General features: G+C 68.4%; 57 protein-coding genes and 1 tRNA gene (1 of these 58 only partly in view). 16 read left to right on the forward strand and 42 right to left on the reverse strand.

Annotation, left to right across the window (positions count from 1 at the left end):
- Window positions 1-75 precede the first annotated feature (75 nt).
- From IBX53_RS00730 to phnD, 6 genes are read right to left on the reverse strand one after another with little or no spacing between them, the layout of a single operon-like run.
- On the reverse strand, window positions 76-1,773 hold the full coding sequence (locus IBX53_RS00730) for an iron ABC transporter permease (RefSeq protein ID WP_290903842.1): 1,698 nt from the start codon (window positions 1,771-1,773) through the stop codon (window positions 76-78).
- Complete coding sequence (locus IBX53_RS00735) at window positions 1,773-2,738, reverse strand: ABC transporter substrate-binding protein (RefSeq protein WP_290903844.1); 966 nt, start codon at window positions 2,736-2,738, stop codon at window positions 1,773-1,775. Before IBX53_RS00735 ends, IBX53_RS00730 begins: the two co-directional genes overlap by 1 nt.
- 41 nt (window positions 2,739-2,779) lie before the next feature.
- Window positions 2,780-3,877 (reverse strand): ABC transporter ATP-binding protein, encoded by a 1,098-nt coding sequence (locus tag IBX53_RS00740; protein ID WP_290903846.1) that lies wholly within the window; start codon window positions 3,875-3,877, stop codon window positions 2,780-2,782.
- Between the two features lie 11 nt (window positions 3,878-3,888).
- On the reverse strand, window positions 3,889-4,689 hold the full coding sequence (gene phnE / locus IBX53_RS00745) for a phosphonate ABC transporter, permease protein PhnE (RefSeq protein WP_290903848.1): 801 nt from the start codon (window positions 4,687-4,689) through the stop codon (window positions 3,889-3,891).
- A complete protein-coding gene (gene phnC / locus IBX53_RS00750) occupies window positions 4,646-5,449 on the reverse strand; it encodes a phosphonate ABC transporter ATP-binding protein (protein ID WP_290903850.1) in 804 nt (267 codons plus the stop codon). The genes phnE and phnC overlap by 44 nt, the downstream gene beginning before the upstream one ends.
- A 10-nt stretch (window positions 5,450-5,459) precedes the next feature.
- Window positions 5,460-6,314 (reverse strand): phosphate/phosphite/phosphonate ABC transporter substrate-binding protein, encoded by an 855-nt coding sequence (gene phnD / locus IBX53_RS00755; RefSeq protein WP_290903853.1) that lies wholly within the window; start codon window positions 6,312-6,314, stop codon window positions 5,460-5,462.
- Window positions 6,315-6,532: 218 nt separating this feature from the next.
- On the opposite strand from phnD, the gene IBX53_RS00760 reads away from it, so the two are divergent.
- Together IBX53_RS00760 and IBX53_RS00765 are read left to right on the forward strand one after the other, a co-directional pair.
- Window positions 6,533-7,270: a Sir2 family NAD-dependent protein deacetylase gene (locus tag IBX53_RS00760; RefSeq protein ID WP_290903855.1), complete on the forward strand. Its 738-nt coding sequence runs from the start codon at window positions 6,533-6,535 to the stop codon at window positions 7,268-7,270.
- A 54-nt stretch (window positions 7,271-7,324) separates the two neighbouring features.
- Window positions 7,325-8,143 carry a tRNA-uridine aminocarboxypropyltransferase gene (locus tag IBX53_RS00765; RefSeq protein ID WP_290903857.1) on the forward strand — a complete coding sequence of 273 codons (819 nt, stop codon included), beginning with the start codon at window positions 7,325-7,327 and terminating at the stop codon, window positions 8,141-8,143.
- On the opposite strand, the gene IBX53_RS00770 is transcribed toward IBX53_RS00765, so the two are convergent.
- The 7 genes from IBX53_RS00770 to def form a co-directional block, all read right to left on the reverse strand.
- Complete coding sequence (locus tag IBX53_RS00770) at window positions 8,144-9,391, reverse strand: TraB/GumN family protein (RefSeq protein ID WP_290903859.1); 1,248 nt, start codon at window positions 9,389-9,391, stop codon at window positions 8,144-8,146. It abuts the gene before it with no gap.
- A gap of 67 nt (window positions 9,392-9,458) precedes the next feature.
- Window positions 9,459-10,907: a TrkH family potassium uptake protein gene (locus IBX53_RS00775; protein WP_290903861.1), complete on the reverse strand. Its 1,449-nt coding sequence runs from the start codon at window positions 10,905-10,907 to the stop codon at window positions 9,459-9,461.
- A 27-nt stretch (window positions 10,908-10,934) separates the two neighbouring features.
- Window positions 10,935-12,308 (reverse strand): Trk system potassium transporter TrkA, encoded by a 1,374-nt coding sequence (trkA, locus tag IBX53_RS00780; RefSeq protein ID WP_290903863.1) that lies wholly within the window; start codon window positions 12,306-12,308, stop codon window positions 10,935-10,937.
- Between the two features lie 100 nt (window positions 12,309-12,408).
- The gene (locus tag IBX53_RS00785) at window positions 12,409-12,615 is read right to left on the reverse strand and encodes a dodecin (RefSeq protein WP_290903865.1); all 207 of its coding nucleotides are present in this window, start codon (window positions 12,613-12,615) and stop codon (window positions 12,409-12,411) included.
- A gap of 46 nt (window positions 12,616-12,661) precedes the next feature.
- Window positions 12,662-14,032 carry a 16S rRNA (cytosine(967)-C(5))-methyltransferase RsmB gene (gene rsmB, locus IBX53_RS00790; protein WP_290903867.1) on the reverse strand — a complete coding sequence of 457 codons (1,371 nt, stop codon included), beginning with the start codon at window positions 14,030-14,032 and terminating at the stop codon, window positions 12,662-12,664.
- A complete protein-coding gene (fmt, locus tag IBX53_RS00795) occupies window positions 14,029-15,033 on the reverse strand; it encodes a methionyl-tRNA formyltransferase (RefSeq protein ID WP_290903869.1) in 1,005 nt (334 codons plus the stop codon). Before fmt ends, rsmB begins: the two co-directional genes overlap by 4 nt.
- Window positions 15,034-15,146: 113 nt before the next feature.
- Window positions 15,147-15,659 (reverse strand): peptide deformylase, encoded by a 513-nt coding sequence (gene def, locus IBX53_RS00800; protein ID WP_290903871.1) that lies wholly within the window; start codon window positions 15,657-15,659, stop codon window positions 15,147-15,149.
- Between the two features lie 172 nt (window positions 15,660-15,831).
- On the opposite strand from def, the gene IBX53_RS00805 reads away from it, so the two are divergent.
- The 5 genes from IBX53_RS00805 to aroE are packed head-to-tail and all read left to right on the forward strand — an operon-like array spanning window position 15,832 to window position 20,460.
- Window positions 15,832-16,941 (forward strand): LysM peptidoglycan-binding domain-containing protein, encoded by a 1,110-nt coding sequence (locus tag IBX53_RS00805; RefSeq protein ID WP_290903873.1) that lies wholly within the window; start codon window positions 15,832-15,834, stop codon window positions 16,939-16,941.
- A 9-nt stretch (window positions 16,942-16,950) separates the two neighbouring features.
- Window positions 16,951-18,063, forward strand: coding sequence for a DNA-processing protein DprA (gene dprA / locus IBX53_RS00810; protein ID WP_290903875.1), 1,113 nt, complete (start codon window positions 16,951-16,953; stop codon window positions 18,061-18,063).
- A gap of 45 nt (window positions 18,064-18,108) precedes the next feature.
- The gene (locus IBX53_RS00815) at window positions 18,109-18,666 is read left to right on the forward strand and encodes a Sua5/YciO/YrdC/YwlC family protein (RefSeq protein ID WP_290903877.1); all 558 of its coding nucleotides are present in this window, start codon (window positions 18,109-18,111) and stop codon (window positions 18,664-18,666) included.
- A gap of 38 nt (window positions 18,667-18,704) precedes the next feature.
- A complete protein-coding gene (hemF, locus tag IBX53_RS00820) occupies window positions 18,705-19,634 on the forward strand; it encodes an oxygen-dependent coproporphyrinogen oxidase (protein ID WP_290903879.1) in 930 nt (309 codons plus the stop codon).
- 13 nt (window positions 19,635-19,647) lie between these two features.
- Window positions 19,648-20,460 carry a shikimate dehydrogenase gene (gene aroE, locus IBX53_RS00825; protein ID WP_290903881.1) on the forward strand — a complete coding sequence of 271 codons (813 nt, stop codon included), beginning with the start codon at window positions 19,648-19,650 and terminating at the stop codon, window positions 20,458-20,460.
- 14 nt (window positions 20,461-20,474) lie between these two features.
- On the opposite strand, the gene IBX53_RS00830 is transcribed toward aroE, so the two are convergent.
- Window positions 20,475-20,732 (reverse strand): hypothetical protein, encoded by a 258-nt coding sequence (locus tag IBX53_RS00830; RefSeq protein ID WP_290903884.1) that lies wholly within the window; start codon window positions 20,730-20,732, stop codon window positions 20,475-20,477.
- A 37-nt stretch (window positions 20,733-20,769) separates the two neighbouring features.
- Window positions 20,770-21,573, reverse strand: a complete 804-nt coding sequence (locus IBX53_RS00835) for a M48 family metallopeptidase (RefSeq protein ID WP_290903889.1) — start codon at window positions 21,571-21,573, stop codon at window positions 20,770-20,772.
- A gap of 127 nt (window positions 21,574-21,700) precedes the next feature.
- Here IBX53_RS00835 and IBX53_RS00840 point away from each other — a divergent pair, with 127 nt between their 5' ends.
- A complete protein-coding gene (locus IBX53_RS00840) occupies window positions 21,701-22,567 on the forward strand; it encodes an ATP-binding protein (RefSeq protein WP_290903891.1) in 867 nt (288 codons plus the stop codon).
- Window positions 22,568-22,570: 3 nt separating this feature from the next.
- Here the strand turns inward: IBX53_RS00840 and IBX53_RS00845 are convergent, their stop codons facing one another.
- From IBX53_RS00845 to trmJ, 15 genes are all read right to left on the reverse strand, one after another.
- Window positions 22,571-22,711, reverse strand: a complete 141-nt coding sequence (locus IBX53_RS00845) for a hypothetical protein (protein ID WP_290903894.1) — start codon at window positions 22,709-22,711, stop codon at window positions 22,571-22,573.
- Window positions 22,712-22,768: 57 nt separating this feature from the next.
- Window positions 22,769-24,175 carry a ribosome biogenesis GTPase Der gene (gene der / locus IBX53_RS00850; protein WP_290903896.1) on the reverse strand — a complete coding sequence of 469 codons (1,407 nt, stop codon included), beginning with the start codon at window positions 24,173-24,175 and terminating at the stop codon, window positions 22,769-22,771.
- Window positions 24,172-25,320 (reverse strand): outer membrane protein assembly factor BamB, encoded by a 1,149-nt coding sequence (gene bamB / locus IBX53_RS00855; RefSeq protein WP_290903898.1) that lies wholly within the window; start codon window positions 25,318-25,320, stop codon window positions 24,172-24,174. Before bamB ends, der begins: the two co-directional genes overlap by 4 nt.
- A complete protein-coding gene (locus IBX53_RS00860; RefSeq protein WP_290903900.1) occupies window positions 25,317-25,982 on the reverse strand; it encodes a tetratricopeptide repeat protein in 666 nt (221 codons plus the stop codon). The genes bamB and IBX53_RS00860 overlap by 4 nt, the downstream gene beginning before the upstream one ends.
- Before the next feature lie 55 nt (window positions 25,983-26,037).
- Window positions 26,038-27,363 (reverse strand): histidine--tRNA ligase, encoded by a 1,326-nt coding sequence (gene hisS, locus IBX53_RS00865; protein WP_290903904.1) that lies wholly within the window; start codon window positions 27,361-27,363, stop codon window positions 26,038-26,040.
- Between the two features lie 36 nt (window positions 27,364-27,399).
- Window positions 27,400-28,512, reverse strand: a complete 1,113-nt coding sequence (ispG, locus tag IBX53_RS00870) for a flavodoxin-dependent (E)-4-hydroxy-3-methylbut-2-enyl-diphosphate synthase (protein WP_290903906.1) — start codon at window positions 28,510-28,512, stop codon at window positions 27,400-27,402.
- A 9-nt stretch (window positions 28,513-28,521) separates the two neighbouring features.
- Entirely contained in the window at window positions 28,522-29,490 is a 969-nt protein-coding gene (locus tag IBX53_RS00875) for a RodZ domain-containing protein (protein ID WP_290903909.1), read from the reverse strand.
- 30 nt (window positions 29,491-29,520) lie between these two features.
- A complete protein-coding gene (gene pilW, locus IBX53_RS00880) occupies window positions 29,521-30,273 on the reverse strand; it encodes a type IV pilus biogenesis/stability protein PilW (RefSeq protein ID WP_290903912.1) in 753 nt (250 codons plus the stop codon).
- Between the two features lie 121 nt (window positions 30,274-30,394).
- Window positions 30,395-31,522, reverse strand: a complete 1,128-nt coding sequence (gene rlmN / locus IBX53_RS00885) for a 23S rRNA (adenine(2503)-C(2))-methyltransferase RlmN (protein WP_290903914.1) — start codon at window positions 31,520-31,522, stop codon at window positions 30,395-30,397.
- Between the two features lie 72 nt (window positions 31,523-31,594).
- A complete protein-coding gene (ndk, locus tag IBX53_RS00890) occupies window positions 31,595-32,020 on the reverse strand; it encodes a nucleoside-diphosphate kinase (RefSeq protein WP_290903916.1) in 426 nt (141 codons plus the stop codon).
- Between the two features lie 206 nt (window positions 32,021-32,226).
- Complete coding sequence (locus tag IBX53_RS00895; RefSeq protein ID WP_290903918.1) at window positions 32,227-32,553, reverse strand: iron-sulfur cluster assembly accessory protein; 327 nt, start codon at window positions 32,551-32,553, stop codon at window positions 32,227-32,229.
- Window positions 32,554-32,609: 56 nt separating this feature from the next.
- Window positions 32,610-33,767, reverse strand: a complete 1,158-nt coding sequence (locus tag IBX53_RS00900) for an IscS subfamily cysteine desulfurase (RefSeq protein WP_290903920.1) — start codon at window positions 33,765-33,767, stop codon at window positions 32,610-32,612.
- Window positions 33,768-33,814: 47 nt separating this feature from the next.
- Window positions 33,815-34,285: a Fe-S cluster assembly transcriptional regulator IscR gene (gene iscR, locus IBX53_RS00905; RefSeq protein ID WP_290903922.1), complete on the reverse strand. Its 471-nt coding sequence runs from the start codon at window positions 34,283-34,285 to the stop codon at window positions 33,815-33,817.
- A gap of 97 nt (window positions 34,286-34,382) precedes the next feature.
- Entirely contained in the window at window positions 34,383-35,297 is a 915-nt protein-coding gene (cysE, locus tag IBX53_RS00910; protein ID WP_290903981.1) for a serine O-acetyltransferase, read from the reverse strand.
- Between the two features lie 51 nt (window positions 35,298-35,348).
- On the reverse strand, window positions 35,349-36,098 hold the full coding sequence (gene trmJ, locus IBX53_RS00915) for a tRNA (cytosine(32)/uridine(32)-2'-O)-methyltransferase TrmJ (protein ID WP_290903924.1): 750 nt from the start codon (window positions 36,096-36,098) through the stop codon (window positions 35,349-35,351).
- 221 nt (window positions 36,099-36,319) lie between these two features.
- Between trmJ and IBX53_RS00920 the strand changes: the two genes are divergently transcribed.
- Complete coding sequence (locus IBX53_RS00920; protein WP_290903927.1) at window positions 36,320-37,114, forward strand: inositol monophosphatase family protein; 795 nt, start codon at window positions 36,320-36,322, stop codon at window positions 37,112-37,114.
- A gap of 112 nt (window positions 37,115-37,226) precedes the next feature.
- Here the strand turns inward: IBX53_RS00920 and secF are convergent, their stop codons facing one another.
- The 5 genes from secF to queA form a co-directional block, all read right to left on the reverse strand.
- Window positions 37,227-38,153, reverse strand: coding sequence for a protein translocase subunit SecF (secF, locus tag IBX53_RS00925; protein WP_290903929.1), 927 nt, complete (start codon window positions 38,151-38,153; stop codon window positions 37,227-37,229).
- 9 nt (window positions 38,154-38,162) lie between these two features.
- Window positions 38,163-40,013 carry a protein translocase subunit SecD gene (gene secD, locus IBX53_RS00930; protein ID WP_290903931.1) on the reverse strand — a complete coding sequence of 617 codons (1,851 nt, stop codon included), beginning with the start codon at window positions 40,011-40,013 and terminating at the stop codon, window positions 38,163-38,165.
- A 150-nt stretch (window positions 40,014-40,163) separates the two neighbouring features.
- Window positions 40,164-40,496 carry a preprotein translocase subunit YajC gene (yajC, locus tag IBX53_RS00935; RefSeq protein WP_290903934.1) on the reverse strand — a complete coding sequence of 111 codons (333 nt, stop codon included), beginning with the start codon at window positions 40,494-40,496 and terminating at the stop codon, window positions 40,164-40,166.
- Between the two features lie 102 nt (window positions 40,497-40,598).
- Window positions 40,599-41,717, reverse strand: coding sequence for a tRNA guanosine(34) transglycosylase Tgt (gene tgt / locus IBX53_RS00940; RefSeq protein ID WP_290903983.1), 1,119 nt, complete (start codon window positions 41,715-41,717; stop codon window positions 40,599-40,601).
- Window positions 41,718-41,727: 10 nt separating this feature from the next.
- Window positions 41,728-42,780, reverse strand: a complete 1,053-nt coding sequence (queA, locus tag IBX53_RS00945; RefSeq protein WP_290903936.1) for a tRNA preQ1(34) S-adenosylmethionine ribosyltransferase-isomerase QueA — start codon at window positions 42,778-42,780, stop codon at window positions 41,728-41,730.
- Between the two features lie 114 nt (window positions 42,781-42,894).
- On the opposite strand from queA, the gene IBX53_RS00950 reads away from it, so the two are divergent.
- The 3 genes from IBX53_RS00950 to IBX53_RS00960 all read left to right on the forward strand — a co-directional run bounded on the left by IBX53_RS00950 (window position 42,895) and on the right by IBX53_RS00960 (window position 44,784).
- Window positions 42,895-42,981: transfer RNA gene (locus IBX53_RS00950), tRNA-Leu, on the forward strand.
- 152 nt (window positions 42,982-43,133) lie between these two features.
- Window positions 43,134-44,009 (forward strand): glutathione-dependent disulfide-bond oxidoreductase, encoded by an 876-nt coding sequence (yghU, locus tag IBX53_RS00955; RefSeq protein WP_290903938.1) that lies wholly within the window; start codon window positions 43,134-43,136, stop codon window positions 44,007-44,009.
- Window positions 44,010-44,139: 130 nt separating this feature from the next.
- A complete protein-coding gene (locus IBX53_RS00960) occupies window positions 44,140-44,784 on the forward strand; it encodes an alternative oxidase (RefSeq protein ID WP_290903940.1) in 645 nt (214 codons plus the stop codon).
- 14 nt (window positions 44,785-44,798) lie between these two features.
- Here IBX53_RS00960 and IBX53_RS00965 read toward each other — a convergent pair whose 3' ends face one another.
- From IBX53_RS00965 to IBX53_RS00975, 3 genes are all read right to left on the reverse strand, one after another.
- Window positions 44,799-45,104 carry a septal ring lytic transglycosylase RlpA family protein gene (locus tag IBX53_RS00965; RefSeq protein ID WP_290903985.1) on the reverse strand — a complete coding sequence of 102 codons (306 nt, stop codon included), beginning with the start codon at window positions 45,102-45,104 and terminating at the stop codon, window positions 44,799-44,801.
- Between the two features lie 265 nt (window positions 45,105-45,369).
- Window positions 45,370-46,260: an LD-carboxypeptidase gene (locus tag IBX53_RS00970; protein WP_290903942.1), complete on the reverse strand. Its 891-nt coding sequence runs from the start codon at window positions 46,258-46,260 to the stop codon at window positions 45,370-45,372.
- 158 nt (window positions 46,261-46,418) lie between these two features.
- Window positions 46,419-46,736 carry a hypothetical protein gene (locus tag IBX53_RS00975; RefSeq protein WP_290903945.1) on the reverse strand — a complete coding sequence of 106 codons (318 nt, stop codon included), beginning with the start codon at window positions 46,734-46,736 and terminating at the stop codon, window positions 46,419-46,421.
- Window positions 46,737-46,882: 146 nt separating this feature from the next.
- Between IBX53_RS00975 and IBX53_RS00980 the strand changes: the two genes are divergently transcribed.
- The 3 genes from IBX53_RS00980 (at window position 46,883) to IBX53_RS00990 (ending at window position 49,154) form a co-directional block, all read left to right on the forward strand.
- Complete coding sequence (locus IBX53_RS00980) at window positions 46,883-47,275, forward strand: HIT family protein (RefSeq protein ID WP_290903948.1); 393 nt, start codon at window positions 46,883-46,885, stop codon at window positions 47,273-47,275.
- A 46-nt stretch (window positions 47,276-47,321) separates the two neighbouring features.
- Window positions 47,322-47,960, forward strand: coding sequence for a lysozyme-like domain containing protein (locus IBX53_RS00985; protein ID WP_290903987.1), 639 nt, complete (start codon window positions 47,322-47,324; stop codon window positions 47,958-47,960).
- A 150-nt stretch (window positions 47,961-48,110) separates the two neighbouring features.
- On the forward strand, window positions 48,111-49,154 hold the full coding sequence (locus tag IBX53_RS00990) for a patatin-like phospholipase family protein (protein WP_290903950.1): 1,044 nt from the start codon (window positions 48,111-48,113) through the stop codon (window positions 49,152-49,154).
- A gap of 14 nt (window positions 49,155-49,168) precedes the next feature.
- Here IBX53_RS00990 and mltF read toward each other — a convergent pair whose 3' ends face one another.
- The 3 genes from mltF to IBX53_RS01005 form a co-directional block, all read right to left on the reverse strand.
- A complete protein-coding gene (gene mltF / locus IBX53_RS00995; protein ID WP_290903953.1) occupies window positions 49,169-50,536 on the reverse strand; it encodes a membrane-bound lytic murein transglycosylase MltF in 1,368 nt (455 codons plus the stop codon).
- Window positions 50,537-50,671: 135 nt separating this feature from the next.
- A complete protein-coding gene (locus IBX53_RS01000; RefSeq protein WP_290903956.1) occupies window positions 50,672-51,016 on the reverse strand; it encodes a hypothetical protein in 345 nt (114 codons plus the stop codon).
- 55 nt (window positions 51,017-51,071) lie between these two features.
- Complete coding sequence (locus IBX53_RS01005) at window positions 51,072-52,019, reverse strand: patatin-like phospholipase family protein (RefSeq protein WP_290903957.1); 948 nt, start codon at window positions 52,017-52,019, stop codon at window positions 51,072-51,074.
- Window positions 52,020-52,162: 143 nt separating this feature from the next.
- Here IBX53_RS01005 and ftsH point away from each other — a divergent pair, with 143 nt between their 5' ends.
- Entirely contained in the window at window positions 52,163-54,103 is a 1,941-nt protein-coding gene (gene ftsH / locus IBX53_RS01010; RefSeq protein ID WP_290903958.1) for an ATP-dependent zinc metalloprotease FtsH, read from the forward strand.
- A gap of 56 nt (window positions 54,104-54,159) precedes the next feature.
- Here ftsH and IBX53_RS01015 read toward each other — a convergent pair whose 3' ends face one another.
- A protein-coding gene (locus IBX53_RS01015) for a dihydrolipoyl dehydrogenase (RefSeq protein WP_290903961.1) crosses the window boundary here: on the reverse strand, window positions 54,160-54,348 show its end. The gene runs 1,278 nt beyond the window's last position; 189 of the gene's 1,467 nt are visible here — the last part of the coding sequence; its start codon lies beyond the right edge, outside the window — the gene reads right to left on this strand; it ends in the stop codon at window positions 54,160-54,162.

Raw genomic sequence — 54,348 nt, forward strand, 5'->3', positions numbered from 1 at the left:
CAATTTCCGGGCTAGAGCTTCTGAGTTATCGATCATATGAGTTCTCCTTTTAAATCCTGACGGAGGAGCTGCTATTCATGCTGAAATGGGCAGCCGCCTGCGGCTGAACACCGTCAGCGCCACCAGCAGCGCCGTGGTGGTGAAGATCGCCACGGCACTCATTGCCATGCCGACGCCGGGTGAGCCCTGCTCGAACTGGCCGAACACGAAGGTGGAGACCGTGCGCATGCCGGCGGGCGCCACCATCAGCGAGGCCACCAGTTCCCGGGAGGCGATGGCGAACACCAGCAGCATGGAGACGATCAGGCTGGGCGCCAGGGCCGGCAGCAGGATGCGCCGGAAGGCGGTGAAGAAGCCGGCCCCGCAGACCCGCGCCGCCGCCTCCAGGCTCTCGCCCATCTGGCGGAAGGCCGCCGAGGCGTAGCGCACCGGATAGGGCAGCAGCAGGCAGGCGTATGCAAGCAGCAGCATGGCACCGGTGTTGTAGATCTGGATCGGCCACCAGGCCTGGTTCCAGGCCAGGATCAGCCCCACGGCCACCACGATGCCGGGCATGGTGTTGGGCAGCAGCGAGAGCAGGTCGAGCAGCCCCTTCCCCCGCAGCCGGGCGCGTACCACCAGATAACCCACCAGGGCCCCCAGCACGCCGGTGAGCAGCGCCGCGCCGATGGCCAGTCCCAGGCTGGTAGAGAGCGCCTGCAGGGCGCCGCCGCGGTTGGCCAGCAGCGCCTCGAAGTGGCGCAGCGACAGGTTCTCCAGGGTCAGGCCGCCGGAGAGGGTGCCGGTGAAGGCGGTGGCCAGCACGGCGAGTATCGGCACCGCCACGGCGGCCAGCGCCACCAGGCTGAAGAAACCCAGCACCGCCCAGCGCCAGGGACCCAGTTCGACGCGCTCCACCGCCGCCGGCTTGCCGGTCTGGCTGACGAAGGAGCGCCGCGTCACCAGCCAGTGCTGCAGGTAAAAGGCCGCCATGGCCAGCATCACCAGCAGCAGCGACAGCACCGCCGCACCCGGAATATCGATGGGCCAGTCGGCGAAGCGCTCGTGGATGCCGGTGACCAGCACCTTGTAGCCCGCCTGGGCGCCCAGGGTCGCCGGCGTGCCGAACTCCTCGATGGTCAGCGCGAAGACCAGCAGCAGACTGGCGGCGATGCCCGGGGTGGAGAGCGGCAGGGTGATGCGCCAGAAGGCGCGCCAGCCACCGGCGCCGCTGACGCGCGCGGCGGCGGCATAGCGGCCGCCAACGCTCATCATGGTGCGCGATACGGCGAAGTAGACCACCGGGAAGACATTGAGCACCATCACGAAGACGATGCCCGAGAAGGAAAACAGGAACTGGCTGGCGGCGACACCGCTGAGCTGTTCGGCATAGCCGCTCGGCTGCAGGGTCAGCATCCAGGAGAGCGCGGCGATGTAGGGCGGGATCATGAAGGGGATCAGGAAGATCAGATCCCAGGCGGCGCCACCGGGCACCCGGGTCAGGGCGCGCAATGCGCCCAGCGGGATGGCCAGCAGGGCACAGGTCGCCACCACGGCGATACCCAGGCGCAGGGTGTTGCCGAGCAGCCCCAGCAGCGCCGGGTCGGAGAGCAGCGGCACGAACAGGCCGAAGGCGCCGGTGAGATCGCCCCGAGACCAGCCGGGAAAGATCGCCTGAAGCAACACGTAGAGCAGTGGCAGCCCGACCAGCAGCAGCAGGGCCGCCGCGGTCAGCAGCATGACGAAGCCCGCCCCGGTGATGCGGGGCAGGCGAGAGACAGGTGGTGCCGACATCAGCTGTCCGTGGCCTCGCGGAAGCGGGAAATGATGGCCTCGCGCTGGGCGTTCATGGCCTCGCTGTCCACCTCGATCAGGGTCAGCTCCTCGATGGTGGGGCGCAGCGCCTCGATATCGGTGCGTGACGGCATCAGGTAGCGCTCGGCGACGCGTGCCTGGCCCTGTTCGGAGAGCACGAAGTCGATGAACCGCTCGGCCTCGTCGGGCATCGAGGTGGAGGCCAGAATCATCATCGGCCTCGGGGCGATCACGGTGCCGCTCTCGGGGAAGATCACCTCGATGGCCTCGCCCTCGGCCTGCTGGCCCAGGGAGATGTAGTCCACCGCGCCGAACACCACCGACTTGGCCCCCTGCAGCACCGGGTTTAGGGCGCGAGCGTTGGGTCCGGGCACGATCATGCCGTTGTCGGCGAGTGCTTCCATCAGCGACCAGGTAGCGTCTTCGCCCATGGCCGTGAGCAGGCCGCTGACCAGCTCGAAGGCGGCGCCGGACTGGGCCGGGTCGGGCATGGTCACCTGGTCGCGGTAGGCGGCATCGGTCAGGTCGCTCCAGTCGGCGGGGGCGGGTACGTCGCTATCGCGATTCCACACCAGTGCCAGGGCCGAAACCCCCTGGGCCACATAATGGTTGGTCTTGAGGAAGTCGGGCACCGTCGCGGCGTTGGGAGAAAGGTACTCATGCAGGAGGCCTTCCCCATGCAGCGACTTGGCGCTGTCCCAGGAGGCGGACACCACCACGTCGGCCAGCGGATTGGCCTGTTCGGACTCCAGGCGCGCCATCACCTGGCCGGTGGTGCTCTGGAAGACGTTGACCTCGATACCGGTTTCCTCGGTGAAGTCGGCAGCGAGATTGTCGATCAGCGCGCCAGGGCCGGCGGAGTAGACGGTCAAGGCATTGGCGGCCGCCAGGCTCGGCAGGGCGAACAGGCAGGCGCCGAGGGCAAGGGGCTTCAGTGGGAACATGTCGGTCTCCTTGATGATGTATACAGCGAGGTGGGCCGCGGTCAGCCGCCGGCGATGGCCGCCACGTCGGCATGGGGCACCAGGTCGAGCAGCCGTGCCCGGTCATCCCAGGCGCGCAGGGCGGCGACATCGAGGTCGATCCCCACCTGGCAGCCCCGCTCCGGCGCATGAGGCGCATGCAGCTTGAGTGAGCGACCATCGGCCAGGGTGAGCTGAAGCGCCAGGTGCTCGCCCTGGAACAGGCGACCGGTGATTCGCCCGCGCACCAGGCCGGCGTCGGGGGCGCACAGACGCAGAGCGCGGCGTGGCAGCAGCAGCCGCACCTCGCCTCGGTAGCCGCAGGCCGAGGCCATCGGCAGCTGAGCGTCGGCGATGGCCAGGCCAGCGGCGTCGAGCCGGGCATCGAGCAGGGTGCCGGCGTCCACGAAGTCGGCGATCTCCGGCGTTGCCGGGGTATGGAAGAGCGCCTCCGGCGAATCGACCTGCTGCAGCCGGCCCTGCTGCAGGACGGCGACCCGGTCGGCCAGGGCGAAGGCCTCATGCTGGTCATGGGTGACGAACACCGCAGTCAGGTTGAGCTCCTCGATCAGGCTGCGGATCTCGAGAGCCAGGCTCTCGCGCAGCCCCTTGTCGAGGTTGGAGAGGGGCTCGTCCATCAGCAGCAGCCGCGGCCTGGCGACGATGGCCCGCGCCAGTGCCACCCGCTGCTGCTGGCCTCCGGAGAGTGCGCCGGGGGCGCGGTCGGCGTAGTCGGCGAGCCCCACCAGCGAGAGCGCCCACTCCACCTGGGGACGGCGCGCGTTGGCCTTCACCCCCTGCATCTCCAGCGGAAAGGCCACGTTCTGATAGACGCTCATGTGGGGCCAGAGGGCGTAGTCCTGGAAGACCATGCCCAGCCGGCGATCGTCGGGGCTCAGGTGGCGCCCTCGCGAGGCCACGCACTCCCCCCCGAGATGCACCTCGCCCTCATCGAGTTCGATCAGGCCGGCGATGCAGCGCAGCAGGGTGGTCTTGCCGCAGCCGGAGGGGCCCAGCAGGGCCAGCACCTGGCCCCGGGGCAGGGCGAGGTCGATGCCGTCCAGGGCCACGGTATCGCCGAAGCGCTTGTGGAGGCGATCGATCTTCAGCGCATGTGCCATGGAAATCTCCGTTAGATCACCCGCTTGCGAATCCAGGCGCTGACCTGCTCCACGCCGATCACCACCACCAGGATGGCGAGGATCACGGTGAGGGCCTGGTCGTAGCGGAACAGGCTCATGGCGGCGGAGAGTTCCACGCCGATGCCGCCGGCGCCGACGAGGCCCAGCACCACGGCGCTGCGCACCGCCTTCTCCACCGAGAAGAGGCTGGTGGCCACGAAGGAGGGGGTGCACTCGGGCAGGATGGCCCCGCAGACCACGCCGCTGCGCGAGGCGCCGGTGGCGGCCAGGGCCTGGCAGGGGCCGGGGTCCACCTCCTCGATGCGCTCCGAGAAGAAGCGCGCGCAGAAGCCGATGGTGTCCATGACAATGGCCAGGATCCCGGCGAGCGGGCCGAGCCCCACGGCGACCACGAAGATCAGCGCCCAGACCAGGTCCGGCACGGTGCGCAGGGTGGCCACCACGTTGCGGGCGATCACCCGGACGATGGGGTGGGGGCTGGTGTTGCGGGCGCAGAGCAGCGCCATGGGCAGGCTCAGGATCACCCCGAACACCACCCCGACGATGGCCATCTGGAAGGTCTCCAGCATGGCCATGGCGATCACGTCCCAGCGAGCGAAGTCCGGCGGCAGGGCTTCACCGAAGAAGGTGCCGAGGTTCGCCACCCCGCGCAGCAGGCGATCCGAGTGGATGTTGGCGCTGGAGAAGCCGCTGATGAAGAAGGCCGCGAAGGCCAGCAGCAGGATGAAGGCGATGGGAGAGGGGCGCTCAAGCCTGGGCGGGGCGCTGTGTCGAGACGATGACTCGCTCATCGATGGCAGCCTCCTGTGTGATATCGGTCTGGTAGAGGGCCGTGATGTCGGCGTCGCTGATCTGGGCGGCGGGGCTGTCAAAGGCTAGTTGGCCGGAGTGCAGGCCGATCAGCCGCTCGCCGTACTCCCGGGCGAGCTCGACCTGGTGCAGCACGCAGAGCACGGTCATGCCGCGCTCGCGCACCACCGACCAGAGCAGCTCCATCACCTCGCGGCCCGCGCGGGGGTCGAGGCTGGCCACCGGCTCGTCGGCCAGCACGATCTCGGCGTCCTGCATCAGCATGCGGGCGATGGCCACGCGCTGCTGCTGGCCCCCGGAGAGGGTATCGGTGCGGCGCGCCGCCAGGTGGGCGAGGCCGACCCGCTCCAGGGCCTCCATGGCCGCCTGGCGTGACTGCCGGCTGGCGGTCAGGGCGTGGCTGGCCAGGATGCCGCGGCGCCCCATCAGGCCGAACAGCACGTTCTGCAGCACCGAGAGGTTGCCGACCATGTTGAACTTCTGGAAGACGCAGCCGATGCGCTGGCGCAGGGGCCGCAGCTCGTGACGCGATGCCGAGGTGAGGTCGACGCCGGCCAGGCTGAGGCGCCCCGAGGTGGGGCGCTCCAGGCCGGTCAGGCACTTCATCAGCGTCGACTTGCCGCAGCCGTTGTGGCCGAGGATGACCACGCCTTCCCCGGGGCTGACGTCGAACGACAGCCCGTCGAGGGCACGGGTCCCGTCCGGATAGACCTTGGTGATAGTGTCGATGCTCAGCTGCATGGAAGCTCCATCAGTCGGAGAGGCCCAGCAGGGCGTAGGATTCGCGCACCATGTCGTACTCGCTGTCATCCACCAGCACCATCTCGGCGCCCAGGTACTTGTCGCGCTCGCCCGGGGCGAGGATCGCCTGCAGCAGGCCGTCGGGGTCGTTCATGAAGGCCTCCTGCATCTCGCTGATGCACTCGGCGGAGAGGTGCGGGCCGGCCACCATGGGGTCGCCCGGCATGTCCTGGCCGCGGGCGATGATGCGGTAGTTCGCCTCGCCGTGCTGGGCGACGAAGGGGGCGAAGTCGCGCACGCCGGTGCCGACGGCGTCCACCTCGCCGGAGGCCAGGGCCTGCATGCGAGCGCCGTCGAGCAGCGAGATGCGCAGGTCGCGGTCGATGTCCAGGCCGGCCTGGCTCAGCATGTAGCTGGGCATGATGTGGCCGGTGGTGGAGCCGTGGTCCTTCATGGCGACGTGCTTGCCATTGAGGTCATCGAGGCTTTCGATGTCGCTGTCGGTGGGGGCGATGAACACCGAGTAGTAGTCGGGGCGCACGATGGCGGTGATCGGCCTGGTGCCCGGGACTCGCTCGGTCATCAGCACGTACTCGGAGGGCCCGGCCAGCACGATATCGACCTGTTCGAAGCGCAGCGCGTTGATGGCGGTGGTGCGGTTGCCCACCGGGAAGAACTCCACCGTCACGCCCAGGCGCGACTCGACCTCGTCGACGAAGCCCTGGTAGGCGCGCTGCAGCTCCTCGCTGCCCTCGATGCCGGTATCGGCAAAGCGCAGGGTGGTGGGACAGGACTCGGCGGCCTGGGCCTGGGTAGCAGCGGCCAGGCTGAGGGCGGCGGCCAGGGGAAGCAGGGACTTTTTCACGTGTCACCTCGGGATGATCATGGGAAGGCATGGCTTGGGAGCAATCGCTCCCTACCCTGACGGGGATTGATGACGGTGACGTGTCATCCCGATGACGTCCTGCTGAACGGGACGAAGGTGCCCCTTCTGGCCCCACCGGGGTCGCCAGTGGTAATTTCAGGGACCTGGCAGGTGGGCGTCACGTACGGGGCGAGAGAGCAATCGGCGAGAGGTGGTGAATGGCCAAGCAGCGAGCGCCGCACCTGGTGGTGTTCACCGGGGCAGGGATCAGTGCCGAGAGCGGCATCCAGACCTTCCGCGCCGAGGATGGCCTGTGGGCCGACCACCCCGTGGAGGAGGTGGCCACGCCTGGCGCCTGGCGGCGCGACCCTGGCAGGGTGCTGGCGTTCTATAATGCGCGCCGCGACCAGGTGCGCCGGGCTCGGCCCAATGCCGCCCACAAGGCGCTGGCGGCGCTTGAGAAGCGGGGCTTCCGGGTCAGCATCATCACCCAGAACATCGATGATCTGCACGAGCGGGCCGGTTCCCGTCAGGTGCTGCACCTGCACGGCGAGATCCTCAAGGCGCGCTCCACGGTGGACCGCCGCATGCACTACTCCCTGCCGCGCGGCGGCATCGAACTGGGCGACATCTGCGACAAGGGCAGCCAGCTTCGGCCCGACGTGGTCTGGTTCGGCGAGGAGGTGCCCCACTTCGGGGAGGCCTGCGAGCTGGTCGGCGAGGCGGACCTGCTGCTGGTGGTGGGCACGTCACTGGCCGTGATGCCGGCGGCCTCTTTACTGCAATACGCGCCCTTCGACGCCCCCTGCGTGCTGGTGGACCCCGAGGCCCAGACGCTGGCCCCGCCCGGGGTGACCCGGCTCAGTCAGCCGGCCGGCAAGGGGGTGCCGGCGCTGGTGCGCCACTGGCGGCGCGAGGGGCGGCTCTGGGTGCCGGAGACCCTGCTGGCTTCCTGAAGGGCGCCTGCGGAGGTGCTAGAATGCGGCGCCTCTTCCGATGCGGTAGCCGCCATGCAGCACGATAAGCCCGATGCCTGTGCCGATCGTCTTCCCGACGGGGTGCTTTCCCGTGACCCCGGGACCGCTCCCTTCCGTGACCCCGGGACCGCTCCCTTCCGTGACCCCGGGACCGGTCATCCGCGTCCACCGCGGCGTGAGTTCAAGTCCCGCGGCAGCCTCGTTGCGCGCTGTCCGGACTGCAATCTGCCCGAGCTGAACTGCCTCTGCCCCTATGCGGTGAAGGCAGAAAGCGAGGCCCGGGTGTGGCTTCTGACCCACTCCATGGAGCACCACAAGCCCACCAATACCGGGCGGCTGATCCGCGACGTGCTGCCGGACACCGAGGTCTTCACCTGGTATCGCACCGCGCCGGACGAGCGGCTGCTGGCGCTGCTCGAAGACGAGCGCTACGCCCCCTTCGTGATCTTTCCCGATGACCAGCCCGACTACGCCGAGCGGGTGGTGGGCATCGACGCCGTGGCCGAGGCGAAGGCCGCCGGGCGCACGCCGGTCTACGTGCTGTTGGACGGCACCTGGCGCCAGGCGCGGCGCATCTTCCGCAAGAGCCCCTACCTCGACCGGCTGCCGGTACTGCCGCTGCACAGCGAGCGGCTGACCCGCTACCGGCTGCGCAAGCCGGCCTCCGCCGAGCACCTGTGCACTGCCGAGGTGGCCGCCGAGCTGCTGCGCCAGGGGGGTGACGACTCGGCCGCCCAGGCCCTGGACGACTACTTCGACGCCTTCAACGAGAGCTATGCCGCCAGCCGGCGCTTCGAGAAGATCCAGGCGCCGACGGCGGCGATGCGGCGCCTGCTGGCGAGAAAGGGGTGATCAGGCCGAGCCGCTGCCGAACAGGGCCCCGGCGATGCGGAAACCGGCGATCCAGGTGCCGGCGGCGGAACCCAGGGTGGCCAGCATGAAGACCAGCAGGGTGCGCGAGACCCGGTTGCGCCACCAGCCTTTCAGCTCGGTGACGTCATGGCGCAGGGTCGAGAAGTCCCGCACCTTGGGCTTTCGCAGGTAGAGCTCCACCCCGGCGGCCACGAAGCCGGCGCCGATGGTGGGGTTGAGCGAGGTGAGCGGGGCGGCGAAGAAGGTCGCCGCCACTGTCAGCGGATGGGCCAGGGCCACCAGGGTGGCCGCGGCCGAGAGCACGCCGTTGATCAGGAACCACTCGCCGACGAGCTGCCAGCCCAGCTCGGTGTTGCGCGAGAAGCCGATGGCGAAGCCGGTCAGTACCAGCGCGGTGATCAGCCAGGGCAGCGACTTCCAGACCTTCGACGGTGGCGGTGTCACCTCCAGTTCCCGGCGTTCGGCGCTGGGGTCGGCCGGAGAGGCTCCCTCCAGGTCCTCGGCCATGCCCTTCATGTGGCCGGCGCCGATCACCACCAGCACGTGGCGGTAGCGCCCCGGGGGCGCCTCTTCCGCCAGGCGCAGCACCATGTAGCGGTCCCGTTCGGTGATCAGGGGCGTGTAGAGGGTCTCGGACTCGGCGGCGAACTCGCTGAAGGTGGACTCCAGGACATCCCCCTCCTTGAGCCGCTCGATCTCCGCGGCGGAGACGTCCTGGCGCGACAGCACGCTGCCCAGCAGCCCCGAGAACAGCGAGAAGCGCTGCCACCAGGGCACATTGTGGTAGATGCGCTTTAGGGTGACCCCCACGTCGCGATCGATCAGCAGCAGCGGCAGGCCCGCCTCGCGGCTCTCCTCCAGGGCGGCGCGCATCTCGGCGCCGGGCTCGATCCCTGACTGCTCGGCCACGCGCTGCTGGAAGGCGCCCAGCGCCAGGCTCGCCGCCACCATGCCCGCCTTGCCCTGGCGGAAGATCTCGAACAGGTCCTGGTTATGCAGGGCGTCCGGGTTGGCGAGGCTGTGGTGGCGCGAATCACACAGCTCGATGGCCACGGCGTCGAACTCGCCGGAGCGGATCAGCGCGCGCACGTCCAGTGCGCTCTCGGCGGAGACGTGTGCCGTGCCCAGCAGGGTGTAGCGGGTCTCGCCCACCTGGATGACGCGGCGCGGGCCGGTCACTCCGGCCGGGGAGTCGGTGGGCATCGCGGTGTCCTGGGAGTCGGTCATGGACGCTCTGTATGAAGAAGTGAGAGGGAGGGATTATCCACGATGGATCCGGTCGGGCCAAATCCGCTCAGCGCCGCCAGAAGGCCGGAGTAAACAGCACCAGCACGGTGAAGATCTCCAGGCGGCCGAGCAGCATGGCCATCACCAGGATCCACTTGGCCAGGGCCGGCAGGTCGCCGTAGTTTCCGGAGGCCTCCCCCAGCGCCGGCCCCAGGTTGTTGAGCGCCGAGGCCACGGTGGACCAGGCGGTGACCTGGTCGACCCCGGTGGCCATGACGCCCACCAGCATCAGGAAGAACAGCATCACGTAGACCGAGAAGAAGCCCCACACTGCCTGGGCGATGCCGTCCGGCACGCTCACCTTGCCCACCTTCACCGCGATCACCGCATTGGGGTGGATCAGGCGCATCACCTCGCGCATCCCCTGCTTGAGGATGAGGATGATGCGGATCACCTTCATGCCGCCCCCGGTGGAGCCGGAACAACCGCCGACGAAGGCGGCCATGAACAGCAGGAAGGGCAGCGCCCCCGGCCAGGCCGAGAAGTCGGCGACCCCGAAGCCGGCGGTGGTGGCCACCGAGACCACCTGGAAGATGCCGTGGCGCAGGCCGCGCTCAGTGTCATAGGTATTGGTGAGCCACAGCGAGACCACGGTGATCACCGCCAGGCCGAGCAGGAAGAGCAGCAGGAAGTGGGCCTCGGGGTCCTGGAAGTAGTGGGTGACTCGCCGCTCGCGCCAGGCGACGAAGTGCAGGCTGAAGCTCACCGCGGAGACGATCAGGAAGAACACGCAGATCATCTCGATCACGGCGCTGTCGAAGTGACCGATGCTGGCGTCGTAGGTGGAGAAGCCGCCGATGGCCACGGTGGAAAAGCTATGGCCCAGGGCGTCGAACCAGTTCATCCCGGCGGCCATGTAGGCCAGCATGCAGGCCACGGTGAGGGAGGCGTAGATGTACCACAGCGCCTTGGCAGTCTCGGTGATGCGCGGGGTGAGCTTGGAGTCCTTGAGCGGGCCCGGGATCTCGGTGCGGTAGAGGGCCATGCCACCGACGCCCAGCGTCGGCAGGATCGCCACTGCCAGCACCACGATGCCCATGCCGCCCAGCCACTGCAGTTGCTGGCGGTAGTAGAGGATCGACTCGGGCAGGAACTCGATGCCGGTGATCACCGTGGCCCCGGTGGTGGTCAGCCCCGAGAAGGACTCGAAGACCGCATCGGTGATCGAGAGGGCGGACTCCCCGGTGAGCATCAGCGGCAGCGAGCCGAACAGCGCCAGCACGCTCCAGAACAGCGCGGCGATCAGAAAGCCGTCGCGGGTACGCAGCTCCTTGCGAGCACGGCGGTTGGGCAGGAACATCAGCGCGCCGGTCACCACCGTGATGGCGATGGCCGCCGCGAAGGCCTTCCACTGGCCGTCGCCGAACAGCAGCGAGATCAGGATCGGCGGCATCATGGTCAGGCTGAACAGCATCAGCAGCATGCCGAGGATGCGCAGGATCATGCGCAGGCTCATCGCGCGAGGTTCCCCATGGTTGTCTGGCTAGAAGAAGGTCAGGCCGACCTGGAACAGCCGCTCCACGTCGCGCAGCCGGCGCTTGTCGATCACGAACAGGATCACGTGGTCGCCTGACTCCACCACCACGTCGTCGTGGGCGATCAGCACCTCCTTGCCGCGCACGATGGCGCCGATGGTGGTGCCCTTGGGCAGGTCGATCTCGCCGATGGCGCGACCCACTAGCCTGGAGGACTGGGTGTCGCCGTGGGCGATCGCCTCGATGGCCTCCGCCGCGCCGCGGCGCAGCGAGTGTACATTGACGATGTCGCCGCGCCGCACGTGGGTCAACAGGCTGCCGATGGTGGCCTGCTGGGGCGAGATGGCGATGTCGATCTCGCCGCCCTGCACCAGGTCCACATAGGCGGCGTTGTTGATCAAGGTCAGCACCTTTTTGGCGCCCATGCGTTTGGCCAGCATCGACGACATGATGTTGACCTCGTCGTCGTTGGTCAGCGCACAGAAGATGTCGCACTCCTCGATGTTCTCCTCCTCCAGCAGCCGCTTGCTGGTGGCGCTGCCGTGCAGCACCACGGTGCGGTCTAGGCGTTCGGAGAGCACCGTGCAGCGCTCCAGGTTGTGCTCGATGATCTTCACCTGGTGGCTGTGCTCCAGGTGCTCGGCGAGGCGCTCGCCGATGTTGCCGCCACCGGCGATCACCACCCGGCGGAAGTCGCGGTCGAGGCGGCGCAGCTCGCTCATCACCGCGCGAATGTCGCGCCGGGCGGCGATGAAGAACACCTCGTCGTCGGCCTCGATCACGGTGTCGCCGCGGGGGATGATCGGCCGGTTGCGGCGGTAGATGGCGGCGACGCGGGTATCCACGCTGGGCATGTGGCGGCGCAGGAAGGCCAGCTCCTGGCCCACCAGGGGGCCGCCGTAGATCGCCTTGACCGCCACCAGCTGCACCAGGCCGCCGGCGAACTCCAGCACCTGCAGGGCACCGGGGTGCTCGATCAGCCGGCGGATGTGGTCGGTGACCACCTGCTCGGGGCTGATCAGCACGTCGATGGGGACCGCTTCGTGGGCAAACAGCCCCTTGCGGGTCAGGTAGGCGGTGGCGCGGACACGGGCGATCTTGGTGGGGGTGCGAAACAGGGTGTGGGCGACCTGGCAGGCGATCATGTTGACCTCGTCCTGGCTGGTCACCGCGATCAGCATGTCGGCGTCCTCGCAGCCCGCCTGGCGCAGCACCATGGGATAGGAGCCGGGCCCCACCACGGTGCGGATGTCGAGCTTGGTGTGCAGCTCACGCAGCTTGTTGCCGTCGGTGTCCACCACCGTGATGTCGTTCTCCTCCCGGGCCAGGTGTTCGGCCAGGGTACCGCCGACCTGGCCGGCGCCGAGGATGATGATCTTCATGGAGTCTGATGTCCGCTGGCAGCGAGCGCGGCGCCTCTTGTGCGCCGCAATAGGATGGCGGCAAGCCTAAACCAGCCGCGGGGAGAAGAACAGCGCGCCATCAGTCGAGGGTGAAGCCGACCTTGATGGTGACCTGCCAGTGGGCAACGTGACCGTGCTCCACGTGGCCGCGGGTCTCGGTGACCTCGAACCAGCGCATGCCGTGCAGGGTCTCGCTGGCCTTGGTGATGGCACTCTCGATGGCCTGCTGGATGCCCTCCTCGGAGGAGCCGGTCAGCTCGATATGCTTGTAGGTATGGTTGCTCATGGGGACTCCGGTTGCTCGCCAAAGGGGGGGCGGTCGGGCCGATGGCTCAGCCTGGCCGTTTCTTCAGTCTGGCATAGAAGAAGCCATCGTGACTGTCGATCTGCGGCAGCAGCTGGCGGCCTGCGCCCCATGGCCGTCCCCAGGCCACGTCACCGGGGGTGGTGACCTCGGCGTCCGGGGTGCGCGACAGGAAGGTGGCGATCTGCTTGTTATTCTCCTCCGGCAGCACCGAGCAGGTGGCATAGAGCAGGGTGCCACCGGGACGCAGCAGCGGCCACAGGTTGTCGAGGAGTTGCGTCTGCAGGGTGGCCAGGACCGGAATGTCGCTGGGGCGTCGCAGGCGCTTGATGTCGGGATGTCGACGGATCACCCCGCTGCCGGAGCAGGGCGCATCGAGCAGGATGGTGTCGAAGGGGGCGCCGTCCCACCAGTCGCGTTCGGTGGCATCGCCGTGGGCCAGGCGCGCCTCCAGGCCGAGCCGGCCCAGGGCGTCCTCGACCCGGGCCAGGCGTTCGGCATCGCTGTCCACCGCGTGCATCTCGATGTCGAACAGCTCCAGCAGGTGTCCGGTCTTGCCCCCGGGGGCGCAGCAGGCGTCCAGCACGCGGGCGCCGGGGCGCGGGGCCAGCGCCGGGCCGAGCAGCACGCTGGTGAGCTGGGCGGCCTCGTCCTGGACGCTGACGTCGCCATCGGCGAAGCCCGGCAGCAGCTGGACGTCGCAGGGCGTCTCCAGGGTGATGCCGTCCGGGGCATGCAGGCAGAGCCGCGCCTGGATGCCGGCCGCGGCCAGCCGGTCCATGTAGGCCTCGCGGTCGCCATGGCGGCGGTTGACCCGCAGGGTCATGGGGCCGGGCACGTTGTTGGCATCGCAGATGGCGCGCCAGTCATCGGGCCAGGCCTGGCGCAGCGCCTGGATCAACCATTGGGGGTGCAGCAGCGCCACCGCCGGGTCGCGGTCCACCTCGGCCTGGAGCTCGGCGGCCTCCCGCTGGAGGCGGCGCAGGCAGCCATTGAGCACCCGGGTAGCCCACTCCTTGCCGAGCAGGCGGGCCGCACCGGCGGTCTCGCCCACTGCGGCATGAGCCGGAATGCGCAGGTAGAGCAGCTGGTGGATGCCCAGCAGCAGCAGCGCCTGGACGTCGGCGTCGCGCACCTTGAAGGGCTTGACCAGCAGCTTCGCCGCCAGGGCCTCGAGGCGGGGCAGGGTGCGGCAGGTGCCGTAGCAGAGTGCCTTGAACAGGGCGCGGTCGCGGGCCACCACCTGATGGTCGTCGAGGCCGGTAAGCGACCCCTTGCCGGTGATCACCGGCACCAGGGCTCGGGCGGCGGCGGCGCGCACCGCCAGGCCGCCGTCGTTTTCCAGGCCGCGTTTGCGCTGGCGAGGCTCGCGGGGCTGATGCTCGAGTGGCTGGCTCATGCGGAGGCCTCCTCGTCGTGGTGGCCCAGCTGCAGGCCAGGCGTAAAGCGTTCCGCCCGGGCACGCAGCAGTTCACTCACCGGCAGCGCCTTGCCGCCGGGCAACTGGGCCTGGGTCACCCGCAGCACCTGGTTGCCCTCGGGGCCGCAGGCGATGCGCAGGGCCTCGCCGTCGTGGCCGAGCAGGGTGCCGGGGGCGGCGGGGGGCTCACCGTCGCTGAGCCCGCTTGCCTCGGCCATCAGCAGACGCAGGCGGTCGCCGTCGAAGGCGCACCAGGCCACCGGCCAGGGGTTGAAGGCGCGCACTCGGGCGGCCAGGGAGGCGGCGGGCTCGCGGAAGTCCAGCTCGGCCTCGGCCTTGGAGAGCTTGGCGGCATAGGTGACGCCGGCCTCGGGCTGGGGCGTGGCGGGCAGGCCAGGGCCTGCCAGGGCGTCCAGCGCCTCGACGATGGCCTCGCCGCCTAGGCCTGCCAGGGTGTCATGGAGCTCGCCGCCGGTGGTGGTGGCGGTGATCGGGGTGCGCCGCACCAGCAGCATGGCGCCGGTGTCGAGGCCCTCGTCCATCTGCATGATGGTCACCCCGCTCTCGGCGTCGCCGGCCTCGATGGCGCGCTGGAGGGGGGCGGCGCCGCGCCAGCGCGGCAGCAGCGAGGCGTGGACGTTGAGGCAGCCCAGGGGCGGAATCTCAAGCACCGCCCTGGGCAGGATCAGCCCATAGGCCACTACCACCATGATATCGGCGTTCAGGGCGGCCAGCTCGGCCTGGGCCTCGGGCGCCCTGAGCGTCTCCGGCTGATGGACCGGCAGCCCATGCTCGAGGGCGAGACGCTTGACCGGGCTCGGAGTCAGCTTGCGGCCGCGCCCCGCGGGACGGTCCGGCTGGGTATAGACGGCGATGACGTGGTGGCGGCTGTCCAGCAGCGCCTGCAGACTCTCGGCGGCGAAGTCGGGCGTGCCGGCGAAGATGACGCGGAGGGAGTGAGAGTCGTGGGGTCGGGACATGGTTCGGGCCTGGCCGGGGAGTGGATGTCTCCAATGATAACGGAGCCGGCCACAAACGACGAAGGCCGACGGGTGGTCGGCCTTCTGGCTGGAGCGGGGAGACGGTGCGGGGTTCAGGCGGTCTGCATCTGCTTGTGGCGCTTCTGCATCTTCTTCATTACCCGGTCGCGCTTTAGCGGCGAGAGGTAGTCGACGAACAGCACCCCCTCGAGGTGGTCGTGCTCGTGCTGGATGCAGTGGGCCAGCAGGCCGTCGGCCTCGAGCTCGTAGGGCTTGCCGTCGCGATCCAGCGCCCTGAGGCGAACCTTGAGCGACCGGGGCACCTCGGCATAGTACTCGGGAATCGACAGGCAGCCCTCGCTCATGAGGTCGCGCTCGTCGCCGATCGGGGTGACCTCGGGGTTGATCAGCACCAGCGGGCGGGTCTGGTCGTCGCTGACGTCCATCACGATGACGCGGCGGTGGATGTTCACCTGGCTCGCGGCCAGCCCGATGCCGCGGGCGTCGTACATGGTCTCGAGCATGTCATCGACCAGTTGACGGACCTCGTCGTCGACCGCATCCACCGGCGCTGCCCTGGTGCGCAGGCGCTCGTCGGGGAATTCGAGGATCGGTAATTTGGCCATGGCGTTGGTTTCACCGTTATGCTGTCATTTACAGAATGACACTATTCTAGAGGGGCGCCGTCGGTAGAGAAACCGCCGAACGCGCATCACGTCGATAACCTAAGACTATAGCATGCCGGCCGGGTTCGATGAGAGCGCACAGGGCCAGGTAAACGACGCGGGGAGAGCAGGGATGAAGCAGACACAAGAGGGCAAGGTGCGGCGCCGCTGGCCAGCCAGCGCGGCGATGCTGCTGGGCATGGCGCTGGCCCTGGGGGGGCTGGCCGGGGGCGCCCTGGCCCAGGGGCTCAACTGGAATGATGGCCTGCGGGGAGACGCCCCGGACCGTTACACCGTGGTGCGTGGCGATACCCTGTGGGACATCTCCGGCCGCTTCCTTCAGCACCCCTGGCAGTGGCCCGAGGTGTGGCAGGTCAATCCCCAGATCCGCAACCCGCACCTGATCTACCCGGGGGATGTTGTCTACCTCTATGACTGCAACGGCCGCCCCTGCCTGGGGCTGGAGCGCGGCCAGGGGCAGGTGCGGCTCTCTCCGGAGATGCGCACCATTCCCCACCGCGAGGCGATCGAGCCGATTCCCCTGGAGGCGGTCCGCCACTTCCTGCGCGACCATCGGGTCGTCGACGACCCCGACGCCCTCGACGAGCTGGCCTACGTGGTGGGCGGCGACGATCGCCGCCTGATGAGCGGCGTGGGCGATCGCCTCTATGCCCGCGGGGAGGTGGAGGGCAGCGGCCGGGTCGGCTTCTACCGGGTGGGCGAGCGCTTCCTGGATCCGGCCACCGGCGAGCTGCTGGGCCTGGAGCTGGAGAGCGTCGGCCAGGCCCGCCGCGAGCGCCAGGAGGAGGAGATCGTGGTGCTGGAGGTGACCTCCTCACGCCAGGAGGTACGCAACAACGACATCGTGCTGCCCCTGGAGGTCCGCGACCTGGTGACCGAGTTCTATCCCCGCGCCCCGGAGCGCGAGGTGGAGGGCACCATCCTGGCGGTGCCGGGGGGCGTGCAGTTCATCGGCCGCCTGCAGGTGGTGGCGCTGGATCGCGGGCGCCGCGACGGTCTCGCGCCCGGCCATGTGCTGATGGTCGAACAGCGGGGCGAGCTGGTCAGCGACCCGCGCACCGGCGAGTCCCTGCGCCTGCCCGGCGAGGATGCCGGCCTGGTGATGGTCTTCCAGCCCTACGAGAAGATGAGCTACGGCCTGGTGATGAAGGCCAGCCGCACCCTCTCGGTAGGGGATCGCGTGCATAGCCCCGAGCGCGCCCTGGGCGCCGCCCTTCGCTGAGGCATCAGCATGCCTGCCCAGCGGCCCGGCGCCCGGGAGTGGCTGGCCCTCGCCAGGCTGCCTGGCCTGGGTGGGGCGCGGCTGGCCGAACTGGCCACCACGGTCACCGCCTGGCCCGATGGCTGGCTGGCGCTGCTCCCCCGGGAGGCCGCCACGGCGCTGCGTCTGTGGCTCGATCACCCCGGGCGCAGCCCCCTCGCTGACGAGATCGCCCGGGACGAGGCGTGGCTCGCCGAGGCCCCTGGCCGCCACCTGCTTCACCCCGGTCATCCCTGCTGGCCGACCCTGCTCGCCGAGATCCCCGACCCGCCGCCCCTGCTGTGGGCCTGGGGCGACCTGGCCGCGCTCGAACCACCGCGCCTGGCCATGGTGGGCGCGCGGCGGGCCACTCGCGAGGGGCTGGCCAACGCCGCCGCCTTCGCCCGGGAGCTTGCCGGGCGCGGCTGGTGCGTGGTCAGCGGCATGGCGCTGGGCATCGATGCCGCCGCCCAGCAGGCGGCCCTGGAGGCCGGAGGCGTAAGCGTCGCGGTGCTCGGCTGCGGCGTGGATGTGGTCTACCCGCCGCGCCACCACCGCCTGCACGCGCGGCTGCGCGAGCCGGGTGGCCTGCTGCTCTCCGAGCATCCGCCCGGCACGCCGGCGCGGCCGGCCTTCTTTCCCCGGCGCAACCGCATCGTCACCGGTCTCTCCTTCGGCGTGCTGGTGGTGGAGGCGGCCGAGCGCAGCGGCTCCCTGGTCAGCGCCCGCCTGGCCGCCGAGCAGGGCCGCGAGGTCTTCGCGCTGCCCGGCTCCATCCACAACCCCCAGGCCCGGGGCTGCCTGCGGCTGATCCGTGACGGGGCCGTGCTGGTGCGCGAGGTCGACGATATCGTCGCCGAGCTGACCCAGTGGCTGCCCGCAGCGAGCCCCCGGCTGCCGGCAGACCCGCCCCTCGCGGAGGAGGGCGCCTCTCCCGGCGAGCCGCTGCTGCGCTGGCTGAGCGGCCAGCCGACGCCGGTGGATACCCTGGTGGGGCTCTCGGGGCTGGGCATCGCCGAGTGCCAGCGGCGCCTGCTGGAGCTCGAGCTGGAGGGGCGGGTGGCCCACGCCGCCGGCGGCTGGGTGCGGCTCTCGGGGGCATGATAGAATCCCCGGCCATTCATGAGCCCAGCCCTTCGAGGAGTCCCCATGAGCCAGGCCAGCCAGATCGCCCACGCCGCTGCCGCCCTGCGCCGAGGTGGAGTGATCGCCTATCCCACCGAGGCCGTGTGGGGGCTCGGCTGCGACCCGGACAACGACGAGGCCCTGGCGCGTCTGCTGCGCCTCAAGCAGCGCGACCCCGCCAAGGGCGTGATCCTGGTGGCGGCAAGCATCACCCAGTTCGCCCCCTGGCTCGAGGGGCTGCCCCTGGCGCTCCACGCGCCGCTGGCGGCCAGCTGGCCGGGCCCCAATACCTGGCTGGTGCCCGACAACGGTCGCAGCCACGGCCTGGTGCGTGGCGGCCACGACAGGGTGGCGCTGAGGGTCAGCGCCCATCCCCTGGTGGTGGCCCTGTGCGAGGCCTTCGGCGGGCCCATCGTCTCCACCTCGGCCAACATCGCCAGTGAACCGCCGGCCATGAGTGCCGACGAGGTGCGCGGGGTCTTCGGCGACGGGGTCGAGGCCATCGTCGAGGGGGAGCTCGGCGGCCTCGAGCGCCCCAGCACCATCCGCGACCTGCTCACCGGCCAGCTGACGCGCGCCTGATTCCTCCCTTTCACCCGCCCGGCCTCGAGGAGACTGCCTTGGCCCACGCCCGACTCGACGACGTCAAGACCTACCTGCTCGACCTTCAGGAGCGCCTCTGTGGCGGCCTCGCCGCCGAGGACGGCGGCACGGGCTTCCGCGAGGACGCCTGGGAGCGCCCCGAGGGGGGCGGCGGGCGCTCCCGGGTGATCGAGCACGGCCGCGTGTTCGAGAAGGGCGGCGTCAACTTCTCCCATGTCTTCGGCGAGCGCCTGCCGCCCTCGGCCACGGCGGCCCGGCCGGAGCTGGCCGGCCGCAGCTTCCATGCGGTGGGTGTCTCCTGGGTGCTGCATCCGGAGAATCCCCACGTCCCTACCAGCCACGGCAACGTGCGCTTCTTCATCGCCGAGAAGACGGGGGAGGATCCCGTCTGGTGGTTCGGCGGCGGCTTCGACCTGACCCCCTACTACCCGGTGTTCGAGGACGTGGTGCACTGGCACCGTGTCGCCCGCGCGGCCTGCGCGCCCTTCGGCGACGACGCCTACTCGCGCTACAAGGCGTGGTGCGATGACTATTTCTATCTGAAGCACCGCGACGAGACCCGCGGCGTGGGGGGGCTCTTCTTCGACGACCTCAACGAGGGGGGCTTCGATCGGTGCTTCGCCTTCCAGCGTGCCGTGGGCGACGCCTTCCTCGAGGCCTACCTGCCCATCGTGCGCCGCCGCCGCGAGACGCCCTGGGGCGAGCGCGAGCGCGACTTCCAGCTCTATCGCCGCGGTCGCTACGTGGAGTTCAACCTGGTGTGGGACCGCGGCACCCTGTTCGGGCTGCAGAGCGGCGGGCGCACCGAGTCGATCCTGATGTCGATGCCGCCCCTGGCGCGCTGGGAGTATGCCTGGACGCCGGAACCCGGCAGCCCCGAGGCGCTGCTGTACGAGGAGTATCTGCGCCCTCGGGACTGGCTGGGCGAGGCGGGCCTCGATGACTGATCAAGGAGAACCCATGACCGACCGCTACTGCGTCTTCGGCCACCCGGTGGCCCATTCGAAGTCGCCGGCCATCCACGCCGCCTTCGCGGCCCAGACCGGCCAGGCCATGGAGTACACCGCCATCGAGGCGCCCCTGGAGGACTTCGCCGGGTCCTGGCGGCGCTTCGTGGGCGAGGGGGGGCGCGGCGCCAACGTCACCGTGCCCTTCAAGGAGGAGGCCTTCCGCCTCTGCGACACCCTGAGCCAGCGCGCCCGGCGCGCCGGGGCGGTGAACACCCTGCTGCTGGGAAAGAACGGCCTGACCTATGGCGACACCACCGACGGGGTGGGGCTGGTGCGCGATCTCGTACGCCATGGCGTGACCCTGGCCGGGGCGCATATCCTGGTGCTGGGCGCCGGCGGGGCGGTGCGCGGCGTGCTGGAGCCGCTGCTGGCCGAGGCGCCGGCGAGCCTGCTCGTGGCCAACCGCACGGCGGCCAAGGCCCGCGCCCTGGCCGCCGACTTCCGCGAGCTGGGCGAGATCACGGGCGGCGGCTTCGATGCCGTGGATGGCGCCTTCGATGTGGTGATCAACGGCACCAGCGCGAGCCTGGCCGGGGACCTGCCGCCGCTGCCCGATGATCTCTTCTCGGCGGGCGCCACCGCCTACGACATGATGTACGGCGCCGAACCCACGGTGTTCCTGCGCTGGGCCGCCGAGCGAGGTGCGCGCACTCTGGATGGCCTCGGCATGCTGGTGGAGCAGGCGGCGGAGTCCTTCTTCCAATGGCGCGGCAGGCGCCCCGATACCGCACCGGTGCTGGAGGCGCTCAGGGCGTCGCTATAATCTCGGTGCCGCCCTCAGCGTCTTTTGACGTAGAGCCCCACCATACACAGCGCCACGCCGATCAGCGAGAGCAGCATGCCGCCGTTGACCAGCCATGGATGACGCTGAAGCCAGGAGACGAAGGGCTGGGGCGTGTCGCGGCACACCCCTTCCAGGTAATTCCAGTAGCCGCCGGCGTGGAGGCATTCGCGCACGTCCGACAGCTCCCAGAAGTAGACCCCCATCAGCAGCAGGATGGGGGCGATCAACAGCAGCAGTCCAAGCTTCAGCATTCGCTATCCAGAGGTAGGGTGGGAAATCAGCATTGTCCTAGGGGCGGGGACAGTTGGGCGTGCGCCCTGCCTGGCGGGCCCGTTCGAATCGTGCTGTTGCCTCGGGCATGTTGGCTTGCAGGCCCGCCATGCGCTGGCCCTGGCTGGGGTGGGTGGACATCCAGGCCGGGGGGCGAGCGCCGCCGGCGGCCTCCATGTTCTCCCACAGGGCGACGCTGGCGCGCGGGTCGAAACCGGCATCGGCCATCAGGTTCAGACCGATCACGTCGGCCTCGCTCTCGTGGCGGCGAGAGAAGGGCAGCAGCACCCCGTACTGGGCGCCGAGGCCCAGCGCCCCCATCATCTGCTGCCCCCCCGGCCCCTGCATGCCGGAGACCGAGGAGAGCACGGAGAGGCCGAGCTGGGTGGCGGTCTGGGTGGAGACCCGCTCGTTGGCGTGACGAGCCAGCACGTGGCCGATCTCGTGGCCGACCACAGCGGCCAGCTGGTCCTGGGTCCGGGCAACGCTCAGCAGTCCGGTGTTGATGCCCATATAGCCACCCGGCAGGGCGAAGGCGTTGGCCTGCTCCGATTCGAAGACGCGAATCTGCCAGTCCTGGGCGCGCTGCTGCTCCGCCGGCAGCGCGCCGACGATGGCCTCGGCGACGCACTGCGCGTAGCGCTGCACGGCGGCACCGGCCTGGGGCAGGTCCTGCTGGTACTGGTCGAACGCCTGGGCGCCCATCTCGTTGAGCTGGGCATCAGACACCAGGGTGAGCTGCTGTCGTCCGGTGGGCGAGGTAGCGCAGGCGGTAAGGGCAAGGCTCAGCACGCCGACGGCGAGCAATGGGAACCAGCGCATGGGGGGTCTCCTGTGACCGGTCTTGTTCGTCTCAGTGCGGTATGACGCTGGACGGCACGACAAGGTTCGCCACAAGATACCCTGAATGCCTGCAAGGTCAACCGCTCGACACGGAGAAGGAGCCCCCATGGACGCCGAGCTGACGCGCCGATTGATGAACCTGCTGGACCACGTGGAGCACTGGTTGCCGCCGCCTCCCCAGGAGGTGGACTGGCACCGCGATGTGGCGGCCCTGTGGCAGCGCCACAGCCTGGGCGGACGACTGCTGCCGGTGCCGCCCCGCGACGCCCTGAGCCTGGACGACCTGCTGGGCATCGAACGCCAGAAGCTGGCGCTGGTCGACAATACCCGAGCCTTCCTGCAGGGCTTGCCGGCCAACCATGCCCTGCTGTGGGGCTCCCGGGGCAGCGGCAAGTCGTCGCTGATCCGCGCGTTGCTCAACTCTCTGGCCCCGGATGGGCTGCGCCTGGTGCAGGTGGATCGCCATGATCTCGCCGGCCTGCCGATGCTGGTGGAGCAACTGCGCCATCACGACCAGCGCTTCGTGGTCTATTGCGACGACCTCTCCTTCGAGGGCCACGACGACGCCTACAAGGCGCTGAAGAGCGTGCTGGACGGCGCTCTGACCGGTCCGCCCCCCAATGTGCTGCTCTATGCCACCTCCAACCGCCGCCACCTGCTGCCGGAGTCGATGAGCGACAACGAGGGCTCGCGGCTGGTGGGCGACGAGCTTCATCACGGCGACGCCGTGGAGGAGAAGATCTCGCTCTCCGACCGCTTCGGCCTGTGGCTGGGCTTCCACCCCTTCAACCAGGACGTCTACCTGGAGGCCTGCTGCCACTGGGTCACCCAACTGGGCAGACGCGACGACTGGAACGCCGAGGCCCGCGCCGAGGCGATCCGCTTTGCCACCCTGCGCGGCGGGCGCAGCGGCCGCGGCGCCTGGCAGTTCGCCACCCAGTGGGTGGGCCGCCGGCGCCTGCACGGGAAGTAGGGCCTACCCCCGCGGAATCAGCCTGCCGTCCTCGCCCACGCCCAGGCGGATGGTGGGGGTGAGCAGGCCGGCGGGCAGGGCGGAGAGGCACAGCGTCGCGAGCAGACGCCAGCGCCGGAAACGGGCAGGAACAAGACGAAGCATGAGCGAGGGACTCTCCTCTGAGTCTGCGTGAGGGCAGACGGGCTGGACGCGGCGGATTCAGCGGCGGCGGCTGTTGCGCGCCTCCTGGGTGCGTCCCAGCTCGCGCTTCTTGGCTTTCTCGCGGTCGCTGGCGTCGGCCATCGGGTCGAAGGGGTTCTTGCCCGAGCGAAACTCGAAGCGCATCGGCGTGCCGCGTACCTTCAGCACCTTGCGGAAGGTGTTGGTCAGGTAGCGGCGGTAGGCCTCGGGCAGCGACTCGGTCTGGTTGCCATGGACCACGATGATCGGCGGATTGGCGCCGCCCTGATGGGCCATGCGCAGCTTGATCCGCCGGCCATGCACCAGGGGCGGCTGATGGGACTCCACCGCATCCTGGAGGATGGTGGTCAGGCGGTTGGTGGACCAGTGGGCATTGGCCGAGGCGAAGGCACGCTCCAGCGACGGGTAGAGGTCACCCACGCCGGTGCCGTGGAGCGCCGAGATGAAATGCAGGTCGGCATAGTCGGCGAAGCCCAGGCGGCGCTTGATCTCGGCGCGCATCTTCTCCTTGGCCTCATGCTCAAGGCCATCCCACTTGTTGACCGCCAGGACCAGGGCGCGACCGCTGGTCAGCACGTAGTCGAGCAGGTGCAGGTCCTGTTCCACCAGGCCCGAGCGGCCATCCAGCACCACGATGGCGACGTGGCATTCCTTGATCGCCTCCAGGGTCTTGATGATGGAGAACTTCTCGGCGATCTCGTGAACGTTCTTGCGCCGCCTGACCCCGGCGGTATCGATCAGCACGTAGGGCTTGCCGCGGCGCTCGAAGGGAATCTCGATGGCGTCCCGGGTGGTGCCGGCCTCGTCGAAGACCACGACCCGCTCCTCGCCGAGCAGGCGATTGACCAGGGTCGACTTGCCCACGTTGGGGCGGCCGATCACGCCGATGCGGATGCCCTTGGTGCCGACGTCAGCCGGGATGCTCTCGTCGCGTTCGGGGAAGGGCGTGAGCACCTCCTCGATCAGCGTGGTGACGTTGCGGCCGTGGGCGGCGGCGATGGGGCGCGGCTCGCCCAGGCCCAGCTCCCAGAACTCGGCGGTGGCGGTGGCCTCATCCAGGCCGTCGGTCTTGTTGACCACCAGCCAGGTCTTCTTCTGGTTGACCCGCAGGTGGTTGGCGATGGCCTGGTCGGCGACGTTGAGGCCTTCCCGGGCGTCCACCAGAAACAGCACGATGTCGGCCTCGTCGATGGCGACCAGCGATTGCTCGGCCATGGCCGCGTCGATGCCATCCTCGTCGCCGCTGATGCCGCCGGTATCGATCACCGTGTAGGCCTTGTCACCGAGCAGGCCGTTGCCGTACTTGCGGTCGCGGGTCAGGCCCGGGAAGTCGGCCACCAGGGCGTCTCGGGAGCGCGTCAGGCGGTTGAACAGGGTCGACTTGCCCACGTTGGGGCGGCCGACCAGGGCGATCACGGGTGTCATTGGATGTCCAGGGTCTCTAGGCTGCCATCATTGGCGAGCACATGGATGCGGCGGCCCTCGGTGATCGGACGCACGCTGATGCCGGAGCGGTCGACCCGCTCGCGGCCGACGATCTCGCCGCTGCGGGCATCGATCAGGTGCAGGTAGCCCTCGAAGTCGCCGAACACCAGCTTGCCATCGGCGAATGCCGGGGAGGTGATGCTGCGACCCTCCAGGGCGGTGTTGCGCCAGATCTCGTCGCCGTTGTCGGCGTTGAGGGCGTGGATGTGGCCCGCCTCGTTGACGACGAACAGGAAGTCACCGACCAGCACCGGGGTGTGGTAGCTGGAAAAGTCGATGGCCCACAGCGGCTCGCCGCGGGTGGCTTCCAGGGCGGCCAGCCGACCGTTGAAGCTGGAGACGAACAGGCGGCCGTCGGGGGTCAGGACCGGCTGAGCGGCCAGATCCACCAGGCGGTCGATGTCGCTGCGGCCCTTTGCCACGGCGATGCGCCGCTCCCACAGCGGCTGCCCGCTGTTGTTGTCCAGGGTCACCAGGCGGCCGTTGGCGAAGCCGGCGAAGGTCACCGGGTCGATCACCGTGGGGGTGCCGGTGCCGCGCAGGGTCAGCGACGGGCGGGAGGCAGTGTAGCTCCAGCGTTCCTCGCCGCTGGCGCGGTCCAGGGCGGTGACGCTGCCGTCGACGCTCTGCACCACCAGCAGCTGCTGGTTGGGCTGCGGGGCGGCCAGGATCTCACTGGGCACGCGGGCGCGCCAGCGCACGCTGCCGTCGCGCTGGCTGAGGGCCAGCACCTCGCCGTTGCGGGTGCCCAGGTAGACATCGCCGGCCACGGCGGTCAGTGCGCTGGAGACCGGCACATCGAGGTCAACCTGCCATTGGCGGTCGCCGTCATCGGCGGTGAAGGCGGCCAGCCGGCCACGCTCGTCGGCGGCAAACAGGGTGTCGCCATCCCGGGAGGGGGCGATCGGGTAGCTGGCGCGACCCAGGCCGCGGCCCACTCGCTGGCTCCAGACGCTGGCAAGCTCGGCGCGCTCCTCGAAGCCGCTGAGCTCCTTGGGCGGATACTGCGGCTCCACCTTGTTGCCGGCGCAGCCGGCCAACAGGGCCAGGCCGGCCACGGCGGCGATCAGGAAAGTCGGTTTCATGAGTCGAGTCCCTGGTGTTGAAGACCTAAGTTGTCGAGCTTGAGCTGTACGCCGTAGAGCTGCTGTCCGCGACCCTCGGCCAGGTCCAGGGCCTCGCGCCAGGCCGTGCCGGCATCGCTTTCGCGGCCCAGGGCGTAATGGGCGTCGCCGCGAACATCGGCGCGCTGGGCGGCCAGGGCATCGGGCACGCCGGCCTCGAGGGTGGCAAGCGCGGCCTCGGCCTCGCCGTCGTCGACCTGCAGACGGGCGAGGCGCAGCCGCGCCAGGCCCTTGACGTAGTCGCGGTTGCTGGCGTCGATCACCGCTTCCAGGGTGGCGCGGGCGTCGGCCAGATCCTCCTGGGCCACCGCCAGGCGTGCGTCGATCAGCCTGGCCAGGTCGGCGTAGAGTGTCTTGCCGTGGTTGTCGGTGATCTCGATCACCAGTTCGCGGGCCTCGCTCAGGCTGGCGTCGTCGAGCTGGGTGCCGGCGGTCAGGTTGATCAGGTGCTGGTAGCGGGCCGAGGCGGCGCTGGCCTGATTCTCCTGATAGTTCTGCCAGGCGTTCCAGCCGAAGATGCCGGCGGCGGCGATGGCCACTCCGGCGATCAGCGCCATGCCGTTCTCTTTCCACCAGCGCTTGAGCGCGTCTAGCTGCTCTTCCTCGGTTCTCAGCTCCGCCACGGGCGGTCTCCTTGTGTTCGTGTGGGCGCCGGTAAACAGCCGGCGCCCCGGGTGATCAGGTGTCGTGCTCGGCAAGCAGCCCTGCGAGGGTATTGGCCAGGGCGTCCTGGGTGAGGCTCTGTTGCTCGCGCTCCTCGCGCAGGAACTTCAGGGTCGCCTTACCATGGGCCAGCTCGTCCTCGCCCAGCAGCAGCGCCAGCCGCGCGCCGCTCCTGTCGGCCTTCTTGATGCGGCTCTTGAAGCTGCCACCGCCACAGTGCAGTTGGGCGCGCAGGCCGGGTAGCTCGCCGCGCAGCCGCTCGCCGAGCAGCAGGGCGGTGGCGGTGGCAGCGTCATCCATGGGGAGCAGGTAGAGGTCCAGCTCGCCGCGGGCGGCCTCCGGTACCAGCTCGAGGGTCTCGAGCAGCAGCACCAGGCGTTCGATGCCCATGGCGAAGCCCACCGCCGGGGTCGGCTTGCCGCCCAGCTGCTCCACCAGGCCGTCATAGCGGCCGCCGGCACATACCGTGCCCTGGCTGCCCAGCGCCGTGGTGGTCCATTCGAAGACGGTACGGCCGTAGTAGTCCAGGCCGCGCACCAGCCGAGGGTTGATCACGTAGGCGATGCCGGCGGCATCGAGCATGGCGCAGAGCGCCTCGAAGTGCGTGCGGGATTCGTCGTCCAGGTGGTCGATCAGCTTCGGGGCATCGGCCAGCATTGCGGCCATCTCGGGATTCTTGGAATCCAGGATGCGCAGCGGGTTGCTTCCCAGCCGGCGGCGGGAGTCCTCGTCGAGCCGATCCTGGTGCTGCTCGAAATAGGCCACCAGGGTGTCGCGGTAGGCGGCGCGAGCCTCACTGGAACCCAGCGAGTTGAGCTCCAGGGTGACGTGCTCCATCAGGCCCAGCTCGCGCCACAGCCGAGCGGAGAGCAGGATCACCTCGGCGTCGATATCCGGGCCCTCCAGGCCGAAGGCCTCCACGCCCACCTGATGGAACTGGCGATAGCGGCCCTTCTGAGGACGCTCGTGGCGGAACATCGGACCCTGGTACCAGAGCCGCTGGGTCTGGTTGTGCAGCAGGCCGTGCTCCATGGCGGCGCGCACGCAGCTGGCGGTGCCCTCGGGGCGCAGGGTCAGGCTGTCGCCGTTGCGGTCCTCGAAGGTATACATCTCCTTCTCGACGATGTCGGTGACCTCGCCAATGGAGCGCTTGAACAGCGCCGTCTGCTCGACGATGGGAGTGCGGATCTCGGCGTAGCCGTAGCGGGCCAGCAGCCCTCGAACCTTGCCCTCGAAGTACTGCCAGAGCGGGGAGTGCTCCGGCAGCAGGTCGTTCATGCCGCGGATGGCCTGGATCTTCTTCTTGCTTGACTCTTTCTGACTCGCTTGGGACTTGCTCAACGCTTGCTCCTTGATGGGTCGCCGCGGCGATGCGGATCAGCCGCGGGCGATCATGTCCTGTTCGGCCTGTTCCTTCTCGCGAACCTTGTCGCGAATGAGTCGCTCGAGGTCGTCGACCAGGTGCTCGTTGCGCAGCTTGGTGGCGGGCTTGCCGTCGATGTAGACGAGGTTGGCCGGCGAGCCACCGGTGAGGCCGATGTCGCTCTCCTTGGCCTCGCCGGGGCCGTTGACCACGCAGCCGATCACCGAGACGTCCAGCGGCGTCATGATGTCCTCGAGGCGTTCCTCCAGGGCGTTCATGGTGCCGATGACGTCGAAGTTCTGGCGCGAGCAGCTGGGACAGGCGATGAAATTGATGCCCTTGGCGCGCAGGCGCAGGCTCTTGAGCATGTCGAAGCCGACCTTGATCTCCTCGACGGGGTCGGCGGCCAGGGAGACGCGGATGGTGTCGCCGATGCCGTCCATCAGCAGGAGCCCCAGGCCGATGGAGGACTTGACGGTGCCCGAGCGCAGCCCGCCCGCCTCGGTGATGCCCAGGTGCAGTGGCTGCTCGATCAGGCCGGCCAGCTTGCGGTAGGCGGCGACCGCCATGAAGACGTCGGAGGCCTTGACGCTGACCTTGTACGCCTGGAAGTCGAGGCGGTCGAGGTGGTCGATATGGCGCATGGCGGACTCGACCAGGGCATCCGGGGTGGGCTCACCGTACTTCTTCTGCAGATCCTTCTCGAGCGAGCCGGCGTTGACGCCGATTCGGATCGGGATGCCGTTGTCGCGGGCGGCGGAGACCACGGCGCGCACCCGGTCCTCGCGGCCGATGTTGCCGGGGTTGATGCGCAGGCAGTCTACGCCGAGCTCGGCGACGCGCAGGGCGATCTTGTAGTCGAAGTGGATGTCCGCGACCAGCGGGACGTCTACCTCACGCTTGATCTTGCCGAAGGCCTCGGCGGCGTCCATGTCGGGCACCGAGACGCGCACGATATCGGCGCCGGCGGTCTCGAGCTGACGGATCTGCGCCACGGTGGCGGCCACGTCCAGGGTGTTGGTATTGGTCATGCTCTGCACGGAGATGGGGGCGCCCCCCCCGACCGGCACCTTACCGACGTGGATCTGGCGTGACTTGCGACGAATGATGGGCGATGGGGCGTGCATGATGACGGATCAATCTCCCAGGGTGAAGCGAGCGACGTTGTTGGCGCCGGCGCGGGCGGGGAGGTCGACGGACTCGCCGGCCCACACCAGTTCTACGCCGGTGGCATTGCCCACGGTCAGGCGAAAGGGCGGTTCGCCTTCGACGCTGGCCGTGGTACCGGGTTCCTGCAGGCCGACGAAGATGCGCTGGTTGTTGGCATCGAAGATCTCGGTCCAGGACTGCTCGTTGAAGGTCAGCTCGAGCTGGCGCGGGCTGGCGGCGGTGCCAGTGGCCTCTTCCTCTGCGGCGGCCTCATCGGCGGCGGTTTCGTCGGCCATCCCGGGCGAGTCATCGGCCAGCGCCAGGGCGCTCTCGGCATCGACCTCGGGGGGCTCATCGGCCAGGGCGTCGGGGTCTTCCACCAGCCCCAGGCTCTCATCCTCCTCGGGCAGCGGCGGCAGGCTCTCGGCGGGTGCTTCGGTCACTTCGGGGGCCACGGGCTCGGCGATGGTGGTGGTGGTGCCGTCCAGGCCGTCCACGGCCACCGGGCTGCTGTCACCGATGCCGGGGGGCTCGTTGCCGCCGCGACTCTGCCACCACATCAGGGTCAGGCCGATCAGGCCGGCGATCACCAGCAGGGTCACCAGCCGGAAGAGCCAGGCGCCGATGCGCGACGGCGGCCGGGTGATCTGAACGGGAGTGACGCGGCGTTCGGCCTCCTCGCCGCCGAACCTGGCGCGATAGGCGTCGAGTACCGGCTTGTCATCGATGCCCAGCAGGTGGGCATAGGCGCGCAGATAGCCGCGCCGATAGGCGGCGACCGGCACCTCCTCGTAGCTGTCTTCCTCGAGCCCGCGAATCACCGCCGGGCGCAGGTTGAGCCCACCGGCTACCTCGGTGACCGAGAGGCCCTGGGTCTCCCGTTCGCTCCTGAGCTGCTCGCCCGGTGAGGCCGAGAAGGCGGTATCCGCGGAGTCCGGTGTCTGGGTGTCGCTCATGGCTGAGCATCCTTCGTCAAGAGTCTTGGATCAGGGCGTGCCGGGGCGGCCGTCCAGTTGTTCGGAATATAAGGCCGCGTTGGCCCGGTCACCCCTCGCCTCCGCGATCTGCCGGGCCAGGCGCAGTGCCCCGGGGCTGGCGCCAGCCAGGCGGATAAAGGTGTCGATCTGCTGCTGGGCGAGATCGTGGTTGCCGGTGGCATGCTCCAGCTCCGCCCGGGCGTAGTAGCTGCGCGGATCGCGCGGGTCGATGTTCTGGGCCCGCTCCAGGCTCAGTCTGGCCGCCGTGAGATCGCCCAGCTCGCGCTGACACTGCCCCAGGTTGGCGAACAGCTGGGACCGGGCCGGGTACTGGGCGTCACTGGAGGCCAGTTCGAGCTGTTTACAGGCCTCGCGAATTCGGCCCTGGTCATAGAGGAAGGCCGCGTAGTTGTTGCGTCCCCGGGTGAAGCTGCGATCCGCCGAGAGCGCACGCCGGAAGGCATCATCGGCCAGTGAGCGTTCACCCTGACGCTGGTAGACCATGGCCATGGCCTGCAGCGCCTCGGGGTCGTCGGGATCAATTGACAGCGCTCGGTCCAGGGCGCCCATGGCGCGTTGCAGGTTGTTGCGCTCCAGATAGGCCATGCCCAACTGGGTATAGGCATCCGCCGGGCTCGCCTCGCGCTCGCCGCTGCCGAGGCCCTGGGGCTGGGTCGCACAGCCGGCAAGCCACAGACTGCCCAGCAGCAGGGTCAGGGTGGGCAGTCGCGAGGTGCCGGGCTGGCGGATACGGCGCGTCATGGTGTTCTCCCCACGGTCGACACGAAACCCCGGCGGCATGCCGCTTGGAGGCGGGCCGGGGCGATCAAGAGCCTGACCATCAAAGCGTCGTGCCCGGTTGAAGTCAAGGCGGCCCACCCGCTCAATCGGCGTCGATCTGGATCGACTGGATATAGCGCTCGTGGCGCTTGGTACGATCCTTGACCCTGCCCACCAGCTGGCCGCAGGCGGCGTCGATGTCGTCGCCGCGGGTGGTGCGGATCGGCGCCGTGTAGCCCAGCTCATAGAGCCACTGCTGGAACCGCACGCACTGGTTGCGCGATGGCTTCTCGTAGCCGGAGTGAGGGAAGGGGTTGAAGGGGATCAGGTTGATCTTGCACGGCAGCTCGCGCAGCAGCTCGGCGAGCTCCCGGGCGTGCTCCTGCTGGTCGTTGACGTCCTTGATCACCGTGTACTCGACGGTGATCATGCGGGTGTCGTCGCACTTGGCCAGGTAGCGGTGGCAGGCGTCCAGCAGGGCGCGGATGTTGTACTTGCGGTTGAGCGGCACCAGTTCGCTGCGCAGCTCGTCATTGGCGGCATGCAGCGAGATGGCCAGGCTCACGTCTATCTCATCGCCGAGCCTGTCGATCATCGGCACCACCCCGGAGGTGGAGAGGGTGACGCGGCGCTTGGAGAGTCCGTAGCCGTCGTCGTCGAGCATCAGCTTCATGGCCGGGACGACGTTGTCGTAGTTGAGCAGCGGTTCGCCCATGCCCATCATCACCACGTTGGTGACCGGGCGGTTGGCGGTGTCCTTGCGCGGGCCCACGCTGCGCTGGGCGACCCACACCTGGCCGATGATCTCGGCGGCGGTGAGGTTGCGCTGGAAACCCTGCTTGCCGGTGGAACAGAAGCTGCAGTCCAGCGAGCAGCCCACCTGAGAGGAGACACACAGGGTGCGGCGCTTGCCGTTGTCGGCGGGAATCAGCACCGTCTCCACGTAGCTGCCATCCTCGACCTCCAGCACCCACTTGCGGGTGCCGTCGCTGGAGGTGCCCTCGTAGACCACGCCGGGACCGCGGATCTCGGCCACCTCGGCGAGCTTGGCGCGCAGCGCCTTGGCGAGGTTGGTCATGGCCGCGAAGTCGTCACAGCCCTCGTGGTGGATCCACTTCATCACCTGGGCGGCACGGAACTTCTTCTCGCCGATGGAGAGGAAGAAGGTTTCCATCTCATCGCGGGACATGCCGAGCAGGTTGGTCTTCTGGGGTGCGGTATCAGCGGTCATGGCGGTCAGCGGGTCGGGAAAGGGAGCAGCAGGAGAGGCGGAGGCAGGGCCCCCGCCAGGAGACAATCGCGATCAGCGCGGGCAGATCTCATCGGCGCCGAAGAAGTAGGCGATCTCGCGCTCGGCAGACTCGGGGGAGTCGGAGCCGTGCACGGCGTTGGCGTCGATGGTCTCGGCGAAGTCGGCGCGGATGGTGCCCGGCGCGGCTTCCTTGGGGTTGGTGGCGCCCATCAGTTCACGGTTCTTGGCGATGGCGTCCTCGCCCTCGAGTACCTGCACGACCACCGGGCCGGAGGTCATGAAGCCGACCAGATCCTTGAAGAAGGGGCGCTCCTTGTGCTCGGCATAGAAGCCGCCGGCCTTGTCGTCGTCGAGCTTGAGCATCTTGGCGGCGACGACCTGAAGGCCGGCCTTCTCGAAGCGCGCAATGATCTCGCCGATGGCGTTCTTGGCGACGGCGTCGGGCTTGATGATGGACAGGGTGCGCTGGGTAGCCATGGGCATGTCTCCAGTAGGGGGTGAGAAGTGTGCGTGGATAGCGCCGCGCCGCCCTTGGGCTCCCGTGTTGGAAGCGAGGGCGGCGCGGTGAAGCGAATCAGGCGGTCCGGCGGTCCAGCGAACCGGGGGCTCGGCTGAATGCGCCGACTGGGCGCGGATTATACCGCCCCGGGGGCGCGTTGAACAATCGTCGCCGAGCGAGGGGCTCAGACGGTGAAGCTCTCGCCGCAGCCGCACTGGTCCTTGACGTTGGGGTTGTTGAAACGAAAGAAGCGGTTGAGTCCCTCGTTGACGTAGTCCACCTCGCTGCCGTCGAGCATCTCCAGCGCTTCTGGGGCGACGAAGACCTGCACGCCGTGCTCCTCGAAGCAGATGTCGTCGTCGGCGGCCTCGTCGGCGAAGTCGAGCACGTAGCTGTAGCCGGAGCAGCCGCTGGGTTTGACCGAGACGCGCAGGCCGAGGCCTTCGCCGCGCTCGTCGAGCACCCGGCGGATCTGGTCGGCGGCGGTGGTGGTGATGGTCAGGTGCGCCATGGGTCTCTCCTTGGTTCGGTGGATGGGCCTGTAATCGGTGGTCGGGGCATGCTGGCTCAGATCGCCTTGCGGCGCAGTCCGGTGAGGGCGTGGCGCAGGGCCGAAAGCGCGGTGTCGATATCGGCGTCCGTGGTGAAGCGCCCGAAGCTGAAGCGCAGGGAGGACAACGCCAGGGCCCGCGGCAGGCCGATGGCCCTCAATACATAGGATGGCTCGACGCTCGCCGAGTTGCAGGCGGAGCCGGTGGAGAGGGCCAGGTCGCGCAGCGCCATGAGCAGCGACTCGCCGTCGACCCCCTCGAAGGCGAGGTTGAGGATGTTGGGCACCGCCGCGTCTACCGCGGTGTTGCGGTGGATGCCGCCGACATCGGACAGGCCGTCGAGCAGCCGGTCGCGCAGCGTCTCGATGCGCGCCTGGTCGGCCTCGCCCTCGGCGCCGGCCAGGGCGAAGGCCTCGCCCATGCCGACGATCTGGTGGGTGGCCAGGGTGCCGGAGCGCATGCCGCGCTCGTGGCCGCCGCCGTGGATCAGCGCCTCCAGGCGAATGTCCGGATGACGCTTCACGTAGAGCGCCCCGATGCCCTTGGGGCCGTAGGCCTTGTGGCCGGAGAGCGACATCAGGTCGATGCCGAGTCGCTTCACGTCCAGATCCAGGCGGCCCACCGCCTGGGCGGCATCCGCGTGAAACAGCGCGCCGCCGGCGTGGGCCACCTCGGAGAGCGCTGCCAGATCGTGGATCACGCCCAGTTCGTTGTTCACCGCCATCAGCGACACCAGCACGGTGTCTTCGCGCATGGCCTCGCGCAGCTGCTCTGGCGTCACGCGACCGTCGCGGCCCGGGGCGAGCCAGGTGACCTCGAAGCCCTCGGTCTCCAGCGCCCTGGCGGTGTCCACCACCGCCTTGTGCTCGACGATGGAGGTCACCAGGTGTCGGCCACGGTGGCGATTGGCGCGCAGGTAGCCGATCAGCGCCAGGTTGTCGGCCTCGGTGGCGCCACTGGTCCAGACGATCTCGCGGGGGTCGGCATTGATCAGGTCGGCGACCTGGCGTCGGGCGTTCTCCACCGCCTGTTCGGCCTGCCAGCCCAGCATATGGCTGCGCGACGCCGGGTTGGCGAAGATGCCGTCGAGGGTCAGGTGGCGGCCCATCAGCTCGGCGACACGGGGGTCGACGGGGGTGGTGGCGGCGTAGTCGAGATAGACGGGTGTGCTCATGGACTCGGGTGTCGTGGGGCTCGGTTGGGGGCCATCGTGGCGCAGAATCAGGGTGCCGAGGCGAAGACGTCGATGCCGTCCAGGCGGTCGCGCTGGCGGTCGGCGATCTGCTGGACCTCCTGGCGGGCGGCGAGCTGGCCCAGGGTGATGCCCTCCAGGAAGCCGTGGATCTGTTTGGAGAGCTCGCACCACAGGTGGTGGGTCAGGCAGGTGTCGCCCTGCTGGCAGTCGGAGAGGCCGCCGCAACGGGTCGCATCCACCGACTCGTCCACTGCGTCGATCACTCGGGCCACCGAGATGGTCTCCGGTGCGCGGGCCAGCAGGTAGCCGCCGCCGGGGCCGCGCACGCTCTCCACCAGCTCCGCTCGGCGCAGCCGCGCAAAGAGCTGCTCCAGGTAGGAAAGCGAGATCTCCTGGCGCTTCGAGATGTCGGCCAGGCAGATCGGCCCTGACTGGCCATGCATGGCCAGATCGAGCATGGCGGTGACGGCGTAGCGTCCCTTGGTGGTCAGGCGCATGGCGACCTCGGCGCCGAGCGAGTCGGCGGTCGGTGAACGGGTGCTCCGCAGGGAAGCGCGATCAGTCAGGCATTATGGTAAAGACCAAGCGTGGCGGTCAACCATTGGGCCCTCGGTCGTCGTCATCGTCGCCTGCGGCAGGCTCTGTTCCGGGTGCCGGCGCCTTCTCCGGCATGGCGCAGGCGTCGTCGAGGACATCGGCGAAGTCCTCGTCGCGCAGTTCCGGCAGGCGGCCGTCGCGGTAGCTGGCATCGATCTTGCGCAGGGTCTGGCACATGCCCTCGATTCGCTCGTCCACGGCGTGCATATGGTCGAGCATCGCCTGGATCGAGCGCGCCACCGGGTCGGGCATGTCCTCGCTGATGCCGTAGGCGTCGAAGCCGAACTTGCGGCGAATGGCTTCGCGGCGCTCGGGGTCCACCTCCAGTACCTCGGCCGCGTCCGGCTGGGTGCGCTTGACGATCTTGCCGGGGATGCCCACCACGGTGGCGCCGGCGGGCACCTCCTTGGTGACCACGGCGTTGGAGCCGATCTTGGCGCCGGCGCCCACGGTGAAGGGACCGAGGATCTTGGCGCCGGCACCGACGATCACGCCATCCGCAAGGGTGGGGTGGCGCTTGCCCTTGTTCCAGCTGGTGCCGCCCAGGGTCACGCCCTGGTAGAGGGTGACGTCGTCGCCCACCTCGGCGGTCTCGCCGATCACCACCCCCATGCCGTGGTCGATGAAGAAGCGCCGGCCGATGGTGGCCCCGGGGTGGATCTCAACGCCGGTCATCCAGCGCGAGAAGCTCGAGAGCGTGCGCGCCAGCCACTTGAGATTCCTGTGCCACAGCCAGTGACTCAGCCGATGAATCACCAGGGCATGCAGGCCCGGGTAGTTGGTCAGCACTTCCAGGAAGTTGCGGGCCGCCGGGTCACGATCGAAAACGCTGTTGATGTCCTCACGCAGGCGTTGAAACATTCGGCGGTCCTTGGCTGGGGTAGCAGAAAGGTGGGGCGGCGACCGCCACAGGTCATTGAGACAGTGTGGGGGCGCGCCGCTGTCCCTTCAAGGCGCACCGGCTCAGGCGGGGCCGTCGTCGCGTTCCGGCACGAGCTTCTCGGTGTCGGAGAGGATGCCGCGCAGGATATTCAGCTCCATGCGCTCCGGACGCGCCCTGAGGGTGAAGCGGCGCAGGCGGGCCATCAGCTGGCGCGGCATGGCCGGGTCGTGAAAACCGATGGCGACCAGGGTGCGCTCCAGGTGGGCGAAGTAGTGTTCCAGCTCGGCATGGGTGGCGAGCGGTGGCGTGGGCTCTTCGCTTTGGGCCTCCTGCCCGGCCAGCCAGGCCAGGCGACACTCGTAGGCCAGCACCTGCACGGCGGCGGCGAGGTTCAGCGAGCTGAAGTCGGGGTTGGTGGGGATGTGCACGTGGGCATGGCAGCGCTGCAGTTCGGCGTTGGTCAGGCCGCTGTCCTCGCGACCGAAGACCAGGGCGACACGTGCCTCGGAGGTGGCGAGCTCCTCCGGTAGCCGCTCCCCCAGCGCCCGCGGGGTGATCATCGGCCAGGGCAGGGTGCGCGAGCGGGCGCTGGCGCCCACCACCAAGGTGCAGTCGGCCACGGCCTGCTCCAGGGCCTCCACGACCGGGGCGGCGTTGACCAGGTGATCGGCGCCGGACGCCCGCGAGACGCTGTCCGCAGTGACGGGCGTGCAGCGCGGCGCCACCAGGGCGAGGTCGGTGAGCCCCATGTTGTGCATGGCGCGGGCGGTGCCACCGATATTGCCGGGGTGGCTGGTGCCGATCAGGACGATACGAATGCGGTCGAGCATGGGGTGCTTCCTGGGGCGAAATGGATCGAGGCGAAATCAATCGGGCCGATGAATCGGGGCGCAAGAGTTTAGCATGTTGATGAGGGCCTGCCCTCGGATCGGCCTCGAGCCAGCGTGGCGCAATCGGACAGGGTCTGCTAGGATTCGCGCCGACCGTTTCAATGAACCGTTTCCGTGAACACCCCCGTTCTTTAACACTACCGACTCCCCAAGGCCCGATCATGCATCCGATGGTCCAATATGCGCTGCGCGCCGTGCGCAGCGCCGGCGAACAGTTCCTGCGCATTCGCGAGCGTATCGAGAATTCCCACGAAGAGAGCAATCTCGACCGCCTGCTCGAGGACGCCGCCCGCAACGCCGAGACACTGATCGTCCGTCAGCTCTCCCGTGGCTACCCCCAGCACGGCGTCGTCGGGCGCTTCACCCCTCACCGCGCCGGTGAGGGGGAGGGCGCCGACACCCTGTGGAAGATCGAACCCTTCCACGGCTACTCGAACCTCGGCGTGGCCGCCTCGGGCTTTGCCCTGTCGGTGGTCTGCCTGGTCAAGGGCCGTCCGGAGCATGCGGTGGTGATCTGCCCCTTCAGTGACGACGAGTATCTGGTCAGCCGTGGCCGCGGTGCCCAGCACAACGGCAAGCGCATTCGCGTGCCCAGGACCCTGGCGGTGGGCGGTGCGCGCATCGCCATGGGGCTGCCCGAGACCTGGTTGCGAAATCGTCAGCTGCCGGCCTACCTGACCCTGGTGCAGCAGCTGGGCCCGGTCATCGAGGTGCAGCGCGCCTCCGGCAGCGGCCTGCTGGACCTGGCCGAACTGGCCGCCGGCCGTGCCGATGCCGCCTTCGTGCTGGGCCTCGAGGAGCAGGACATGCACGTCGGCAGCCTGCTGCTCAAGGAGGCCGGGGCCCTGATGGGGACCCCGGACGGCCAGCCCAGGGTCGAGGTGGAAGGCCAGCTGATGGCGGCTGGCCCGAGGCTCTTCAAGGCCCTGGTGCAGCAGCTCAAGCCGCACTTCTAGGCCAGAAGCCACAAGCTTCAAGTGCCAGGCTACAAGGAAAACCCCCGCAGGGATGACCTGCGGGGGTTTCTTGTTTCTACCTTGAGCAAAAGTCTCTTGCGTGCAGCAGTGGCTAGGGCAGCTCCTCCTCGGCCTCGGCATCTTCCTTCTTGGCCGGGATCAGGTCCTCGCGCTGGAGGTGTACTGCCAGCAGCAGGGCCGCGGCCACGTAGATGGAGGAGAAGGTGCCGACCACCACGCCGATGATCAGGGCGATCGAGAAGTGGTGGATCATGTCCCCGCCCAGCAGCAGCAGCGCCATCAGCACCAGCAGGGTGGTGCCTGACGTCGCCAGGGTGCGCGACAGGGTCATGTTGATCGCTTCGTTGAAGATCGCCGGCATGTCGTCGATTCGCGACTTGCGGATCGTCTCGCGGATGCGGTCGTAGACCACGATGGTGTCGTTGAGCGAGTAGCCGATCACCGCCAGCAGTGCCGCCAGCACGGTGAGGTCGAAGTCGAGCTGGAACAGCGAGAAGATGCCGACCACGATGATCACGTCGTGCATCAGGGCCAGCAGGGCGCCGATGGCGAACTTGTACTGGAAGCGGAAGGCCACGTAGAGCATCACGATGCCCAGTGCCACCAGCAGCCCCAGGCCGCTCTGATCGCGCAGCTGCTCGCCCACCTGGGCGCCGACGAATTCGGCGCGCACCAGCTCGACGCTCTCGCCACCATCGCGCAGCAGGGCCACCACGCGGTCGCCCACGTCAGCATCGAAGGCCTGTTGCAGGCGGATCAGTACCTCGGTGGAGGCGCCGAAGGTCTGCACCGAGACGTCGCGGAACTCGGCGCCCTCCAGGGTCTGTCGGACGGCCTCCAGCGAAGGTGCTGCGGCGTAGCGCACCTCCACCAGGGTGCCGCCGGTGAAGTCCAGCCCCAGGTTGAGCTGCTGGAACAGCAGGGAGACGATCGACACCAGGATCAGCGCAGCCGAAATCGCGAAGGCGATCCGGCGCTTGCCCATGAAGTCGAACTGTCGGTTGATAAGGGTTTTCATTGCCACCTCTTATATCCAGAGCTTCTTGACCGGCTTGCCGCCGTAGACGAGGTTCACCATCGCGCGTGTCACCAGCAGGGCGGTGAACAGCGAGGTGATGATCCCCAGCGACAGGGTCACCGCGAAGCCCTTGACCGGCCCGGTTCCGATCGAGAACAGGATCACCGCCACCAGCAGGGTAGTGATATTGGCGTCGACGATGGAGGTGAAAGCGCGCTCGTAGCCGGCATGGATCGCCTGCTGTATCGAGAGCCCGCCGCGCAGCTCCTCGCGTATGCGTTCGAATATCAGGACGTTGGCGTCCACCGCCATGCCCAGCGTCAGCACGATGCCGGCGATACCGGGCAGGGTGAGGGTGGCGCCGAGCATCGACATGGCCGCCATCAGCAGGGTCAGGTTGAGGGCCAGCGCCACGTTGGCGATGAGGCCGAACACCTTGTAGCGGATCAGCATGAACAGCACCACCAGCAGCAGGCCGATCTGCACCGACATCACGCCGCGCTTGATGTTCTCGGCGCCCAGGCTCGGGCCGATGGTGCGCTCCTGGACGAAGTAGATGGGCGCGGCCAGCGAGCCGGAGCGCAGCAGCAGGGCGAGCTCGGCGGCTTCCGTGGGGGAGTCGAGCCCGGTGATGCGGAAGCTGTTGCCCAGGGCGCTCTGGATGGTGGCCAGGCTGATCAGGCCGCGTTCGGTGTAGGGCTCGCGGACGATGACCTCCTCGCCGTCGACCACCTCCACGCTGTCGCGGGTCTTGTGCTCGATGAACAGCACCGCCATGTTGCGGCCGATGTTGGTGCGGGTGGCACGGTTCATCAGGGTGCCGCCGGTGCCATCCAGATTGATGTTGACCTGGGGGCGCCCGCTCTCGTCGAAGCTGCGGCTGGCGCTGGATACGCTGTCGCCGGTGATGATGACGTCGCGCATCAGGTCGGCGGTGCGGGACTCGTCGTTGCGGAACACGAAGGCCTCGGTCTCGGCGTCCGGGGTGTCCGGGCGCGCCTCGAGGCGGAACTCCAGGTTGGCGGTGGCGCCCACCACCCGCTTGGCGGCTACGGTGTCCTGCACGCCGGGCAGCTCCACCACGATACGATCGGGGCCCTGGCGCTGCACCATGGGCTCGGCCACGCCCAGCTCGTCCACCCGGTTGCGCAGGGTGGTGAGGTTCTGGTTGACCGCGTAGTCCTGGATCTCGTTGACCGCCTGGTCGGTGAGGGTCATGGACAGCGCTGCGCCGCGACCGTCGCCCACGTTCTGGTAGTCGAAGTCGCGGAACTCGCGGCTGATCAGGCGGCGGGCCGCGTCGCGGTCCTCCTCGCTGGTGAAGGTCAGCGTGAGGGTGCGCCCCTCGATCTCGGTGCCGCGATAGCGGATGCGCTCGCTGCGCAGCTGCTCGCGCATGGCGCTGGCGTTGACCTCGAGGCGCTGGGTCACGGCGGCGTCCATGTCCACCTCCAGCAGGAAGTGCACACCGCCGCGCAGGTCGAGGCCCAGAGTCATGGGCGAGGCGGAAAGCGCCTGCAGCCAGCCCGGGGTGGACTCGGCGAGGTTCAGCGCCACCACGAAGTCGTCATCGAGCATGGCGGCGATGCGGTCGCGGGCCTGGAGCTGCTCGTCGGCGTCGCCGAGGCGGATCAGAATGCTGCTCTCGCTGCTCTCCACGGATTTGATGGTGATGCCAGCCTCGCGCAGTGAGTCCTGAACGCGTTCGAGCTGGCGCTGATCGAGTGTGGCATCGCCTCGGCCGCTGCTTATCTGTACCGCCGGATCTTCGGGATAGAGGTTGGGCAGCGAGTAGACCAGGCCGACGGCGAGAACGATCAGTATCAGCAGATACTTCCACATTGGGTAACGGTTGAGCATGCGAGCCCTGCCCTCAGGTTGCTGACAACGTTTGCTGACGACGTGCGTTGCGGACGTTAGAAAGATGACGTCTGGACGTCATGATCGCCGCGGGGTTGCCGCGGCGATCGAAAGCAGCCCCGCCGAGAGGCGGGGCCGGAAGGACACGCTTCAGATGGCCTTGATGGTGCCCTTGGGCAGGACCGCGGCCACGGCGTTCTTCTGCACGTTGATCTGGGTGCCCTCGGCGATCTCCAGGGTCAGGAACTCGCTGTCGTCGCTCACCTTGGTGATACGGCCCAGCACGCCACCGCCGATGACGATCTCGTCACCCTTGGAGAGCCCGCCGATCAGCTGCTTGTGCTGCTTGGCCCGCTTGGCCTGGGGGCGCCACAGCAGGAAGTAGAAGATGGCAACGAAGCCGACCAGCATGACGATCTGGGCCATGCCGCTGCCGGCAGCGGCATCCTGGGCATAGGCCGGAGCGATGAAGAAATCCAGCATGGGTGGGTGTCTCCTGGTTGGGATGGATAAGGTTAACTGCCCCGCCTTGGCGGGGCAGTGGCGACCGGCATAGCCCCCCTCGTGGAGCGCTGACGGCCGCTATCAATTCGGGGTGGGAGGCACCGGCAGGCCGCGCCGTGCATAGAAGCCTTCCACGAAGTTCGCCAATGTACCCGCTTCGATGGCACCGCGCAAACCGGCCATCAGGCGCTGGTAGTGGCGCAGGTTGTGGATGGTATTGAGCATCGAGCCGAGCATCTCGTTGCAGCGCTCCAGGTGGTGCAGGTAGGCCCGGGAGAAGTGCTGGCAGGTGTAGCAGTCGCAATCGGTCTCCAGCGGGCCGGTATCGTGGCGGTGCCTGGCATTGCGGATCTTCACCGTGCCATCAAAGGTGAACAGGTGGCCGTTGCGCGCGTTGCGGGTGGGCATCACGCAGTCGAACATGTCGATGCCGCGGCGCACGCCCTCCACCAGGTCCTCGGGCTTGCCCACTCCCATCAGGTAGCGGGGCGTCTCCTCGGGCATCCAGGTGGGCAGGTAATCCAGCACCTGGATCATCTCCTCCTTGGGCTCGCCCACCGAGAGGCCGCCGATGGCCAGGCCCTCGAAGCCGATCTCCATCAATCCCTTGAGGGACTGCTCGCGCAGTTGGGGGTACATGCCGCCCTGGACGATGCCGAACAGCGCCGAGGGAGAGTTACCATGGGCGTCGCGGGAGCGCTGTGCCCAGCGCAGCGAGCGCTCCATGGAGAGGCGCGCCTCCTTCTCGGTGGCCGGGTAGGGGGTGCACTCGTCGAAGATCATCACCACGTCGGAGCCCAGCGAGCGCTGGACGGCCATGGACTCCTCGGGCCCCATGAACACCTTGGCGCCGTCCACCGGAGAGCGGAAGTGCACGCCCTGCTCGGTGATCTTGCGCATGGCGCCCAGCGAGAAGACCTGGAAGCCGCCGGAGTCGGTGAGGATCGGCTTCTGCCACTGGGCGAAGTCGTGGAGGTCGCCGTGGGCCTCGATCACCTCCATGCCCGGCCGCAGCCACAGGTGGAAGGTGTTGCCGAGGATGATCTCGGCGCCGATCTCCTCCACGGACGCCGGGGTCATGCCCTTGACGGTGCCGTAGGTGCCGACCGGCATGAAGGCGGGGGTCTCCACCGTGCCGCGGGGGAAGGTGAGGCGGCCGCGGCGGGCCCGGCCATCGCTGGCCAGGCGCTCGAAGGTCATGAAGCATTCGTTACGCATGGTCACAGCGCTCCTTGCGGGTCAAGTACATCGCATCGCCATAGCTGAAGAAGGCGTAGCGCTCGGCGACTGCCTCGCGGTAGGCCGCCATGGTGGTGTCGAAGCCTGCAAACGAGGAAACCAGCATCAGCAGGGTGGATTCCGGCAGGTGGAAGTTGGTGATCAGGGCATCGACGCAGCGCCACTCGTAGCCCGGATAGATGAAGATATCGGTCTCGCCGCGATAGGGGGCAATCTCGCCGGTGTCACTCTTCATGCAGGCGCTCTCCAGGCAGCGCACGCTCGTGGTGCCCACGGCGATCACTCGGCGGCCGATGGCCCGGGCGGCGCGCACCTTCGCGCAGGCCTCTTCGTCCACCTCCAGCCACTCGCTGTGCATGACATGCTCGCGGATGTCGTCGGCACGCACCGGCTGGAAGGTGCCGGCGCCCACGTGCAGGGTGACGAAGGCGCGCTCCACGCCCCTGGCGGCAAGCCGCTCGAGCAGCGGCTCGTCGAAGTGCAGCCCGGCGGTGGGGGCGGCCACCGCGCCGTCGCGGCGGGCATAGACGGTCTGGTAGCGGTCGCGGTCTGCCAGTTCGTCATCACGGTCGATATAGGGGGGCAGCGGCATATGGCCGTACTGCTCCAGCAGTTCGATCAACGGGGTCTCGCCGAGGAAGCGCAGCTCGAAGAGGGCGTCGCGGCGTCCCTCCACCACGGCGCGCACATCGCCCTCGAAGATCAGTTCCGTGCCGGGCCTGGGCGACTTGCTGGAGCGCAGATGGGCCAGGCCGCGGTGGGCATCCAGCGGGCGCTCCAGCAGCATCTCCACCCGGCCGCCACTGGCCTTGTGGCCGTGCAGCCGCGCCGGTATCACCCGGGTGTCGTTGAACACCAGCAGGTCGCCGGGCTCGAGCAGTTCGAGCAGGTCCGGAAAGCGACGATGGGTCAGCGCGCCGCTGGGGCCGTCGACGCAGAGCAGGCGACAGTCGGTGCGCTGCTCGGAGGGGTATCGGGCGATCAGCTCGTCGGGAAGCTCGAAGTGGAAGTCGGCGCGCTGCATGCGGTATCGGAATCCGGTGGTTCTGGGCAAGCCGCTAAGGATACCGGCTCGAGGGGGCGAAGTCAGGACCCAGATTGACCTGCTGAAGGGCCCACGTATAATGCTTCACGCGTTGCCGGCGTGGCGAAATTGGTAGACGCAGGAGATTCAAAATCTCCCGGGGGCAACCTCTTGCCGGTTCGAGTCCGGCCGCCGGTACCAGCATGACGCTTCTCCAGGTCAGTCTTCCAGAACAGCCGCCCTCGGGCGGCTGTTCGCGTTTCTGGCCTTCCCTGCGTCGGGCCGCCGGGCTCGAAGCGACCGGCGCCTCGGGGTATGGTGCTCGCTGTGCCTTTACTCAGCGAGGAGCCAGCATGAGCGATCACGACGCCTACGTTCCGCCCCGGGTATGGAAGTGGGAGCAGCCCAGCGGCGGCAAGTTCGCCAGCATCAACCGGCCCATCGCCGGACCCACCCACGACAAGGCGCTGCCGGTGGGCCAGCACCCGCTGCAGCTTTACTCCATGGGGACCCCCAACGGGGTCAAGGTCACGGTGATGCTCGAGGAGCTGCTGGCGCTGGGCCACGCCGGCGCCGAGTACGACGCCTGGCTGCTCCGCATCGGCGACGGCGACCAGTTCGGCAGCGGCTTCGTGGCGGCCAACCCCAACTCCAAGATCCCGGCGCTGATGGACCACTCCGTCGACCCGCCCCAGCGGGTCTTCGAGTCCGGTGCGATCCTGCTCTACCTGGCCGAGAAGTTCGGCGAGTTCCTCCCCGGGGGGCATGCCGAGCGCACCGAGACCCTCAACTGGCTGTTCTGGCAGATGGGCAGCGCGCCCTACCTGGGCGGCGGCTTCGGCCACTTCTATGCTTATGCGCCGGAGCCGTTCGAGTACCCCATCAACCGCTTCGCCATGGAGGCCAAGCGTCAGCTCGATGTCCTGGACCGCCGCCTGGGCGAGAGCCGCTACCTGGGGGGCGACGCCTATACCATCGCCGATATCGCCAGCTGGCCCTGGTACGGCCAGCTGGTGCTGGGGCGGCTCTACGATGCCGGTGAGTTCCTGCAGGTGCAGGAGTATCGGCACGTGCTGCGCTGGGCCGAGGAGATCGACGCCCGGCCGGCGGTAAAGCGCGGGCGCATGGTCAACCGCACCTTCGGTGAGCCGGAGATGCAACTCCAGGAGCGTCACGACGCTGGCGATTTCGAGACGCGGACTCAGGATCGGCTCGACGCTGCGAGCTGACCGCTCGGGGTCGCTCGGGCCGTCCTTGGCGAGGGGAACCCCCCGGCATATCGGCAGTCCTTGAAAGGTGTCTATCTGGTCATCGCCGGGCCTTGCCACTGCCCAGCCACCAATGCAAGGAGAGCGCTACATGAGTTCCAGTGAGGCGTCATCGTCGTCCGAAACGCCCCTTCGCCGCCATCATCGCCCCAACGGGGTCGCCGACTGGTTCGCCTACCGGCTGGTGCGCTTCATGCGCGTCTTCGCCGATCTGTTCTTCGCCGGACGCTACGGCCACCGCGCCGTGGTACTGGAGACGGTGGCGGCCGTGCCGGGCATGGTCGGCGGCGCGCTGCAGCACCTGCGTGCGCTGCGGAAATTGAAGGGCGATGATGGCTGGATTCGCACCCTGCTCGACGAGGCCGAGAACGAGCGCATGCATCTGATGACCTTCATCGAGGTGGCGCGACCCTCCCGACTGGAACGGGGCCTGATCGTGCTGGCTCAGGGAGTGTTCTACAACCTCTTCTTCCTGCTCTACCTGTGTTCAAGCAAGACGGCCCACCGGGTGGTGGGCTATCTCGAGGAGGAGGCGGTGGTGAGCTATACCGAGTATCTCGAGGGCATCGATGGCGGAAAGTACGAGAATATCCCGGCGCCGCAGATTGCCATCGACTACTGGAAGCTGCCGGCGGATGCTCGGCTACGCGAGGTAGTCGTGGCGGTGCGGGCCGACGAGGCTGAGCATCGCGACGTCAACCACGATTTCGCCAACCAGATCGCCGGCGGCCGCTGATCGGAACCGCCGTTTCAGTTGATGGCGGTAATGATCACCGGCGCCAGTCCGCGATTGAGGATGCCCAACTCACGGGCGGCCCGCTTGGAAAGGTCGATGACGCGTCCCTTCACGAAGGGTCCGCGATCGTTGATCACCACCGTGACTTCGCGACCGGTGTCCGGGCGGGTCACCACCACCTCGGTGCCGAAGGGCAGGTTGGGGTGGGCGGCGGTCATCTGGTTCTGATCGAACGGCTCGCCGCTGGCGGTGATCCGGCCATTAAACTTGTCGTGATAGAAGGAGGCGATGCCTTCCTGGGTCTCGGCCTCATGGGCCATGACCGCCTGGGTGCCGAGGATCAGCGCGCCTGTCAGGCAGCAGGCAAGGAACAGTTTCAATCGGGTTCCCATGGGGTTACCTCAGGTTTCTCGTGGTGCGGGCCGCGAATGCTGCAATGCAATAACATGCCACAAGGCTTGCATGGTAACTGCCCCTGAGGTATGCGGCAACCCCTGGCTGAAGATCGCCGACGATCGGCGCAATATGGCGATAATCGTCTAATGGAGCGTTAACGGTCCCGTTACTGGACCCCGAGGAGCCCCTTCATTCACCGAGTACCCTCAGGCAAGAGCCTTCGATGACACCGGTGGCGCCATATCGCCAGGGGCGGTTGTGCAGGCCGTGGCCCACCGGCAGGCCGTGGTAGAGCGGCAGTCCCAGGGGAGCCAGGGTCTCGGCGATGATTGCTTCCAGCGGGGTAGTATCAAAGGCGCGACACCCCTCGAAGGTGCCCAGGCAGACGGCGCCGGCCTCATCCAGGGCGCCGGCCTGGACCAGCTGCCAGAGGGCGCGCTCCAGGCGATAGTAGGACTCGCCCACGTCCTCGAGGATCACCAGGGCGCCCGGCGGGGCGCGGAAGGCCAGCGGGGTGCCGGCGAGGCTGGCCAGGGTGACGAGATTGCCGCCCACCAGCGGGCCTTCCTGTCGGGCCGGGGTGTCGCCCCAGGGAGCCAGCGGGTAGTCGAGGGGTGCCGGGCCGAGGATCAGCGCGAGGGTTTCCTCGAACTGGGTGCGAACGATGGCGCGCTCCTCTGGCGGGCCGTCGAGCAGTTGGCCGGCGGCCTTGATCACCGGCCCGTGGATCGCCGGGAGCCCGCGCAGGCGGTACTGGTGGAGCAGGGCGGTGAGGTCGGAGTAGCCGATCAGCGGCTTGGGGCAGCGTGCCAGCAGGGCCCAGTCGATGTCATTCGCCAGCTGGGCGCAGCCGAAGCCACCGCGCACCGCCCAGACGGCCTGGGTGTCGGGGTCCTCGTGGGCGGCATGGAGCTGGGCCAGGCGCCACGCGCGATCGCCCGCCAGGTAGCGGGTGCGTTGCTGCAGGGGGACAGGCCGGTGCACCATCACCCCCAGCGACTCGAGGCCTTCCACGCCGCGTTCGATGACGTCTTCCGGGGTGAAGGAGGAGGGGGCAATCAGGCTGATGGCAAGCGGCATGGCGTCACGACCCGGTGGCGAGCGAAGGCCCCAAGGATGGCATGTCGTGTGGCCGGGTGCACCCGGGAGGCCTGCCATCCGGCAGGGCACTCATGAAGACGCCCCATCCGGTCTACCGGATGGGGCGTGGGGATGGCACGCGGCTGCGACGGCGCGTGTCAGTGCCGTTGGTATTCCTCTTCCGCAAACAGCTCGGCCTTGGCGTTGCGCATGACGTCCTCACAGGCGGCCTGTTGGGCCAGCTGGGTGAGCAGGTTCTGGGTCACGGCAAAGCCCTTGCCCATGCAGGTATCGATCTCGTCCCGGCTCACGGCGGGAGAGACGTCGCAGTCGATCTTCAGGGTTCTGCCGCCGCCGTCGAGCCGGTCGGCGAACTCGCGCAGCTGCCAGGCAATTCGCTCCTTCCAGCTGGCCGATTCATCCGCGCCTTCGTTTACGCTAAACGTGCACCGCCATTCAGGTTTGTAGACCTTCATGTGAACCTCCGTGCTGGCTTGGAATGAATGATCGATCGTGTATTCTGCTCCGTACTGAGGGGTATTGCGCCCACAGCATACCGCTTTCGCGCCGACACTGCAGTTTCTGCCGTCGGTCTTGTGTACACATTTCCAGGAGAGCGCCCATGGCAAGCGTCTTCACTCGTATCATGCAGGGAGAGATCCCTGGCCATTTCGTCCATGAGGACGACCAGTGCGTGGTGATCATGACCATTCAGCCGATGAAGCCCGGCCATGTGCTGGTGATCCCCCGGGAGGAGATCGACCACTGGGATGACCTGCCGGCCGACCTGACCGCGCACCTGATGGCGGTGTCACAGCGAGTGACCAAGGGGATCAAGCGCGCCTTCCCCTGCCAGCGGGTGGGGCTGCTGATCGTCGGCCTGGAGGTGCCCCACGTGCATATCCATCTGACGCCCCTCGATGCAATGGAGGATCTTCGGGTGCTGGGGCTGGAAATGGCGCCCGCCGAGGAGCTGGCCGCCGCCGCCGAGAAGATTCGTGCGGCCCTGGCCTGACAGGTGCGGGCTGGGCTGGCGAGGGCCTGGCCTGGCCGAGGGGCGGCTGCGGCGGCTGATCCGCGCCGGCCTGGCTGCGGGCGCGCTGGGCCTGCTCGGCGGCTGTGCGGCGCTGGCCCCCTCGCCGCCGCCGGACCAGAGCAATCTCTGCGAGATCTTCCGCGAGCAGCCGCGCTGGTACGACCACGCTCGGGACTCACAGGAGCGCTGGGGCACGCCCATCGCCACCCAGATGGCCTTCATCCAGCAGGAGTCCTCCTTCCAGAGTCACGTGCGTCCGCCGCGCAAGCGTTACCTGGGATTCATCCCGGGGCCGAGGCCCTCCTCGGCGCGGGGCTATGCCCAGGCTCTGGATCCGGTGTGGGGCGAGTATCGCGATGAGGCCGGTGGCACGCTGGCCCGGCGCAGCCACATGAAGCACGCCACCGACTTCATCGGTTGGTACAACGCGCGCAGCCAGCGGCAGGCAGGTATCTCGCTTCACAACCCCGAGCATCTCTATCTGGCCTATCACGAGGGGGCCGGCGGCTACCGGCGCGGCAGCTACCGCGGCAAGCCCGCCGTGCAGCGGGCGGCCAGCCAGGTCGCTGCCCGTTCCAGCCGCTACCAGTCACAGCTGTCGTCCTGCGAGGCCGAGTTCCAGTGTCGGCGCTTCTACCAGTTCGGGCCCTTCTGCGGGACCTGACGAGTCTGTCAGGGCGCTATGTCCGTTAGCGTACAGACACCCCTCCTCGTCCTGTCTTCATACTGTGGATAGCTCATGCGTCCGGTCCTTCCGTGACCTTCTTGCCGGCCTCGATGCCCGGGCTATCCATCACCCAACAGGACCGATCACATGGTACAGACACCCAAACTCATTAACCTCGCCCTTCAGGGCGGAGGTGCGCATGGCGCTTTCACCTGGGGGGTTCTGGATCGGATTCTTGAGGATGGACGCTTGCGAATCGCCGGTGTGTCGGGCACATCGGCGGGGGCGATGAACGCGGTGGCGATGGCCGATGGCTTCACCCGGGATGGCCCCGAGGGCGGGCGCGCGGCCCTCGAGCATTTCTGGCGATGCATGGGTGACGGTGCGAAGAACAGCCCGCTGAAACGTACGCCATACGACGTGCTGATCGGTAACTGGGGGCTGGAGAACAATCCTGTTTATCACGCGATGGATGCGCTTTCCCGTGTGGCTTCGCCCTATCAGCTTAATCCCATGAAGATCAATCCATTACGCGATATGGTGGAGAAGTGCATCGATTTCGACATGGTGCGTAAATGCACGGCGTTCAAACTGTTCGTTTCGGCTACCAACGTGGAGAGCGGCAACGTCAAGGTCTTCCCTCGAGAGGAATTGACGGTGGATATGTTGATGGCCTCGGCCTGTCTGCCCCATCTCTACCAGGCGGTCGAGATCGACGGCGTGCCCTACTGGGACGGCGGCTATATGGGTAATCCGGCGCTGTTTCCCTTTCATGCCGAGAACGATACCAACGATATCGTGGTGATTCAGATCAATCCGATCGAGCGCAAGGGGGCGCCAAGGAATCCCCAGGACATACAGAACCGGATGAACGAGATCAGTTTCAACAGCAGCCTGCTCAAGGAGCTGCGGGGTATCGATTTCGTCGACCGGCTTATCTGCCAGGGCAAGCTATCGGCCGATGAATACCGTCAGGTGCGGGTGCACGTCGTGGAAAACCAGGCGGAGCTTAAACCGCTGGGGGCTTCATCGAAGATGAATGCCGAATGGGAGTTTCTTACCAAGCTGCGCGATATCGGCCGCGAAACCGTCTCAGGCTGGCTGGATGAAAACTTTGCCGCCATCGGCGAGCGTTCAACTGTTGACCTTCGTCAGATGTTCCAGGGTCTCGGTGCCCAGCATCAAGGGTAAGGATTCCGGTTGCCTCAGTCTATCGAGGCGCTGATCACGTCTCGATAGTTGCGAATGCGCTGCACGAAGTGCACCGGCTCGTAGCCACGCGCGTAGCCGTAGCGGGTGCGGGGGTAGTAGCGCTTGTCCGCCTTGAGCGGCAGAATTTCCTGCATGTCCTCCCAGGAGTCCGGGTTCTTGCCGAGTTCCCGGGCCAGCTCGCGGGCGTCCAGCACGTGGCCGCGGCCGATGTTGTAGCTGGCCAGGGCCAGGTAGGTGCGGTCGGGCTCGGGAATCTCCTCGGGCAGGCGCTGGTGGCGGTCGGCCAGGTAGCGCGCCCCGGCGTCGATCGCCTGGGTCGGGTCCAGGCGGTCCGATACCCCCAGTGACTGCGCGGTGTTGAGGGTCAGCATCATGATGCCGCGCACGCCGGTGGGCGAGACCGCCTGGGGGTTCCAGTGGGATTCCTGGTAGGACAGGGCGGCCAGCAGGTCGGCGGGGATGCCGGTGGAGTGCTCTGCCATCAGGAAGAGTTCCAGGAAGTCGGGCAGTCGCTCGTCGATGCGTTGGTTGAGCGCCCGCAGGTCGACGAAATCGAACTCGTCGATGTAGCCGTAGTACCGGTTCTCCACCGCCTCGATGGCCGCTTCCGCCTCGACAGTGCTACGCCAGTCATGGGTCTGCTCGGCCAGCGCACTCTGGTCGGCGGCCAGGTACCAGCCCAGCCAATCGCCGCTGGTCAGGTTCAGGGCGACCTCCAGGGAGGGGTAGTGGCGTCGTACCACCCGCACGATGTTGGAATCAGCCAGAGTGCAGTCGAGTTCCTGCCCGGCCACCGCGGTCAGCAGCATCTCGGTGGTGCGCGGGTCCTCCTGAAAGGTGATGCCGCTGTGGTCGTTGACCAGCGACGCGAGCTTGTCGGCATAGCTGGAGTCCGCCGTGACGCGAATCTCCACCTCGGCCATCTGCTCCACGCTGCGCGGCAGCGGGCGCGCCTCCCGGTGGCAGACCAGCTGCTCGACAATGGCGGTGTGCGCCGGCCCCGGCAGGAAGCGCTCGTTGCGGGAGGGCAGGTGGGTCAGGCCGGCGGCGGCCATATGGACCTCACCCGCTTCCAGGGCCTGGAGCACCTCGGCGACGGCATCATGCACCGCCCACTCTACCTGCCAGCCCCGTGATTCGGCGAAGCGGCTGACCAGGTCGTGCTCGGGGCCGGCGGGGGCCTCATCGCGATCCAGGTACCAGGTGGTGGCCGCATTGCGGGTGGCCACCTTCAGGATGCCGCTCTCCTCGGGAGAGGCGAGACGCGGACTCTCCTGGCCGCAGCCGGCGAGCATAAGCCCGGCCAGCCCCAGGGTGGGTAGCAGGCTGGCCAGGGGCGTCTTGGCGTGTCGTATGGGCAAGGAAACGTCTCCTGCTGGCTTATCAGGTCACCCTACCAGCCCTCTGGCCGCACACTTCAACGTAGTCCGTCGTAGAGGCGTGCCGCGGATCCGCTGCGCCGAGACCCATCTGCCCCCGGCCGGGGGTATCCGGCGTCACGGGATCTCCCGCCAACCCTCATGGGCGCAGCTGCCGCAGCGATAGAACGCTTCAAAGCCGCCATCGGCGCTCTCGCGGATCGAGCCCTTCTGGAAGTGGAAGCTGCGCAGCGAGCAGACCGGGCAGCGCTCGACATCGTCGCGCGGGGCCTTGGGTGGCGGCCGCTGCCGGTCCGGTTCGCCGCCTGAAGGCGCCGGGGTCTCTGCCATGAGCCGGTCGAGCTCGGAAGAGAGCTCGGCGGCGAGGCCGCGAGCTTCTCCCTCCCTGTCGCTGCCGGCCATGTCGGCCAGCTTGGTGATCCGTGCCTTGAGGGATGTCAGCCGTGACGTGGTGTCGGCCATCGCGGGCCCTCCTGGGTGCTTCGTGGTTGGCCCCTTGAGCATAGCCCCAAGCGGCTCAGGGGATGGCATCGGCATCGGACTGGATTGCCAGCCAGATCGTCAACTGGTCGCGCAGGTCGTCGGCTACCGGCTCGGCCTCGGCGAGGATCTCGTGAATGCGGTTGAAGTGCAGCAGGCGCACCCCCACGGCCTCCGGCTTGAGATAGAGGTGCGGGCGTCGATGCGCCAGCGCCTGCCGGATCAGCGACTGCTGCATGATGCTGAACGTCTTGAACAGCAGATCGGTGATGCCGGGCTCGGGGTCGCTGTCCGGGTGGCGGGCGCCGGAGACGTCCACCGCGATCACCAGGTCCATGTCGTCGAGCAGCAGATCATAGGGCAGGGGGTTGGAGGTGCCGCCGTCGATCAGCAACTGCTCGCCGCGGTGCACCGGCGAGAACAGCCCAGGCACTGCCATGCTCGCCTCGATGGCCGGGAAGAGAGGACCCTCCTTGATCGCTATGCTGTCGCCGGTCCAGTAGTCGGTGGCCACCACCGAGAGCGGAATGCGCAGGTCGTCGAAGGTGCGCGCCTCGGTGTGCCCGGCCAGGAAACGCAGGAAGCCCCCGGAGTCGAACAGGCCGCCGTCACTCAGGCCGAGCTGCAGCAGGTCCACCAGGTCCAGCTCCGAGCCGGCGAGACCCGAGAGGGCATCCAGCGGCGAGCCCGCCACGTCGTCGAAGATGTTCTGTATCTCGTCGGCGGAGAGCCCCGCCGCATAGAGCCCTCCGATCACCGCGCCGATACTGGTACCGGCGATGCGATCGGGGACGATCTCGAGATCATCGAAGACCTGCAGCACGGCGATGTGTGCCAGGCCGTTGGCCCCACCAGAGCCCAGCGCCAGGCCGAGGGTGGGACGCAGCAGCCGTTCGTCGGCCGGTAGCGGCACTGGCAGCAGCAGGGCCAGGCACAGCAGCCAGGCGGCCAGTGGCCTGAGCTTGGCAGGGGGCGAAGGGCTCATCACACTCTCCTGATGGAACGGTCGCTGTCCGTCACTATCGCACAGCCACTGGGCGCCGCCCATGCCCGGCCATGGCGCGGGCCTTGCCAGGGCGCGGGCTCGGGGCCATGGTTGTGTAAGAGTCCCGCCACCTCGAGTCTGCCATGGCCGTTCCTGCGCCTTCTGCCCCGCCGCCCGCGCCTCGCCCCGATCCTCGGCAGCCGCCGACCCAAGGGCAGGAGCCTTCCCCCGGCTCGCCTCGCCAGCAGTGGCTGCTGTTCGTGTGGATGGCCTTCGTGATCCTGGTGATGTTCCAGTACCTGGAGGGCACCCAGCACCAGGCGCGGGTCGAGCTGACCTATTCCGACTTCCTGGAGGCGGTGGACGCCGGCCACGTCGACGAGGTGACGTTACGCGGCCAGTCCCTCGAGGGGCGCTTCAGCGATTCGGGCCGGCTGGACCTCGACCTCGGCGAGGCCGAGGCCTTCTCCACCACGCGGCCGGATGTGGAGAGCGAACGCCTGCTGGAGCGCCTGGAGAGCCACGGCGTGCGGATCGCGGCGCGACCGACGGATCCCGCGCTGTGGCAGCGCCTGCTGGCCGGCGTGGTGCCCTTGCTGCTGATGCTGGCGCTGCTGTTCTGGTTCTGGAACCGCATGCAGGAGCGCCTGACCGGTGGCGGTGGCACCTTCGGCATGGGCCGGTCCCGGGCGCGCCTGGTGGAGCCCCAGCAGAGCAAGGTGAAGCTGGCCGACGTGGCGGGCTCCGAGAACGCCAAGCGCGATATCCTCGAGGTGATCGAATTCCTCAAGGAGCCCGCGCGCTTCCAGGCGCTGGGCGCGCGCATTCCCCGCGGCATCCTGATGATGGGCCCGCCGGGCACCGGCAAGACGCTGATGGCCAGGGCGGTGGCCGGCGAGGCCGGGGTGCCCTTCTTCAGCATCAGCGGCTCGGAGTTCATCGAGATGTTCGTGGGGGTGGGGGCCTCGCGGGTGCGCGACCTGTTCCGCCAGGCCAAGGAGAAGGCGCCCTCGGTGGTGTTCATCGACGAGATCGACTCCATCGGCCGCACCCGGGGCACCGGGGTCGGCGGCGGCCACGACGAGCGCGAGCAGACCCTCAACCAGATCCTCGCCGAGCTGGATGGCTTCGAGGGCCACGAGTCGGTGGTCGTGCTGGCCGCCACCAACCGCCCCGACGTGCTCGACCCGGCGCTGCTGCGTCCGGGACGCTTCGACCGCAAGGTGACCCTGGAGAACCCCCATCGCGATGCCCGCGAGGCGATCCTCAAGGTGCATACCCGGCAGATGCCGCTGGCCGCCGACGTGGACCTGGCGCGGCTGGCCGAGATCACCATCGGCTTCTCGGGGGCGGATCTGGCCAACCTGGCCAACGAGGCGGCGCTGCTGGCCGGGCGGCGGGGTCGGGCCGACCTCGACTGGGCCTGCTTCGTCGACGCCCGTGACCGGGTGATGCTGGGCGAGGAGCGCGACCTGGGGCTCTCCGAGGCCCAGCGCCGTGTGGTGGCCTTCCACGAGGCGGGGCATGCGCTGCTGGCCCACCTGCTGCCCCACGCCGACCGGCTGGAGAAGGTCACCATCCTGCCCCGGGGGCGCACCCTGGGCGTCACCGCCCAGGTGCCGGACGAGGAGCGGGTCAACTACAGCGAGTCCTGGCTGCACGACCGCCTGACGGTGATGTTCGGCGGCCGGCTGGCCGAGTCGATCGTCTTCGGCGAGTTGAGCAGTGGCGCGGAGAACGATCTGGAGCAGGCGACCTACCTGGCGCGGCGCATGGTGGCGCGCTGGGGCATGAGCGAGCGTATCGGCCCGGTGGCGCTCTCCCAGGGACAGGAGCATGCCTTCCTGGGGCGCGAGATGACCCAGCTGCGCGAGCACAGCGAGGCCACCGCCGGCCTGGTGGACGAGGAGATTCGCCGGCTGCTGGGCGAGATGGAGGCCCGGGGGCGCCGGCTGCTGGAGCAGCATCGCGTGGCGCTGGACGCGCTGGCCGCGGCGCTGGAGACGCGCGAGACGCTGGAGGGCGATCAGATCCGCGAGGTGCTCGAGGCCGCCGATGCCGCCCGGCTGCCGGTGCGGGCCTGAGGGCAAGGCCGGCGAGGAGACCCGGGCACCTGGCCCGGGCGGGGCACGGGCAAGGCTCAGTCGCCCGGCCCACACTCCATGCAGCGCTCGGTGATCGCCGGGCCCTGCTGCAGGTTGGCATTGAGATCGCGGAGGGCGCTGCGCAGCCCCTCCTCGAGCACCGGATGGTAGAAGGGCATCTCGAGGATGCGGCTCACGCTGGGCTTCTCTTCCAGCATCCAGGCCAGCAGGTGCGCCATGTGCTC

The organism is Halomonas sp. (assembly GCF_014859505.1).
In the GTDB taxonomy this organism is placed as follows: domain Bacteria; phylum Pseudomonadota; class Gammaproteobacteria; order Pseudomonadales; family Halomonadaceae; genus Halomonas.

Excerpts from the sequence above, each read along its gene's own strand:
- IBX53_RS00730 (WP_290903842.1), bottom strand. The coding sequence starts at position 1,773 with ATGTCGGCACCACCTGTCTCTCGCCTGCCCCGCATCACCGGGGCGGGC.
- IBX53_RS00735 (WP_290903844.1), bottom strand. The coding sequence starts at position 2,738 with ATGTTCCCACTGAAGCCCCTTGCCCTCGGCGCCTGCCTGTTCGCCCTG.
- IBX53_RS00740 (WP_290903846.1), bottom strand. The coding sequence starts at position 3,877 with ATGGCACATGCGCTGAAGATCGATCGCCTCCACAAGCGCTTCGGCGAT.
- phnE (WP_290903848.1), bottom strand. The coding sequence starts at position 4,689 with ATGAGCGAGTCATCGTCTCGACACAGCGCCCCGCCCAGGCTTGAGCGC.
- phnC (WP_290903850.1), bottom strand. The coding sequence starts at position 5,449 with ATGCAGCTGAGCATCGACACTATCACCAAGGTCTATCCGGACGGGACC.
- IBX53_RS00760 (WP_290903855.1), top strand. The coding sequence starts at position 6,533 with ATGGCCAAGCAGCGAGCGCCGCACCTGGTGGTGTTCACCGGGGCAGGG.
- IBX53_RS00765 (WP_290903857.1), top strand. The coding sequence starts at position 7,325 with ATGCAGCACGATAAGCCCGATGCCTGTGCCGATCGTCTTCCCGACGGG.
- IBX53_RS00770 (WP_290903859.1), bottom strand. The coding sequence starts at position 9,391 with ATGACCGACTCCCAGGACACCGCGATGCCCACCGACTCCCCGGCCGGA.
- IBX53_RS00775 (WP_290903861.1), bottom strand. The coding sequence starts at position 10,907 with ATGAGCCTGCGCATGATCCTGCGCATCCTCGGCATGCTGCTGATGCTG.
- trkA (WP_290903863.1), bottom strand. The coding sequence starts at position 12,308 with ATGAAGATCATCATCCTCGGCGCCGGCCAGGTCGGCGGTACCCTGGCC.
- IBX53_RS00785 (WP_290903865.1), bottom strand. The coding sequence starts at position 12,615 with ATGAGCAACCATACCTACAAGCATATCGAGCTGACCGGCTCCTCCGAG.
- rsmB (WP_290903867.1), bottom strand. The coding sequence starts at position 14,032 with ATGAGCCAGCCACTCGAGCATCAGCCCCGCGAGCCTCGCCAGCGCAAA.
- fmt (WP_290903869.1), bottom strand. The coding sequence starts at position 15,033 with ATGTCCCGACCCCACGACTCTCACTCCCTCCGCGTCATCTTCGCCGGC.
- def (WP_290903871.1), bottom strand. The coding sequence starts at position 15,659 with ATGGCCAAATTACCGATCCTCGAATTCCCCGACGAGCGCCTGCGCACC.
- IBX53_RS00805 (WP_290903873.1), top strand. The coding sequence starts at position 15,832 with ATGAAGCAGACACAAGAGGGCAAGGTGCGGCGCCGCTGGCCAGCCAGC.
- dprA (WP_290903875.1), top strand. The coding sequence starts at position 16,951 with ATGCCTGCCCAGCGGCCCGGCGCCCGGGAGTGGCTGGCCCTCGCCAGG.
- IBX53_RS00815 (WP_290903877.1), top strand. The coding sequence starts at position 18,109 with ATGAGCCAGGCCAGCCAGATCGCCCACGCCGCTGCCGCCCTGCGCCGA.
- aroE (WP_290903881.1), top strand. The coding sequence starts at position 19,648 with ATGACCGACCGCTACTGCGTCTTCGGCCACCCGGTGGCCCATTCGAAG.
- IBX53_RS00830 (WP_290903884.1), bottom strand. The coding sequence starts at position 20,732 with ATGCTGAAGCTTGGACTGCTGCTGTTGATCGCCCCCATCCTGCTGCTG.
- IBX53_RS00835 (WP_290903889.1), bottom strand. The coding sequence starts at position 21,573 with ATGCGCTGGTTCCCATTGCTCGCCGTCGGCGTGCTGAGCCTTGCCCTT.
- IBX53_RS00840 (WP_290903891.1), top strand. The coding sequence starts at position 21,701 with ATGGACGCCGAGCTGACGCGCCGATTGATGAACCTGCTGGACCACGTG.
- IBX53_RS00845 (WP_290903894.1), bottom strand. The coding sequence starts at position 22,711 with ATGCTTCGTCTTGTTCCTGCCCGTTTCCGGCGCTGGCGTCTGCTCGCG.
- der (WP_290903896.1), bottom strand. The coding sequence starts at position 24,175 with ATGACACCCGTGATCGCCCTGGTCGGCCGCCCCAACGTGGGCAAGTCG.
- bamB (WP_290903898.1), bottom strand. The coding sequence starts at position 25,320 with ATGAAACCGACTTTCCTGATCGCCGCCGTGGCCGGCCTGGCCCTGTTG.
- ispG (WP_290903906.1), bottom strand. The coding sequence starts at position 28,512 with ATGCACGCCCCATCGCCCATCATTCGTCGCAAGTCACGCCAGATCCAC.
- IBX53_RS00875 (WP_290903909.1), bottom strand. The coding sequence starts at position 29,490 with ATGAGCGACACCCAGACACCGGACTCCGCGGATACCGCCTTCTCGGCC.
- pilW (WP_290903912.1), bottom strand. The coding sequence starts at position 30,273 with ATGACGCGCCGTATCCGCCAGCCCGGCACCTCGCGACTGCCCACCCTG.
- rlmN (WP_290903914.1), bottom strand. The coding sequence starts at position 31,522 with ATGACCGCTGATACCGCACCCCAGAAGACCAACCTGCTCGGCATGTCC.
- ndk (WP_290903916.1), bottom strand. The coding sequence starts at position 32,020 with ATGGCTACCCAGCGCACCCTGTCCATCATCAAGCCCGACGCCGTCGCC.
- IBX53_RS00895 (WP_290903918.1), bottom strand. The coding sequence starts at position 32,553 with ATGGCGCACCTGACCATCACCACCACCGCCGCCGACCAGATCCGCCGG.
- IBX53_RS00900 (WP_290903920.1), bottom strand. The coding sequence starts at position 33,767 with ATGAGCACACCCGTCTATCTCGACTACGCCGCCACCACCCCCGTCGAC.
- iscR (WP_290903922.1), bottom strand. The coding sequence starts at position 34,285 with ATGCGCCTGACCACCAAGGGACGCTACGCCGTCACCGCCATGCTCGAT.
- trmJ (WP_290903924.1), bottom strand. The coding sequence starts at position 36,098 with ATGCTCGACCGCATTCGTATCGTCCTGATCGGCACCAGCCACCCCGGC.
- IBX53_RS00920 (WP_290903927.1), top strand. The coding sequence starts at position 36,320 with ATGCATCCGATGGTCCAATATGCGCTGCGCGCCGTGCGCAGCGCCGGC.
- secF (WP_290903929.1), bottom strand. The coding sequence starts at position 38,153 with ATGAAAACCCTTATCAACCGACAGTTCGACTTCATGGGCAAGCGCCGG.
- secD (WP_290903931.1), bottom strand. The coding sequence starts at position 40,013 with ATGCTCAACCGTTACCCAATGTGGAAGTATCTGCTGATACTGATCGTT.
- yajC (WP_290903934.1), bottom strand. The coding sequence starts at position 40,496 with ATGCTGGATTTCTTCATCGCTCCGGCCTATGCCCAGGATGCCGCTGCC.
- tgt (WP_290903983.1), bottom strand. The coding sequence starts at position 41,717 with ATGACCTTCGAGCGCCTGGCCAGCGATGGCCGGGCCCGCCGCGGCCGC.
- queA (WP_290903936.1), bottom strand. The coding sequence starts at position 42,780 with ATGCAGCGCGCCGACTTCCACTTCGAGCTTCCCGACGAGCTGATCGCC.
- yghU (WP_290903938.1), top strand. The coding sequence starts at position 43,134 with ATGAGCGATCACGACGCCTACGTTCCGCCCCGGGTATGGAAGTGGGAG.
- IBX53_RS00960 (WP_290903940.1), top strand. The coding sequence starts at position 44,140 with ATGAGTTCCAGTGAGGCGTCATCGTCGTCCGAAACGCCCCTTCGCCGC.
- IBX53_RS00965 (WP_290903985.1), bottom strand. The coding sequence starts at position 45,104 with ATGGCCCATGAGGCCGAGACCCAGGAAGGCATCGCCTCCTTCTATCAC.
- IBX53_RS00970 (WP_290903942.1), bottom strand. The coding sequence starts at position 46,260 with ATGCCGCTTGCCATCAGCCTGATTGCCCCCTCCTCCTTCACCCCGGAA.
- IBX53_RS00975 (WP_290903945.1), bottom strand. The coding sequence starts at position 46,736 with ATGAAGGTCTACAAACCTGAATGGCGGTGCACGTTTAGCGTAAACGAA.
- IBX53_RS00980 (WP_290903948.1), top strand. The coding sequence starts at position 46,883 with ATGGCAAGCGTCTTCACTCGTATCATGCAGGGAGAGATCCCTGGCCAT.
- IBX53_RS00990 (WP_290903950.1), top strand. The coding sequence starts at position 48,111 with ATGGTACAGACACCCAAACTCATTAACCTCGCCCTTCAGGGCGGAGGT.
- IBX53_RS01000 (WP_290903956.1), bottom strand. The coding sequence starts at position 51,016 with ATGGCCGACACCACGTCACGGCTGACATCCCTCAAGGCACGGATCACC.
- IBX53_RS01005 (WP_290903957.1), bottom strand. The coding sequence starts at position 52,019 with ATGAGCCCTTCGCCCCCTGCCAAGCTCAGGCCACTGGCCGCCTGGCTG.
- ftsH (WP_290903958.1), top strand. The coding sequence starts at position 52,163 with ATGGCCGTTCCTGCGCCTTCTGCCCCGCCGCCCGCGCCTCGCCCCGAT.